Source organism: Ruegeria sp. K7 (genome assembly GCF_056531785.1).
Map to the genome: position 1 here is coordinate 1 of NZ_JBQFMJ010000010.1, position 57671 is coordinate 57671.

Below are 57671 nucleotides of genomic sequence, written 5' to 3' on the forward strand. Positions count from 1 at the left end.
GCACGCCGCCTGCTGAACTGGTCCCCACAGGTCTCCGTCAGGGACGGCCTCAACCAATTCAGCACATGGGCAAAAAAGGAGCAGGGGTGATTTGGCAGCGGAGACGAGGATGAGTAACGTCGTTCTTTATGACTACTGGCGGTCATCGGCCAGCTACCGGGTTCGGATCGCCCTTAATCTGGCTGGCATCCCCTATCGGTCGGAAGTCGTCGATCTGGTTGCGGGCGAACATAAATCCAACGCCCACCTGTCCCGGAATCCGCAGGGTTTCGTTCCTGTTCTGGAGATTGACGGCCTGCGGCTGACCCAGTCTCTGGCAATCCTTGAGTATCTCGATCAAACGCGAAATCTGGGGCTGCTGCCAGCTGACGCAGGCAAACGTGCCAAAGTTCAGGCCCTGGCGCATTCCATTGCCGTCGACCTGCATCCCGTCTGCAATCTTTCCGTCGCGCGCCATGCCACCACGCTGAGCGGCGGGGCCGGTGACATGCCCGGGGACTGGATGCGTCACTTCATTCGCCCCGGTCTGCTGGCGTTTGAAGACCTGCTGGGCGGGTTCGATCAAACCCCGTATTGCACCGGAGACGCGCCCGGTCTGGCCGATCTGTGTCTGATGCCGCAGATGTACAATGCGCGCCGCTGGCAGGTCGACCTGAGCGGAATGCCCCGAATCCTGCAAGTTGAGGCCGCGTGCACCAAACACCCGGCGTTTGCAGCGGCACATCCTGACGCGCACGCCCCAACCTAATTCAGCGCACAGTCTCTGTGTGTTTGGCAAGGATGGCTAGGAAGCCGTGCAGCCGGTACACTTTGGCCAGTGAATGATGATCGAGGCCCTATATGACTGAAATTACCGGCTATCACGCCCATGTCTATTTTGACGCGGATACACAGGAAACCGCCCGGCTTGTCTGTGAAGAAGCCGCGCGCCTGTTTCCCGTTCAGGTGGGCCGAATGCATGCGCGCAATGTCGGCCCCCACCCCCGGTGGAGTTGCCAGTTGGGCTTTGGGCCGGAGACATTCGACCAGGTCATTCCCTGGCTTATGATAAACCGCAGGGGTTTGACCGTGTTCACCCACCCCGAGACCGGCGACCATCTGAGCGATCACCGTGACCGCGCGATCTGGATGGGAGAGATGCTGCCTCTCGATCTGTCAATATTCGATGACGCCAGGACCTAAGAAAGCCCTCGCGCCTGATCACGCAGCTTGAATTTCTGGATCTTGCCGGTCGAAGTCTTGGGCAACGCGCCGAAAACTACCGTTTTGGGCGCTTTGAAATGGGCCATGTTGTCCCGGCAGAATGTGATAATTTCAGCCTCAGTTGCTTCCCTGCCCGGCTTCAGCTCGACAAATGCACAGGGTGTTTCGCCCCACTTGTCATCCGGGCGCGCAACCACTGCCGCCTCCATCACGGCGGGATGCTTGTAAAGGATCCCCTCAACCTCGACGGATGAGATGTTTTCGCCCCCCGAAATGATGATGTCCTTGGATCGGTCCTTCAACGCGACATAGCCGTCGGGATGCATCACCCCAAGATCGCCCGAAGCGAACCAACCACCCCGGAACGCCTTGTCCGTGGCATCCGGGTTTTTCAGGTACCCTTTCATCACGACGTTGCCCTGCATGAAAATCTCACCCATGGCTTCGCCATCGGCCGGAACAGGTTCCAGTGTTTCCGGATCCGCGACCATCAGGCCGGACAGCGCCGTGTATTTCACACCCTGCCGCACCTTCAGCGCAGCGCGTTCATCCGCGCCCCTCTCATTCCATTTCTCTTTCCACGCACAGACAACCGAAGGGCCATATGTCTCGGTCAGCCCGTAAACATGGGTCACTTCAACGCCCATGGCCTCCATCTTTTCGATGACGGCGGCTGGCGGCGGCGCACCGGCGGTCATCACCTTGATGGGATGATCAAAAACCTTGAGGTGGTCCGGGGCATTGGCCAGCATGTTCAGAACAATGGGGGCACCGCAGAAATGGGTCACTCTCTCCTCTCGGAACGCGGCATAGATCGGCTCATCCCGCACTGCACGCAGGCAGACCGAAACCCCGGCATTGGCCGCCATAGCCCATGGGAAACACCACCCGTTGCAGTGAAACATCGGCAGGGTCCACAGATACACCGAGTGTTTCGGCATGTCCCAGTCCAGAATATCCGATTGCGCGTTCAGGGCAGCACCTCTGTGGTGATAGACGACGCCCTTCGGGTTTCCGGTCGTACCGGAGGTATAGTTCAGCGTGATGGCGTCCCATTCATCTGCAGGCAACGACCAGTTGTAGTGCGGATCACCCGTGGCCAGAAAATCATCATAGGTCACTGATCCGATCTTTTCGCCACCGGCAAAACTTGGGTCTTCTATGTCGATGACCAAAACCTCGTGATCGACCTGTTTCAACGCCTCGTTGACCACGCCTGAAAACTCGGGATCCACCAGCAGAACCTTGGCTTCGGCATGGTTCAGGATGAACGCAACGATCGGAGTATCCAGCCGGGTGTTGATCGCGTTCAGCACTGCCCCTGCCATTGGCACGCCAAAATGCGCCTCGTACATTTCAGGCAGATTGGCCGCTATGATCGAGACCGTATCCCCCTGCCCGATTCCGTGCGCTGCAAGCGCGCCGGCAAGCTGGCGGCAACGCGTGTACGTTTCCTCCCAAGTATACCTGCGATCACCGTAAACCACGGACGGATAATCCGGATAAACCTGCGCCGTCCTTTCGATAAAGCTGAGCGGAGACAACGGTGTGTAGTTCGCGCCGCTTTTATCCAGATGGCGGGTATAGATGTTGGTGCCTGACATCCGCTGGTCCTCCCAATTCGTGCCGGTAGACTTCACCACAAAGACAGGGCTGTGCAAATCCGAAAAAATACGCTGGCGTATGCTCTGGAGATACGGGATGATGCGATCTGGCCCTATCTACAAAGCACCTTTCAAGGTGATCTGGGCCATCGGAAACACTTCCCGGAACAGGGCTGATTTCGCCGCCGGGCACTGCATTTTGGAAAGGACATGTCATGGACGGCACGTTCAACGAAAACGATCTTTCGCGCGTAGTCGAAGCCGACCGCGCCCATATCTGGCACCATCTGCTGCAGCATAAACCTTTTGAAACCAGTGACCCGCGCATCATTGTCGAAGGCAAGGGCATGCGCGTCTGGGACCAGAAAGGCAAAGAGCATCTGGATGCCGTGTCCGGCGGGGTCTGGACGGTCAACGTAGGCTATGGCCGCGAATCGATCTGCAAGGCGGTGTACGACCAGCTGATGAAGCTGTGCTATTTCGCCAATACCGCAGGTTCGATTCCCGGTTCGATCTTTGCTGAAAACCTGATCGAAAAGATGCCGGGGATGAGCCGCGTCTACTACACCAACTCGGGCTCGGAAGCGAACGAGAAAGCGTTCAAGATGGTCCGGCAGATCGCGCACAAGCGCTATGGCGGCAAGAAGACCAAAATCCTGTATCGCGACCGCGACTATCACGGCTCGACGCTGGCGACCATGTCGGCAGGTGGCCAGGACGAGCGCACCGCGCAGTATGGTCCGTTCGCACCTGATTTCGTGCGCGTTCCGCACTGCATGGAATACCGCAAGCACGAGCTGGATGGCGCGCCCGAGGAGAACTTCGGTGAATGGGCCGCGAACCAGATCGAAGAGGTGATCCTGCGCGAAGGTCCCGACACCGTTGGCGCGCTGTGCCTTGAGCCCGTGACCGCCGGTGGTGGCGTGATCGAAGCCCCCGAGGGATACTGGCAGAGGGTGCAGGAGATCTGCAAGAAGTACGACGTGCTGCTGCATATCGACGAGGTCGTCTGCGGCGTCGGCCGGACCGGCACATGGTTCGGCTATCAGCAATACGGAATCAAGCCGGACTTCGTGACCATGGCCAAAGGCGTTGCCTCGGGCTATGCGGCGATTGCCGTGATGGTCACCACCGAGGAAGTCTTTGACCTGTTCAAGGACGACGCATCCGATCCGCTGAACTACTTCCGCGACATCTCGACCTTTGGCGGCTGCACCGCAGGTCCGGCGGCCGCGATCGAGAACATGCGCATCATCGAAGACGAGAACCTGCTGGGCAACTGCACCGATATGGGCAACCGCATGATGGGCAACCTGCAGGCGCTGATGGAAAAGCACAAGGTTATCGGCGACGTGCGCGGCAAGGGCCTGTTCCTGGGTGCCGAACTGGTAACCGACCGCGCCACCAAGGACCCGATGGACGAGAAAAGAGTTCAGGCGGTCGTGGCCGACTGTATGGCGCAGGGCGTCATCATCGGGGCCACCAACCGCTCGATCCCCAGCCGCAACAACACGTTGTGCTTCTCACCCGCGCTGATCGCAACGGCAGATGACATTGACCAGATCACCGACGCCGTTGACGGCGCGCTGGGGCGTGTGTTCGGGTAAACAGACCTGAGGTGATACGCAAATTGAGCCGGCGCTTTTAGCGCCGGTTTTTTTTGACCACTATTTGGTTTCTTGTCAGCAAAAACCGCAGGGCCAGCCATTATTCGGAAAGCGCATCCAGATTGATTTTCATGAGAACAGCGTTTGCCGAGTTTCCAGCATCCCTTGCGCGATCATCTAACTGGAACCCGCTCGCCCGATAAAGGGCCAGAGCTTCGTGGTGGCGCGGCAGGGCGCTCAGCGTCATGGTTCTGAAGCCCATTTCCCGTGCCCGCCGTTTGAGTTCCTGGACCAGAGCCCGGCCTACCCCCAGCCCCCGCGCGGTTTCGCGAACGAACATCCTGTTCATTTCGCAAGTCCCCTCTCCGAGATCCTTCAACATCAGAATTCCGATCGCTTGCCCATTATTGACGGCAAGCAGGCATTCCCCTTTTGGCGGGCTGAAATGGATCAGCACATCTCGGATCTGCTCATCAAACTTCTGGTGTTTGAGGTAAACATCAATATCTGCCGCCATTTCCGGATAGCGTTCGCGCAGCCAGTCCGTGAACTCGTATGCCAACGAATAAACGGCATCTGCTTGTGTTTGGGTTCTGACAGCCTGAATTTCCAGCATCGCTCCCTCCAGAGCCCCAGCTTCAGCCCAGCATAAGACAAGAATTTCCCTGTCAGAAGGAGTTACTTTCTGGAGATGCCGAAAATGCACTGCAACGAGAAAAAAAGCCGCCCCAATGGGCAAGGCCTTGTGGTAAAATGTTGATGGGAGGTCAAAGTGGCCTCCCATTTCTGCTTCAAGGTTGAATTCGAATTTCAAACGGCATCCAGCTCGCCCAAATCAATGTTCTTACCGCTCTTTAGCTGGTCGTAGATCAGGTTCTTTAGCAGTTCCATTGCTTGCTTGTCAGATTTCATGAACAGCGTCTCTAGACCGTTGTTAGAAGGGTAATGTGCGGCTCTTTGCTTAATCCCCCTCTAAGCGATTTTCGGATAAGCAGCCGTTCAGGCAAAGCGCAGCGGAGCCAACGAGAGAGCCCAAAATTGACTGATGCTGCGCGAAACTCCAATGACAGCAATGCGCAGAAAGCGGACTTTGCAAAGTCGAGAATAAAGGCCCGTTGTGCACGTTCCATCGCTGTCCTGGGGCTGCCTGGCATCGGTCGGGTGGCTGTCGTTACAGCACGTTTAGAAGTTTCGAATACCCAGCGTTCAAAACAAGAGCCGCAAGCGTCCCTGTTATCGTCGCCGGTATACCGTGCTTCCAAGAATCGAACACTAGATGGCAGAATATCGCTCCGACAGATGTGCAGAGCAACGCTAGTGCTCCTAGCGGCCCGATCCAGGACGATTGAAACCAGATGGCGATTGCCCCGAAAAGTTCCCCGCATCCGACGAGGAACATAATCTGCCTGTTGAGGCCGTAGCTTTCGAACATGCCCAACTGGATTTCAAAGACCTTCTTTTGCCACCCAAAAATCTTGAAGGATGAAGCAAAGAGAAAAAATGCAGATAGAAGACCGATGGCGATGTTCAGGAGCAATGCTAGTCCTTCCGGTTTGATTTCTTGTAGGCTGCTGGAGATAGGCCCGTCCATTTACGGAAAGCTCTAGAGAAAGCTGTTGGGTCGGCATAGCCAAGCCGTTGCGCTGTCTCGCCGACGGATTTATTGTCATTTGCTAGCAGGCGTTCGGCTTCTTCCTGCTTAATGCGCGCGATCACTCGGGACGCCGTTTGACCGTAGGGTTCCAATCGGTTGTTCAGTGTTTCCTGATGAAATCCGCAAAGGTCCGCAAGCTCATCCACACCAAATCCTGAATCCGCAAGATGGACCCTGATCAGGCCTTCCAGTCCCGCAAGGAAATCCTGCGGGGCGGCCAGGTCCTCATCCATCACCCTGTAGTCTGGTGGGTTTTCCAGTGCCTCTGCTCGTAGTCTGTAACTTAACCAGCTGGAGGGAAACCTGATCGAAAAACCTTGAGGATTGCACTTGATTGCCCGAACGCCGTGAAAATGACTGGGCAGCGCATCCGGGTCATTGACGCGAAGAATGACTTGGTTGGGGTCCCACCTGAAATCCAGGACACGGTGCAACAGGGATATCCATATACTCGTCAGAAACGCATCGGTTTGGCTGGGAGAAACCGAAATTTGGAAGTTCCTTTTGGCACTGAAATATGCGTGCTCTCCTTCGACAAAGAGGGATTGCGTAACGGCATTGGATTCCTTGGAAACCGCTTGTGTGAACCTGGTAAAAAAGTCTCCCAATGTAAGGGCTTCTGCCAGCATATCGCCAAGCGGGAGAAATTTGACAAGATCGACGGATTGCCCGACCCGTGCGCAAAAATCCGGTGAAGTGGCTTCTGCCACGGCCTGATAGATCTGGTAGACGGTATCGTGGCGCAGGAAATTCTTCGGGTCCATTACCTGCGCTTCGTTCAACCCCAGAGGATCAAGAACAAACGCGGGTTCGACCCCCACTCTGCGAAGCGCTGCGACAATCGGACCCGCAACTGAAGCCCTGACGAGTGGCAGCGACTGATCCGTGTTATTACCAAGTCTTCTTGTCATCTCTTCTCCAGAAATTCGCAATATTCCCGAGTGTAGGAAATTCCCACAATAAAATTATGAAACCTTGCAGTTTCCCAAAACTATTTTTCTCGAACCGGAAATCTGTCAGGCATCAAGTTATTCGAATTCTATAATGACTCCTAATTGTGCCTTTTGCGATTCTTGATGATAGGAGCCCAAATGAACGAATGTCTGATGCGCATACTTGTTCCCGCAGTACTGGCTGCGAGCCATCTGTTTCCAACGCATGCCGCTTCACAGGAAGAAAGTTTCCCGATCCTTTTCACAAATGTTCATGTCTTTGACGGGGTGAACGAGGCGCGGATCGAGAACGCAAATGTTCTGGTCGTCGATAACCTGATCGCCGAAGTCTCAACTGAACCGCTGGCTGTCGCCAACGCCCAAATCATTGACGGTGGTGGGCGCACGCTGATGCCCGGAATGCACGACCAGCACGTTCATCTCTTGGTCTTCAATCCGCTCAGCGACGGATTGCGCCAAAACATCACTCCATTCCATCTTGGCGGCGTCGCCACTATCCGGTCCGAGCGCATTCTTATGAACGGGTTCACAACCGTGCGCGACCTTGGAGGACCGGCCAAGTCCATCGCCCGCATCATAGATACCGGAATGTTCCCCGGCCCGCGTATCTATTCCTCGGAAGCGTTTATCACCCAGACATCTGGCCATGCCGATTTCCGCAAGCTGAACGACCGACATCCCATATTGTCGGGTCAGGGGCCGTCGCATTGGGTCGACACCGAAATGAGCTTCATCGCCGACGGACCTGAGCAGGTCCGTATGGCCGTTCGTGAAAACCTGCGTCGCGGGGCAACCCAGATCAAGATCATGGTCAGCGGCGGGGTTACGTCCGAGTTCGACCCGCTGCACTCACTTCAATATCAGGCTGACGAGATCCAGATGGCGGTCAAGACCGCCGCGCAATGGGGCACCTATGTCACCTGCCATGTGTTCACCGAACAGGCGATCCGCAACTGCATCGACAATGGCGCCAAGACGGTTGAACACATCCCGTTCCTGACCAAAGAGGCTGCCGAGGTTATGGTCGAAAAGCAGATCATGTTCGCGACGGCTGTGGCCCCGGTCTACTCGGTGACCACCGAACAGGCGGAAGCCTTTTACACGCCGGCGTCCTTCAAGAAATGGAAAAGTGTGCGGGATGCCGCGGCCAATATGATCGAAGTGATCCAGACAACGCCGGGTATGATCGACCTGTACACACTGGGTACAGACCTTGTGAACAACTGGGACCAGACGCTTGAGCAAGACAAGAAAATGAACGACGAAATCGGGTATCTGCACGAAGCGGGCTTCAGCCCGTATGACGTAATGCGCATCGCAACTTCAAACGGCGCGCGCATGAACCGCCTTACAGGTTTGAACAATCCTTATCAGGACGGCCCACTGGGTGTGGTTGAAGAGGGTGCGTACGCCGATCTTCTATTGGTCGATGGGAACCCGCTGGAGGATATCCTGCTGCTGTCCGATCCCGACACCAATCTAAAGATCATCATGAAGGATGGCGTGATCTACAAGAACACACTCGACTGAGTGTCGCGTGGGGTGAACTTACCTCGGCACCCCGCGCACCAAATTTTAAGGGAGAGAAGGACATGAGTATTTCGACAAATACAGCTGCCGTCGCGAGCCTGGTTTTTTGCACGGCCACTGCCGTGTTTGCACAGGATACCCAGCCGCAAACCCTGTTCACTAACGTCAATGTCTTTGACGGTGTGAATGAGGCGCGGATCGAGAACGCCAGCGTTCTGGTTGAAGGCAACTTGATCAAAGAAGTTTCCACCGAGGCCATCGACGCGCCTGGCGCGACAGTTGTGGATGGAGGTGGTCGCACATTGATGCCCGGGCTGATCGACAGCCACGTCCACCTGAACCTGACCGGTCTTTTCACAAGCTTTGGCGGCGCGGAGTATGCGAATTGGGACGGCGTCGGCGCGATGGCGGTCGCGAACGCGCGTGATTACCTTATGGATGGTTACACAACGGTTCGCGATGCCTGTGGCCAAGGCGATGCGATGAAAAAGCTGATCGATCAGGATATCCTTGTCGGGCCACGGATTTACCCGAGCGGTGCGTGCATCGGTCCACAATCTGGTCACACGGACTGGCGCAGCCCTCGTGCCCGGGCTGAAGGTGGCCCCGTCGCACAGGTGGAAGAACTCAATCTCGCGGTCGTTGCAGACGGCGTAGACGAAATCAGAACGGCCGCGCGCAGGAACCTCAGCTATGGGGCCACGCAAATCAAGCTAACCGTCGGCGGCGGTGTTTCCTCGGAATTAGACCCGCTTTGGTCTGTGGGATACGGCGTGGAAGAGATCAGGGCGGCCGTAGAGGTCGCAGCCTTTTTTGATACTTACGCCTTTACGCATGCATACACGGACGAAACTGTCCAAATGGCACTGGATGCGGGCGTCAAGGTCATTGAACACGGCCAGATGGTCACAGAAGAAACCGTGAAGCGCATGGCTGATGAAGGAATATTCTGGTCCCTCAACACCGCCGGGTTCTCACCGATCCTGTTTGAGCACCCCAACTTTGCACCGGGTACGCCGGCAGGCATCAAGCTTGCGGTTGCACATGACCAAAGCAAGGATCTCATCGCGCTTGTCAAGAAATACAAACCCAAGGTCGTGCACAACGTTGATACAGTACTGTCAACGCTCGATCAGGGCCGTGCCCATCGCGATTTCGAAAAGTACCAGTTTGCTGATTGGTTCGGCAATCATGCCATGCTGGTCTCCGCTACGTCGACCGCGGGCGAACTGGCGCAGCTGACTGGCCAACGTAATCCTTATCCGGAGCAGTTGGGGGTGATCCAAGAAGGAGCCTACGCCGATATCCTGATCGTCGATGGCAACCCGCTGGAAGATCTTTCTGTCTTGGGCGCCCAACCGAAATGGTTTGACGCGGAACCGCGTGAAGAAGGTTTCGACACCATCCGTGTCATCATGAAGGACGGCAAATTCTACAAGAATACGCTGGAATAAAAGGAAAGTGGGGTGGTCTATCTTTGATAACCCACACTTCAGCCAAGAAACCTTCCCTGAAAGGAAAGACTGTGAAACATCTCAGCCTTGGCGTCTTTATGGCGATCTGTGGTTCAATTGCCGCAGCTGAAGACGCCGAAAGCATGCGTACGTTTTTGTTCATTGGCACGTCCAATAGCACCGCTTGGGAAATGCAGATCGCCAATCCGGGGGATCGCGCAGCCTCGGTGAAGGGAGGGATCGAAGCGCTCGGTGGAGAGCTTTTGAGCTATTACTGGGGACTTGGGAACGGGAAGAACTACATCACCGTCTCCCTGCCAGATGACCCTACCTTTATCCAAGCCTTCTATGTCAGCCGCCTCGGCGATGGCCTGCTTGATGATTACCAGATGATCGAGTTGATGAGCAGCGCCGACATGGCTGCGGCGCTGGAACGTGTTTCCGAAATAAAAGCTGTGGATGATGTAAAGTGATTGGAGTTTTGTCGCACCAGAGATCGTACCTTCCATCACGACCGACCCTTTCCACCGCGTTATTGAGCGCCTTTGCACTATTTGCCGGTGCTGCTGACGCACAGGAAAACGCTGGTCAGGCCAAACTGGAGGCCGCAGCCCAGGTATCGTTGGGTGGTCCGGGATCAGCCAGCGCGCAGCAGGAGCAAGACAGGTTGCGCCGGCTGGAAGATTCGCGTTGGCCCGGTTTGGACCGTGCCATTGATCCAGCCGAGAACGCTTTGGGTCGATTTCGGGAAAACACCGGATTAGCCCTCAGCTTCGACTATCAGGCGCTATACCAGCGCAGTTCTCACAGCCTGACCGGGCAAGACGGATCTGCATCCGGTCAGCTCAGGATGATCGGGACGTGGGAATTGGCAAACCGGGGTGGTGAAAACCCGGGTAGCCTTGTCTTTATTCTGGAGAACCGACACCGGTTGGGCCAGTCCATTGCACCCTCCGCACTGCCTGCGCAAATTGGATATCAAGGGGCAACTGCGGTCACGTTTGGGGACACAAACACGACCTTGTCGGTAGCTTACTGGCAACAAGCCTTCGCAAACGGACGCGGAGGAGTGGTGGCGGGTCGGATCGATCCGGGCGACTACTCTGACATTCTGGGTTACGTGAACCCACGAACGACCTTTTCGAACTATTCAATCCTGTTTAGCCCGGTGCTGCCAATCCCCGATCCCGGCTTTGGTGTCACGGTCGGCGGCTATCTGACGGATCAGATTTACGCGTTAGGGGTGGTGAGCGATGCCAATGGGTCTCTCACAGACATTGAGTGGTTTTCCGGGGGTAGCGAATTCTACAAATACGCCGAGATCGGCTGGACGCCCGAAAAATCAAAACGATTTCTGACAAACGTTCATCTGGGGATGTTTCACACGGATGCGCGCCAACAAGTTGGCGTACCGGAAACATATGGAGCCACACTTTCTGCCAACCATACATTCGACAACCAACTGATGATCTTCGGACGGCTGGGATGGTCCAATGGCGGCGGTGCGTTGGCCAGGCGTGCAGTCAACGCAGGCTTGATGTGGCGACCTGGCACCTATGATGATCTCCTTGGCATAGCGGCCACTGTTGCCGACCTGACGACACCAGGATTGCCCAATCAAACGACACTTGAAGCTTTCTACCGTTTGGACCTGGCCGACAATCTGGCACTGACGGCAGACGTGCAATACCTGAAAAATCCCGGATCAAACTCGAACGACCCGCTGGTCTTGGGACTGAGACTGAGGGTCAATCTTTGATGCATGCCGGGTAGCAAATTCCGTTCGGGCTTCATTTTGGCCGGAACGGGCGGGGGCGGCAAGTGAGTGGGTCGCCCCCAACTATTAGGGCAATCGTAGGCTCGGCCGTAGCAAGCAGAACAGTACGAAATCTCCGCATCTCGAAAATTGCAAAGTCTAGTTTCGAATGTCCGGTTTGGGCTGCCATCGGCCGAAAAAACAGGGCGCAGAGAAACGCGTAATTGAGGCCGCGGCGGTAGGACAAAAGAGTAAAGGTCGGCGTCAGCCGGTCATACCTGCCGCCCGTAGCCCATTGGTGAGAAGTTTAAAATCATCCGGTCGCCGCCACATAGACCGAAACCCGCGAGTAAGGCTATCTAACGTATCATCCTCAACCACAATACCTCGACTTGTGAACTCATCGTGACGTTCAGAAACAAATTCTTGCAATGCGTCAGAGGCGTCTCGCTCCCGTTTGAGCTGCGCGTAGGAGGCGGCGACAAATGCTGTGGCCAACGAGTTAAGCCGCGCTGCTCCCATTAGAAAACTAAGCGCTGCTTCAAAGTTGCCGTTGAAAAATTCGACCTGCCCCATAATCCAGTCGATGGCAGGCGGATGTAGCGGGTCCAGCGCCATCGCTTCCGAAACTACTTCGCGCGCCTTTTCGTGCAAGCCGAGCAATAGGAAAGCGTAGCCGCACCATGCCATCGACTCCGCCTCGTTTTCTATCATGGAAAGTGTCTTGTTGAATTGTGCCTCTGCCTCATCCCAAAGGCCAGCACAGAGATAGGAAAAACCAAGTTGGTCCTGAATGTAGACGTCCCGGTTATCCAGTGCCACGCCCTTTCGGGCAATTTTCAAAGTGTGGGCCGGTGCGTCAGCGTCCGCCAGCCCAAGCCACAAATCTATGACATATGTATCTGAAAGATACATATAAGATCGCGCGATGGTCGGATCGAGTGCGACCGCTCGTTCCAACAACGCTCTCGCCTTGGCCGTATCTCGTGCGTTCAGACCATCGCGTAGCGCCTTGCCCTTGAGCATCAGTTCATAGGCCTTCATCTGATCCGTTGGTTTCTGTGTCGAACGGTCGACGACATCGTGCTGGACCCTGCCCGGCAACACTGCGACGATATTTCGAGCCACTTCGTCTTGAACCGCCAGAACGTCTTCCAGTTCGTGGTCATATCGATCCGACCAGAGTTGAGTGCCCGTACCCGCGTCAGCGAGCTGTACCGAGATTCTCACGCGACTGCCGACCTTTCGCACGCTGCCTTCAACCAGGTAATCAGCGCCGAGAGCCTCCGCGATTTTGGCCGGATCTGTGTCCTGTGTCCGGAACCTGAAAGACGCATTTCTGGAAACAACCTTAAGCGTCCGAAAACGCGATAAACCCACAATAATGTCTTCCGCAATCCCGTCGCTGAAGAAGGCCTGCTCGGGGTCATCGCTCATGTTGTGCAGTGGCAAGACCGCAATAGTGGCTGTTCCTGACGATTCAGGCCGATCCGGTTTAGCGCATACAGCGCTTGACCCGCCAATGCGCCAAGCATGTACCGGTTCGGCAACGTTCTTTACTGTGTGCTGACCAGCATCCTCCCAAGCAACCGGTATACGATTTCCGACCACACGATATACGGCGTCCGACACCAACACACCGCCCGGTGGGGCAAGCTGCTCCAGTCTCGACGCCAGGTTCACACCGGAACCAAAAACATCTCCGTCGCGCATGATTATATCCCCAAGAGTAACGCCAATACGAAATTGGAGAGGGTCCTTACCTGCCGCTGATGCGTTTTGCCATTCAACCGCGCAGGAAACGGCGTCGACTGCGCTGTCGAAGCTGGCGAGCAGACCGTCACCCATCTGTTTGACGATGCGACCGTAATACCGACCGACAAGCGGAGCAGCAATATCGTCAATGTGCGCTGAAAGGACTTCGAGCGTGCCTTTCTCGTCCCGCTCCATCCGAGCGGTAAAGCCGACAAGGTCAGCAATCAGGATGGCCGCTAGCTTTCGCTCCACGTGTTGTCCTCCTTTCTGTTTAATACTGGTCGCTAAGTGTTTAGACCATGCGAAAATGAACAGGGTCGGTTTCTGACCTTGCTTGAAGTCGGTTTCAGCGTTGGGGAACTATGCCATTTGTCTGCGCGAAAGGCTTGGAGGACAAACAGCCGAGTTGTCCTCGCCTTGAGTTGCGCCATGTCCGCTTTGGGGCTGAAAATTCTACTCTCGGGGTTCGCGCAAAAAAAGGCCGCTCGAAAGCGGCCTGATAGATTAAACCTCGGTGGCTTCCGCGATGGCGAGTGCGTCTTCGATGTCTACACCCAGGTAACGCACTGTACTGTCCATCTTGGTGTGACCAAGCAATAGCTGCACGGCTCGCAAGTTACCTGTTCTACGATAAATCTGCGCCACTTTTGTGCGTCGCATTGAATGGGTCCCATACTGACTGGGATCAAGCCCAACCGAAGCGACCCATGACTGAACCAACCTCGCGTACTGACGAGTAGAAATATGCAGCCGATGCTGAAAACGCCCTGGCCACAAGTACTCGGATCTTTTCATTGCAGGTTGTTTCAGCCAATTCAAAAGCGAGTTTCTCGTACCACTACTAATTTCAAAACGAACGGGTATCTTTGTCTTGCTTTGGTTGACAGACGCGCGTTCCTTTACTTGTCCAGCGGCAAATACGTCTGCAACTTTCAGGCGAACAAGATCGCAACCACGGAGCTTACTATCTATTGCTAAATTGAAGAGTGCTAAGTTCCTATAATCTTCTGAAATTTCTAAGCGAACGCGTATTGCCCAGACATGCCTTGGCAAAAGCGGGCGCTTCTGGCCAATAACCCGACCTTTGTTCCACGCAGATCGGCCAACTCGAATGACGGGTAGATTTAAAGCTTGCATGACGAATACTCCACACCGCCACGCACCACCTCATCGCCCACACAGTGTCAGCGTCTATTGGTTACCATGCTTGGTCTCCGTCATGAAAAATCTGACTTTGTCGAAGCCTGACCGGCGCCACAAATATGCGATTTGGTATAGGGCGAATAGCAGAACTATGGATTCAAGAGATCAGGATGGATAATCTTCGGCGTAGGGGAGAACGGAAGTGGAACGCCGCCTTACCACTATCTTGAGTATTGACGTCGTGGGTTACTCGCGGCTGATGGAACGCGATGAGGCAGCGACGCTGGCTGCACTAAAGTCGCATCGGCTGGAACTCATTGACCCCTTTGCGGCGAGTTTTGGCGGCAAGACAATCAAGCTAATGGGTGATGGTGCGCTGCTGGAGTTCGAAAGCACCGTACAGGCAATGAAATTTGCCGTTTCTGTTCAAAACGAAATGCTTTCTCGAAATTCGGACGTTCCAGAAAGCGAACGAATTGTGTTTCGGATCGGCATCAATATCGGAGATGTGATTGCCGAGGATGGAGACATTTATGGTGATGGCGTCAATGTCGCCGCTCGACTTGAAGGCTTGGCTGAGCCCGGAGGTATTTGCATTCACCGCAGCGTAAGGGACCAGGTGCAGGACAAGCTGGATCTGAATTTCGAGGATCTGGGTGAGACCGAAGTCAAGAACATAGAGAGACCAGTCCGAGCCTTCGAAGTCGTTCTGGATGACAAGGCCAAGGCTTTGGCTATTTCAGAGCCAGTTGTGCATACGAAACCACACATGTCCAAGTGGGCGCCAACTCTAATCGGTGCAGCATGCATCTGTTTGGTGCTGGTTGCGGTCATATGGTGGCGATCCAGAGATGTGGCACCCCTGACCGAACAAGAGGAGTTGGCGCTTGCCATCCCAGACGAACCGTCCATCGTCGTTTTGCCCTTTGAGAACCGCTCAACAGTTGAAGAGGTCGGCTATCTGGCAGAAGGTTTTGGAACAGCAATCACGACGCAGCTTTCGAAGTTTCCACAGCTATTTGTGATTGCTGGTTCTACTTCGATTACCTTTGCGGACAGCTTGGTCAAACCGCGAGAAATTGGTCGAGAGCTCGGTGTGCGATATGTTTTGTCAGGTAGCGTTCAGAGCGTTGGCGAGAATATTTCGATTAACTCAACACTGATAGAGACAGAGTCGGGGCACGCTCTATGGTCGGAACAATATGACGTTGGCGTCGAAGAATTGTTTTCCGCTCAGGCCGACCTTATTCGGGAAATCGCATCCACCCTGAAAATAGTAGTTGAGGAAGAAGAAATCGCGTCGCTTAGGAAACGGCCAACCGATGATCTAGAAGCGTATGAACTTTTTCTGAGGGCTGTCGCCAAAAGCAAGCTGCTGAATACTGCGAGTCGGAAAGAGGCAATAGAACTTCTGGAACGAGCAATAGTGCTCGATCCAGACTACCTTTCTGCCCATATTGAACTGAGCGGTCGCTATCTTAGCCTTTGGCGCTTTGGTGGGTCGGACGATCCAGAAACCGCGCTGAACAAAGCCCGCAGGCACGCACAGCGTGCGTTAGAACTGGATCAATCGGACTATCGCGTTCAACACCGCTTGGGCCAGCTACATTTGTTTGCAGACCACGATCATCAACTCGCGTACCAGGCATTTCAGCGGGCAATAAGGGAGAACCCCAATGATCCTGAGGTCCTATATGGTATGGGCTTTTTAAGGTCGCTTATGGGTGAGCCAGCCGAAGCGATTGAGTGGAACAACAAGGCAAAAAAGGTCAACCCACGTTATCCCGGCTGGTACAATTTTAACGCGGCCCTTTCTCAATTCCTAGTCAGAGATTACGAACAGGCAATTCTGCTGGCAAAAACCGGTGTCTCAACTTATCCAAAGTCGCTTCCTCCGCGCCGAATCTTGGTTGCAACCCTTGCTGAAATGGGACGTCTGGAAGATGCTCAGGTTGAAGCAAAGAAATTACTCGAAATCCGGCCGGACTTCCGTGTTTCTACACACAGAAACACACCCTTTATGCATACTGAGGACCAGGACCGGTATTTTGGTGCGATGGTTGCTGGTGGATTGCCCGAATAACAAGGTTTTCAAAACCCCGAATACTGGCTGTATGCGCGGTTTCCCCAAGCGTTCGCCTGCTTTGTCTCAAGGCATAGTTGATGCAAAGCTCGATTTTGAATGTCCGCTTTGGGCTGAGACCGGTCCTCAACAACCATTGAGCCTATGGCAACTTTGTCCGCGTCTTTCCAATTCGTGGACCGTGCAGCGAAGGTCAGCTCTGGTGCCGTTTCAGAGTTCTGTAAACAGTTGAAAGCCATCAGGGCGGTCAGTTTGTGGATACCAGTCGCGATAACCCAATCGAAGTTTTTGGCATTTCGCTACTTAGAACACTGGGTCGCTTGACGTGTTAAAACGCAAATAGGTCTCGCTCATAAACAAAACCCTTGGCGAGCCCAATCTTCATGGCTGGTGTATCCTTAGCTTTGTTCATCAGGTTCGTATAGTTGTGGGCAAACCTCAGAATATCGACCATTTTCGAAACCATGACGGGGTTGTAATATTGCTTATAGTACCAGAGCCGACCGCGTCCAGAAGATACCAGACCGCGTTCAAAACCCATGATCTTCGTTCTGGCCCGCGCATGATACATATCAACGGGATGAGTCCCGGACCTCACAGCGAACTGGGCAATTTGAGTATAGTTCAAGTCATTTGGGTTCGTTTTGAAGATTACGCGCTTCTCAGGTTCATTGATGAAATGGAACGGATATAGCAGCCCCTCATCCCTGCTTTCTCGTTCGCCGAAATAATTCATCAATTCGTGCAGATAGTCCTCTGGCGGGCGTTGCTGCAATAAGGAGCGCACTAAAACTTCCATGACACCGTCTTGCTTCCTGGGTGACACCGGATCGCCTGTACCCAGAACGACGTTTGAGCGATCAAGAGCTCTCTGAAGTCTGCTGTATTCCTTGTTTCCTTCTGCGACCAACGCCTTTCGCTGGTCCGTCACCAGATATTTCGTAATTGCGATATCCGCAATTCTGACACGCTTGGCCTTTACTTCATTTGCAAATACAGCTGCGTATGCAGCAGAAAGGCCAGCATCACGGTCAGTTGAAAAATTCAACTTTGCATACTTGCTCCCCAGCTTTTTCTTGACCAGCATGATATGGGCGAATTCAGCTGCGTCCTGTCTTACCCTTGCTGCTTTCTCCAGAAGCTTCACATCTTCCTCGGATGCCGTGAAGGCTCCCTTCTCCGTCCCGCCTCGGGACTTGTTCAAAGCATCATGCTTATCACGCAGATTTTTTAAGTATTCGGTCGCAAACCAGACCCTCGCATTTTCTCTCATTGAGCGGGGCTTTTCTAGGTCACCTACAATTTCCATGACCTTTTCAATTGCCGCTGGCTGAACGTCGGGATCTACATCTGTTGTAGAGGCGACCACGTAATTACTGTCACGCGCGACAGTGCAGATATGGCGAACTTCAACAGCCTTTCGAACTCCCCTGTCCGGCCAATTTACCTGAAGAATTTGCGTATCAGTGGCGAAGTAGGGTGATTGACCCGCAATGGCACTTGGTAACAGCCTTTCTCGTTCGGCAGCAAAGGCTTGGCACTGCACATGAATAAAGTCGATCTTGCGGTAAACTTCTGCCGGCTGGACATCCAGTGTCCGGCAAATCGCAGAGATCGTCATTCCATTAACAATACTCCTCAGAACTTTCCCATTCAGATCGCTGCGGAAATGACGTCTGCTTGACTTACCCAAAGAGAAGGTTTTCTTGCAAGCTTTACATTGAAACCTCGGGTCGCCCTTTGCGGTCTTGCCAAACTTTCTGTAGCGGCTAGGCATAAGTGAAATTGTCGCCCCATGATTGATTCATGCAACACTTGGACAACGTTCACGTTTTGTTCTCCTATGCGGTCGAGACAGTCTCGCATACTCTTCGAAAATAGCCTTGTTGGATTTTACGATGCTGGATCGGTCGCAAGCGGGGCAAACAAAGGTTCGCTCATCACCAGAACCGATTACGCGGCCTCGTCCGATGTTCGAACCTGGTTGGGAGCGTCGACCTCGACCATCCCTGCGGTCGGGTAGAACGCCGAACATTTCGCAAACTGGGTTGCGACAAAAATTGACTGAATAGCCGCCAACAAGCCGAGGTAGGCGATATCGCTCCTGCCTCGCAGCTTTTTGCGAGAGGTCCGACAAGTTAGGCAAACAACATCCCCTTAATATTCAACGAAAACACCCAGCAGGCTAGCCGCTGGGTGGGATATCGTCAACATTTAGCTACAAGGCCTTGCCCAATGGGACGGCCCTTTATTCACTGTCTCTTTTCAGAGGATCAGGCAGTCAGAGCAGCCTGAGCTTTGGCTACGATCGCGCCGAACGCTTCCGGTTCGTGCACGGCCAGGTCGGCCAGAACTTTGCGGTCCACTTCGATACCGGCCAGGTTCAGGCCGTTGATGAAGCGGGAATATGTCAGTGCTTCGTCATGCGAACGGACAGCAGCGTTGATACGCTGGATCCACAGCGCGCGGAAGTTGCGCTTGCGGTTCTTACGGTCGCGGGTTGCGTACTGGTTGGCCTTGTCGACGGCCTGACGGGCAACCTTGAAGGTGCTCTTGCGGCGGCCATAGTAACCTTTGGCGGCCTTGATAACCTTCTTGTGACGGGCGTGAGTTACGGTTCCACCTTTAACGCGGGACATCTCTTAATCTCCTCTTAGCGGTCGTAGGGCATGTAGCCCTTGACGATCTTGGCGTCGGGGGCGGACAGGGTGGTGTTGCCACGGGCGTCGCGGATGAATTTCTTGGTCCGCTTGATCATGCCGTGCCGTTTGCCGGCCTGGCCAGCAAGGACCTTACCGGTCGCAGTCACCTTGAAGCGCTTCTTGGCGCTCGCTTTTGTCTTCATCTTAGGCATTTCCGTCTCCTTTTCCGGGTTCGGTTTCAAACGCGACTCGGCATGCCATCTCGGCCGGTCACGCGATCAGAAGCGCCGTTTACGCAAGTTCCGCCATACTGGCAAGGGGGTTTCGACCAGAATCTTCGCTTTTCCGGCCCGGCTCAGGCACCCCGGCGACATGCCGGGGCATCGTTATGTCTTCAACCGGGGTCAGTGTTGTAGATCAGCCGTTCGTCACAAGGGGCAATGCGCAGGATATTGGTGGTGCCCGGCACGTTGAACGGCACCCCTGCGGTAACCACGATCTGATCGGACTCGGACGCAAACCCACCGGCGCGGGCAGCACGGGCCGCGTTGACCACCGCACCTTTGAACCGCTCAAGCTCGGGCGTCATGACACAATGGCAGCCCCAGCTCAGGCACAGGCGCCGTGCCGTGCCTCGGGCCGGCGTCATGGCGATGATCGGAACACCGGGGCGCTCACGGGCGGTCAGCAAGGCTGTTGTGCCGCTTTGGGTAAAGCAGCAGATGGCCTTGATATCCGTCTTTTCAGCAATCTCGCGGGCGGCGGCAACGATACCATCGGCGATCGTCGTCCCCTTGGCCGAACGCGAGGCCGCGATGATCTGCGTGTAAGTCGGGTCGGCCTCGACCTCGATGGCAACCTTGTTCATGGTCTGAACCGCCTCGACGGGGTAATCCCCGGCAGCGGATTCCGCGCTGAGCATGATGGCATCGGTACCCTCATAGATCGCCGTGGCCACGTCCGAAACTTCGGCGCGCGTCGGCATCGGGCTTTCGATCATGCTTTCCAGCATCTGCGTGGCCACAATCACCGGCTTGGCCGCGGCCCGGCATCTGCGTACCAGTCGTTTCTGGATCGGGGGCACAGCCGACACCGGCAATTCAACGCCCAGATCGCCGCGTGCGACCATGATCCCATCAGACGCATCAAGAATGTCCTCGAATGCCTCGACAGCGGCGGGCTTTTCGATCTTGGACAGGATCGCGGCACGGCCATCGGCCAGCGTGCGCGCCTCATAAACGTCCCGTGCCCGCTGCACGAAGCTGAGCGCCAGCCAGTCCACGCCCAGTTGGCAGACAAATTCCAGATCGTCACGGTCCTTGGCCGAAAGGGCCGCCAGTGGAAGCACCACGTCCGGCACGTTCACCCCCTTGCGGTTCGAGATCGTACCGCCGACCTCGACCGTGCAATTGGCGAAATCCTGACCGCAATCGGCAACGATCAGGCGAATTTTGCCATCGTTGACCAACAGGCGCGCACCGGGTTCCAGTGCGGCGAAAATCTCGGGATGCGGCAGGCAGACACGCTCAGCGTCACCAGGCGCCGGATCCAGGTCCAACCGGAACGCGGCCCCTTCCTGCAATTCCTCTTCGCCATTGCCGAAAACACCGACCCGCAGCTTCGGGCCCTGAAGATCGGCCAGAATCGCGATCGGGCTTTCCAGATCCTTTTCCACCTGCCGGATGATCCGGTGCCGTTCGCGGATTTCGTCATGGCTGCCGTGGCTCATGTTCAGGCGGAAGACATCCGCTCCGGCTTCGTGCAGGGCGCGAATGGTGTCATAGTCGTTGGACGCCGGCCCCAGCGTCGCCACGATTTTCACATTTCTCAGGCGTCGCATCGGTCTTGCTCTCCTCGATGACTCAATGTTACCGCAAACAGTGCTTGGATGTGCTTATTGCGCAATTCCCTTTCCGAAGCAACTGCCCTACACCTGCGACAAACTTGATGACAGGCTCATGACGTACACTCCGTTTTTCATTCACGGCGAGGATCGCCCGTCCCGCTGGCTGATCACCTGCGACCATGCAACCAACACTGTACCGCCCGAAATCAACGGCGGAGACCTCGGCCTGCCGCGCGAGGATATGGAGCGTCACATCGCCTATGACGTGGGCGCCTACGAGGTGTCGAAACATCTGGGCGAAATTCTCAACGCTCCGGTGATCGCCGCCAATTTCTCGCGTCTGGTGATCGACCCGAACCGCGGCGAGGACGACCCGACACTTCTGATGAAGCTCTATGACGGTTCGATCATCCCCGGCAACCGCCACGCGGACGCGGCCGAAAAGGAACGTCGCCTGAACATGTGCTACCGCCCCTATCACGAGGCGCTGGCGCAGTTGGCGGCCCTGCCGCACGCGGTGATCGTGTCGATGCATTCGTTTACCCGTCAGTTGCGGGGCCGCGACCCGCGCCCCTGGCATATCGGAATCCTGCACACGCCGGATGAACGTTTCTCACGTCCGCTGATCAACCGGCTCGAGGCAGAGGGCGATTTGTGTGTTGGCGTTAACGAACCCTATACCGGGGTTCTTCCCGGCGACGCGATCGACAAACACTGCACCAGCTTCGGTCGCCCGAACGCGCTGATCGAACTGCGCAATGACCTGATCGCAGACCATGCCGGACAGCGTGAATGGGCCGAACGTCTGGCCCCGATCTTGCAAAGCGCCTTGGAAGACAGCGGCCTGTGACGTTAGGTCACCTCGGGCCGTTTCCCGACCTCACGTTATTGTGAGCATACCCCGCAAACCCCATATATTTCGGGAAAGGAGACGACCATGACTCAGGAAATCCTGACGACCGTCTTCGGCTGGATGACGGTCCTGAACATCGCCCTTTTGGGCTTTACCACATTGATGATCATAGTCCTTCAGGACTGGATCGCGGGGATCCACGGCCGGATGTTCCAGATGGAACGCGCCGACGTGAAAAGGGCATATTTCAGGTATCTCGCCAACTACAAGATCCTGACAATCGTATTCTGCCTGATGCCTTGGCTGGCACTGAAACTGGCATGAATTCGATTTCAAAGGCTGGGAGGGGTCCGTTAGGCCCTTCCTGTTTGTTGTAACAAAGCCGCCGGATTGTTAGGTCAGGCTCAGAACATAAGACAATAACTCGGAGCCATCTAATGGACAAGCAAACCGAAATCGAACTTCAGGCCGCGGCCTTCCGCCGGTTGCAGAAGCATCTGATGGAAGACCGCACCGATGTGCAGAACATCGACATGATGAACCTTGCCGGATTCTGCCGCAACTGCCTGTCGCGTTGGTATCAGGAAGCGGCCAATGAAAAGGGCATCGAGATGGGCAAGGAAGAAGCCCGCGAAGTTTTTTACGGCATGACCATGGATGAGTGGAAAGCCAACTTCCAGACCGAAGCCAGCCCCGAGAAGCAAGCCGCCTTCAAGGTCGCCTTCGAAGAGAATGTCACCAAGAAAGGCTGACGCCTGAAAAAAAGGCCCGCCAATGAAGCGGGCCTTTTCTTTAGATTGCGGCCTTGCGGCTTTCGTCCAGATAGATCTCGCGCAAACGATTGGCAATCGGACCCGGCGTTCCGTCGCCAAGCGCCACACCGTCAATCTCGACGACGGGCATGACAAATGCACTGGCCGAAGTGGTGAAAGCCTCATCCGCCTCTTTGGCTTCGTCGATGGTGAACAGCCGCTCTTCGATTTCCATCTGCGCTTCTGCCGCCATGCGCAGCACGGCCTTGCGGGTAATGCCGTGCAGAATGTCGTTGGACAGCGGACGGGTGACGATCTTGCCGTTCCTGACGAAATAGGCGTTGTTGCTGGTGCCTTCGGTCACATAGCCGTCCTCGACCAGCCACGCATCGTCACAGCCCGCTTTCTTGGCCATCATCTTGCCCATCGACGGATACAGCAACTGCACGGTCTTGATGTCGCGGCGGCCCCAGCGGATATCCTCGATCGAAATGATCTTTGCACCCTTTTTGGCGGCCGGGCTGTCGGCCAGACCCGGCTTGTTCTGAGTGAACAGAACAAGGCTGGGTTTGGTATCCGCAGAGGGGAACACAAAGTCCCGGTCGCCGTCCGATCCGCGGCTCACCTGAAGGTAAATCAGACCCTCATCAATGCCATTCAGCTCCACCAGCTTTCGGTGGATCTCAAGCAGTTCTTCCTTGGTGCAGGGCTCGGCCATCTCCAACTCGTCCAACGAACGTTTGAGGCGCACGGCATGACCTTCGAAATCAATCAGCTTGCCGTCCAGAACGCTGGTGACTTCGTAAACGGCGTCTGCAAACAGAAAGCCTCGGTCAAAAATGGATACCTTGGCCTCGGTCTCGGGCAGGTACTCGCCATTCACGTAAACGGTGCGGGTCATGTATGTCTCCTCAGCCCCAAAGTGCCGCCACGGGCGGGTGCACTCCGGCGTCATCAAAAATCAGCGGGTTGTCGCGGTCTTCGGCCAACAGAAGCGGACCGTCAAGATCCGTTACCATCGCCCCCTGCGCCAGCAATGTCGCAGGCGCCATCGCCAGCGAACTGCCGACCATGCAGCCAACCATCACGCGATAGCCTTCGGCCAGTGCGTGTTCGCGCAACGCCAGCGCCTCGGTCAGACCTCCGGTTTTGTCGAGCTTGATGTTGACCACGTCATATTTGCCCTTCAGCGCAGACAGACTGGCCCGGTCATGACAGGATTCATCCGCGCACACAGGCACCGGGCGGTCCATCCCGATCAGCGCCTCATCATCACTTGCAGGCAACGGCTGTTCGACCAGCGCCACACCCAGACGCACCAGATGCGGGGCAAGATCAGCATATACCTCTGCAGACCACCCTTCGTTGGCGTCCACGATGATTTTTGCGTCAGGCGCGCCAGCGCGAACGGCTTCAAGCCGCGGCATGTCGTCCGGAGTTCCCAGCTTGATCTTCAACAGCGGCCGGTTCGCGTTTTCGGCCGCCTGCTTTCGCATCGCCTCAGGCGTGTCCAGCGACAGCGTGTATGCCGTGATTTCAGGTCCCGGAATCGGCAAACCGGCCATTTCCCACACACGCTTGCCCGCGCGTTTTGCCTCCAGATCCCAAAGCGCGCAATCAACCGCATTCCGCGCGGCACCAGCGGGCAGCAAACCAGTCAGCGCCTCCCGGGAAATATTCGCAGGCAAACCCGCGATCTCGGCCTCAACCGAATCCAGCGTTTCGCCATACCGGGCATATGGCACGCATTCGCCCCACCCCTGATGCGTCCCGTCTGAAATCCGAACCGTCAGCACCCTCGCCTCGGTTCGCGACCCGCGCGAGATGGTGAAGACCTGCGCCAGCCGAAACACATCGCGAGAAACTTCAATCTGCACGAACACGCTCCTTCATCTTTTTCCAAATACTCCCGCCGGAGGCAGAACAGCGGCTGCCGCCGGCGAAACGTTCAGATCACAACGCAGCCAGCGCGTCCACCAGCTTGCCCGACCCAAATCGGAACGGGTCCGTTGCCGGCAGGCCCATGTCGGCTTCGATTCTGGCCAGATAAGCGGTCGCATCTTCCTCGGACATGTGCTGAGTGTTGACCGATACGCCTACAACCTGACAGTCTGGGTTCGCCACTTTCGCAAGTGCCAGCGCCGTGTCGCGCAGGTCTTCCAGACTCGGCAGCTGGTAAGTCGGCAAGCCGCGCATATGCTCGCGCGTCGGTTCATGGCTCAGGATCAGCGCGTCAGGCTGGCCGCCGTGGATCAAGGCCATGGTCACACCCGAATAGGACACGTGGAACAAGGATCCCTGCCCTTCGATCAGGTCCCAGTGATCCTCGTCATTGTCAGGTGTCAGCCATTCGACAGAGCCCGCCATGAAATCCGCAATGACGGCGTCCAGCGGCACACCGTCACCAGTGATGAGGATCCCTGTCTGACCGGTTGCGCGGAAGGTGGATTTCATGCCGCGCTTGCGCATTTCAGCATCCATCGCCATCGCCGTGTACATTTTGCCCACCGAACAATCCGTCCCCACGGCCAAGCAGCGCTTGCCCTTGCGCTTGATGCCGTTGGCAATCGGGTAGTCCACCTCGGGCACCCGGACATCATGCAGCGTGCGCCCGGTGGCTTCTGCCACGGCAACCAGATCGGGCTCATCCCGCAACAGGTTGTGCAGACCCGAAGCCAGGTCAAACCCTTCCTCCAACGCCATGACCAGAACTTTTTTCCATTCCTGGCTGATCACACCGCCACGGTTTGCGACCCCGATCACAAGTGTCTTGGCACCAGCCTCACGCGCTTCGACCAGCGACATGTCGGTCAGACCCAGATCGGCCTTGCAGCCTTCCATCCGATACTGGCCCACGGCATTCTCCGGTCGCCAGTCCTTGATGCCAACAGCCACTTTGGCCGCCAATTGGTCGGGCGCATCGCCCAAAAACAGCAGATACGGTGTTTCGATCATCGCCATGCACTCCTTTGATTCCGGCGCAGGCTAAAGAACGCAGCAAACGAGCGTTTCGCATTTTCGCCCGGACGCACCCCACGCAATAGGATTATCTTGCATTAACCCGCAGAATTTCGGGACAATCTTGCAAGTTTTCAAACTGATTAAACTTTAGTCACCGTCAACGCACCGATTTTCGGCGAATGCTGCAACAGCATTGCCGCAGCTGCACAAAGGCGCTTGCGCCTGACCGCGCAATTTAATACCTCATTGAGCAAGTATACCGCAATTTCCTTTCTCGCACGAGGTCCCGATGAGCTTTCGCATCCAACCCGCCGCCCCTGCACGCCCGAACCGCTGCCAATTGTTCGGGCCGGGATCGAACACCAAGCTGTTCCCGAAAATGGCCGCTTCGTCTGCGGATGTCATCAATCTGGATCTTGAGGACTCGGTTGCCCCGTCCGACAAGGATGCAGCCCGTGCCAACGTGATCGAGGCGCTGAACACCGTCGAATGGGGTTCCAAATACATGTCCGTGCGGATCAACGGGCTGGATACACCCTATTGGTATCGTGATGTCGTGGACGTGCTGGAACAGGCCGGGGACCGCCTGGACCAGATCATGATCCCCAAAGTGGGCTGCGCCGAGGACGTCTATGCCGTGGATGCCCTTGTCACCGCCATCGAACGGGCCAAAGGGCGCACCAAGCCGATCAGTTTCGAAGTCATCATCGAATCCGCTGCCGGTATCGCGCATGTCGAGGCCATTGCCGCGTCCTCTCCTCGTTTGCAGGCGATGAGTCTTGGTGCCGCTGATTTTGCAGCCTCGATGGGCATGCAGACAACCGGCATCGGCGGAACGCAGGAAAACTACTACATGCTGCGCGAGGGCGAAAAGCACTGGTCCGACCCGTGGCACTGGGCACAAGCCGCCATCGTCGCCGCCTGCCGGACCCATGGGATTCTGCCGGTGGACGGGCCGTTCGGCGATTTCTCAGATGACGAAGGCTATATAGCGCAGGCGAAACGTTCGGCCACATTGGGCATGGTCGGCAAATGGGCAATCCACCCCAAGCAGATCGCTCTGGCCAACCAGGTGTTCACCCCGTCAGACGAAGCAGTGTCCGAAGCTCGTGAGATTCTGGAGGCGATGGAACAGGCCAAAGCCAATGGCGAAGGTGCAACGGTCTACAAGGGCCGCCTGGTCGACATCGCCTCAATCAAACAGGCCGAGGTCATCGTCGCACAGTCCGAACTGATCGCCGCGAACGGCTGAACGTCACCTCTTTTTCGATATAGTCTTTTGATAATGCGCCTCCCATCAAAGGAGGTGCATTTTTTGTGTCCTCGCCAAGCCTTCGGACCACGCGCCCGCCTACCCGTTGTCGGATACCGCTCCGTTGTCTATCGCCTCGGGATACCGGCCGCCGCGCAACAATGTCAGGCGCTTGGCGGCCTTCCTGACATTTTCCTCGATGATGCTCTGATGCGCCTCGGTCGCCCGAACGGCGGGCAGAGCCACGGCCACGGCCCCGCACACCTTGTTGCTGGGGCCAAAATACGGGGCCGCTATCCCGATCACACCTTCCTCAAACGTGCCGCTTGAAATCGAAAGGCCTGTCTGACGGATCTGATCCAGTTGCTGCCGGATTACAGCCGCATCGGTTTGGGTTTGCGTCGTATGCGACTGCAAGGCGCCCCCTTCAATAAACGGCTCGACAAAGGCAGGGGCCGCGAAAGCCAGATAGGCCAGCCCCGAGGCCGTCGCGTGCAACGGCAGCGACTCGCCTGATCCTATGATAACCCGGTTCATGCTTTTGCTTTCGATCGTGGCAATATTGGCCAGCGTTTGGCCCGCGATGCGCGACGCATGCGCCGTTTCGCCCGTGATCGCATTCAGATCCCGCAACACGATCTTTACCGCATCGACAAGCGGAAAACTGGCCTCGCGCAATTGGGAAAACCGCAGAAACGCGGGGCCCAGATTGAACAAACGTGTTTCCTCGTCCTGTTCGACAAAGCCCTTGGATTCCAGCGCGGCTAAAAACCGCATCGTCGTCGCCTTGTTGTAACCGGACAATTTCGAAAGCTCACTCAGGCCGATACGGTGGCGTCTTTCATCAAAAAACTCCAGCAGGGACAGCGCCTTATGTACTGTTGATGGGCCTTCCGCCATGTCACCTCGCAAACCAGACCTGATGATCCTTACCCCATGCATGGATAGCTTGACAGAGCAGAAGGTCAAAGCAATATTTGATCCATCGGCTCAATATTTGAATTGACGCGCAGCGCAAGAAGAAGCAAATAGACGTCAGCGGACGTGTCGGTCTGTCTCAGATCAAGGCGGCAGAACCCGTCGTTGGCGTATTCGCATGTCAGGGCGAAGGCAGCACAGGCTGACCGCCCGGATCGAAACTTATGGGACCTACCCGCCGCGCTGCGGTTATTGCTGTGCGGATGACAGAACGTCAAAGGAACAGGAAATGGCCAAGGCATTCGCCTCGCAGGGCGATCTGAGCGAAAAGAAAATCACCTTCGATGAAATCGGCGACGGACTGTACGCTTTTACCGCCGAAGGGGACCCGAATTCCGGCGTCATCGTCGGCGATGACAGCGTGATGATCGTCGAGGCACAGGCCACACCGCGTCTGGCAAACAAGGTGATCGAATGTGTCCGATCCATTACTGACAAGCCGATCAGCCACGTGGTGCTGACGCATTATCACGCCGTGCGCGTTCTGGGTGCCAGCGCCTTTGACGCCGGGCAGGTGATCATGTCGAACGCAGCCTACAACATGGTTCTGGAACGCGGGCAGGAAGATTGGGACAGTGAATTTCAACGCTTTCCGCGCCTGTTCGAAGGACATGAGAGCATTCCGGGCCTGACCTTCCCGACAACGACCTTCTCGGACAGCATGACCGTGTTCCTTGGCAAACGCCGCGTCGACATCAAACAGATCGGTCGCGCCCACACGGCAGGCGACGCCATCATTCACGTGCCGGATCAGAACGTGATGTTTACCGGCGATATCGTCGAATATCACTCGGCCTGCTATTGCGGCGACGGGCATTTCGCCGACTGGGGTCAGACCCTGGACAACATCAAGGCCTATGACGTGGACGCCATCGCACCGGGGCGCGGCGATGCGCTGGTTGGAAAGGAGATGGTGGAAAAGGCCATCGAAAACACCCGCGACTTTGTAGACAGCACCTACCGGCCTGTTCGCAGGATTGCTGCCCGCGGCGGATCGCTGAAAGAGGCATGGGATGCCGTGCGCGCCGAATGCGACCCGAAATTTGCCGATTACGCGATCTATGAACACTGCCTGCCCTTCAACGTCGCCCGCGCCTATGACGAAGCCCGCGGTATCGCCCATCCCCGCATCTGGACCGCCCAGCGCGATCTTGAAATGTGGGAAGCCCTGCAAGGCTGACGAATTGGGGCCGGTTTGATTCAGATCGTGGCGACCCGAATCAGACGGTGAAACTATTGACCTGACGCTCTGGCGCCTGCGCGCCAGGGTTCGAATTTCTGCGCCCTGTTGCGCAACACCTGGGGAGAGAGCCTGTGAACAAGATTTTCGAAGACCCTCTTTATGCATACGAGCCCAGCCCGGATCAGACCGCGCCGACACCGGTGCGTCACAAGGTCATTGTTGTCGGCGCGGGCCCGGTCGGGTTGGCCGCTGCCATCGATCTTGCACAGCAAGGGGTCGAGGTTGTGGTGCTGGATGACAATGACAAGGTCAGCTTTGGCAGCCGGGCCATCTGTTTCGCCAAGCGTCCGCTGGAAATCCTCGACCGGCTGGGATGCGGTCAGGCGATGGTCGACAAGGGCGTCGTCTGGAACAAGGGCAAGGTGTTCTTCGATGACCGGCAGGTCTACAACTTCGATCTGCTGCCCGAGGACGGGCATCAGCGCCCGGCTTTCATCAATCTTCAGCAATATTACTTCGAGCAGTTTCTGGTCGAGCGGGTTCGCGAAATGCAGGCGCAGGGCGCACCGATCCAGATCCGGGGCCGCAACAAGGTCGAGGCGGTCGGCACCCATCCCGATCACGTCAGGCTCGAGGTGGAAACGCCCGAAGGCTCGTACACCATCGAAGCGGATTGGGTGATCGCCTGCGACGGGGCCGGATCGCCAATGCGGGCCATGTTGGGCAAGGACTTTGTTGGCCGTGTGTTCGAGGACAACTTCCTGATTGCCGACGTAATCATGGAGGCCGACTTCCCGTCCGAGCGCTGGTTCTGGTTCGATCCGCCCTTCAACAAGGGGCAATCCGCGTTGCTGCACAAACAACCGGACGGCGTCTGGCGCATCGACCTGCAACTGGGCTGGGACATCGACAAAGAGCGCGAGAAGCGCCCCGAAAACGTTATCCCGCGTCTCAAGGCTATGTTGGGCGATGATGTCGAGTTCGAGTTGGAGTGGGTCAGCATCTACACCTTCCAGTGCCGCAGGATGGAACAGTTCCGCCATGACCGGGTGATCTTTGCCGGCGACAGCGCGCATCAGGTCAGCCCGTTTGGCGCGCGCGGTGCCAACTCGGGCCTGCAGGACACGGACAACCTGTGCTGGAAACTGAAGCTGGTGATCGACGGTCTGGCCCCGGAAACGCTTCTGGACAGCTATGATATCGAACGTATCCACGGGGCGGATGAGAATATCCTGAACTCGACCAGGTCCACGGACTTCATCACACCGAAATCCCAGATGTCCCGCATCATGCGCGACGCGGTGCTGGATCTGAGCGAACATTATGAATTCGCCCGTCCGATGGTGAACTCCGGTCGGTTGAGCGTTCCCTGCACCTACGATGGCTCGCCCCTGAATTCGGCGGATGCGCTGAACGGGCCGGCTTCGACCCGTCCGGGCTCGCCCTGCCCAGATGCGCCATTGGGGGACGGCTTCCTGCTGCCGAAACTGGCCGGGAAGTTCACCCTGATGACCATTGATGCCGATGCCCCGGATGAGATCGAGGTGGACGGCATCACGGTTTCGCGCCTGGCCCTGTCGATCAAGGACGACCGGACAATGGCCCTGAAACGCCGCTATCTGGGTGATGCGCCGCAGGGGGTCTATCTGATCCGACCGGATCAGCATGTGGCGGCGCGACGCGACACCTACGAAGAAAACGCATTCCGGCATGCGGTCCGCCGCGCCACAGGTAAGGAGTAATCGCCATGGCCGATCTGATCCTCACACCAAATTTCGACAATACCGATGGGTTCTACGCCGATCTGCTGGATGCACATGAAGGGCTGGACAAGGCACAGGGGGACGCGCTGAACACGCGCCTGGTGCTGGTTCTGGCCAACCATATCGGGGATAACGACGTGCTGCGACAAGCCCTGCGCGCCGCGTCGCTTCAACAGGAGGACAACACGTGAAAATCGAGAAAATCCACCACGTCGCCTATCGCTGTAAGGACGCCAAGGAAACCGTCGAATGGTACGGCAAGATGCTGAACATGGATTTCATCCTGGCCATTGCCGAGGATCACGTACCATCGACCCACGAGCCTGATCCCTACATGCATCTGTTTCTGGATGCGGGTGACGGCAACGTTCTGGCCTTTTTCGAGCTGCCGACCAAGCCCGAGATGGGTCGCGATCCCAACACGCCGATCTGGGTACAACACATCGCCTTCAAGGTGAAAGACCGCGAGACGCTGCTGCAGTTCAAAGACCATCTGGAAGCCAACGGTGTCGAGGTTCTGGGCGTCACCGACCACTCCATCTTTCACTCGATCTACTTCTTCGACCCCAACGGGCACCGGGTCGAACTGGCCTGCCCCGATCCCGAGGAAGAGGCGATGCTCAAGCGCATGGATGAGGTCAAATGGCTGATGCTAGATGAATGGTCAAAGACCAAGAAGGCCCCGAAACACGCAGACTGGCTGCATGCCAAAGAACTGAACAAATAACGTGGCAAAAAGGCCGTCTGTTTTTTGAATAACAGACGGCCTTTGTTCTTAGCTATCGCGGAACTTCCAGCCCGTATTTCTCAAGAATAGCCGAGGCCGCGACAATCCAGCGATCGCGCAGTTCGGCATTCCCGGTGCGGCGCAGCCCCAGCGCCTGAAGATCTTTCAGCCGCGCCGGGTCATCCCCCCCGAAGGAAACGGCGACGCGTGGCCACCAATAGTTGACCGACGCCTGAATCGCGGCCGTATCACCATCCTCTGCCAGTCTGGCCACACCTTCCTCGGCCAACTCGGCGTGGCGCGCCTCAACCGGTGCGATTGCACGAAAGGCTTCGGCCAGAGGTTGATATGAGACACTGCTGAATTCGGCCAGTTGCACGCCGACAGCGCACCCCATGATCAGGTTCATGACCACTGCGTCCGTCCACCCTTCAAGCGGATAATTGAAGACGGCAAGTCGCATATCATGTTCGTTGCGGGTCGCGCCAATATCGGCTGAACGGTCCAGCCGCGCAGCCCAGGGGTGGTGCGTCGCGTAGCGTTTCGTATTGACACCGAACTCACCCATGATGGTCAGGACACGATCGGCGTTATCGGTTTTCTCCAACACGATCTTGGCGGCGGCAATACGTTCCTTGATGCCCGGGCCGGTGTTAATGACGTCGGCAAACCCGGCGGCACCGGCCAGCTCGCTGTCCACAAAGGTCGCCATCAGCTTCATCAGTTCGGCGCGATACCGCGAAGGCACGTTCGAAGGGTTTGTCAGCACCCCACCCTGCGCAAGGTAGCTTTCAATGCTCATATCATCCGGCATGACAGGTCCCCTTCTTTATTGATCATAATCGACGACGACAGTGTCGGTCAGTGGAAAGGACTGACAGGACAGAACATAGCCCTTCTCGACCTCATAATCCTCCAGCGCATGGTTGGTCACCATCTCCACCTCGCCCTCAATCACTTTGCAGCGGCAGGTCGAACAGACCCCGGCCTTGCAAGCATAGGGCGCATCCATCGCGTTCTGCAAAGCCGCGTCCAGCAGCGTCGTGTCCTTGGGCATATCGATGGTCTGGGTTGCGCCGTCCAGCGTGATGGAGGCCTTTGCCGTATTGGCGCTGCTGGCGGCATCCTTGGCCTTGGCCTTGCGCTTCAACCGACCGGGCTGGGCGCTGGCGAAAAGTTCGAATTTGATCTGACCGTCATCCAGTCCATGATCACGCAATGCACGGGCTATGCCCAACATCATCGGCTCGGGGCCGCAAATGAATGCGGTATCGACATTTTCGATGTCGATCCAACCGGTTTTGAATAGTTGCGCGCATTTCTCTTCCGTCACCATTCCGGTGAACAGATCGATTTCCTGGGCATCCGTTTCGAGCACATGGATGACGTTGAAACGTCCCATAAAGCTGTTCTTCAGGTCCTCAAGCTCCTCGCGGAACATGATCGAGTTCACGCTCTTGTTGGCGTAAACAAGCGTGAAACTGGAATTGGGTTCACGTGACAGGGTGGTATTCAGGATCGACAGCACCGGGGTAATGCCGGACCCGCCCGCGAAACCCAGATACTGCTTCTCGTTTCCGGCATCCAGTTCGGTAAAGAACCCACCCATCGGAGGCATCACCTGAATGGTATCCCCCACCTTCAGGTCTTCGTTGGCCCAAGTCGAAAACGCGCCGCCATCGACCCGCTTGATGCCGACCTGCAGGACACCGTCATCCTTGCCCGCACAGATCGAATAGGATCGGCGCAGTTCCTCACCGTCAAAGTCGCGGCGAAATGTCAGGTACTGGCCTTGCGTAAAGTCGAACTCGGCAGCCGCACCATTCTCGGGCTTCAGCGTCACGACCACTGCATCGCGGATCGTTTTGCGGATGTCTGTGACTTCAAGATCATGAAAGCGCGCCATGGGTTCCTCCCTCAGATGCACTTGAAATAGTCGAACGGTTCCAGGCAGTCGCAACACCGCCACTGCGCCTTGCAGGGGGTCGAGCCGAACTGGCTGAGTTTTTCGAGATGGTTGCCACCACAACGCGGACAGCGTTCGGGTCCGCCTGCCGGTTGCGGCGGTGCGATGCCGAACTCTTCCAGACGCACGCGCCCCTTGTCCGACAGCCAGTCGGTGGTCCATGCAGGTGAAAGCTGACGGCGCAGTTCAAGCCTGTCGATCCCCTTTTCGCGCAGCGCCGTCTGGATATCCAGATTGATGACGCTGGTCGCCGGGCAACCCGAATAGGTTGGTGTGACGGTGACAACCAAAAGATCATCTTCCCACGCGACGTCGCGGATGATCCCCAGATCCACCAGAGAGATCACGGGGATTTCCGGATCGGGCACATGGTCCAGCCACTGCCAGATTTCACCGACGGAGGGCCGCGCCATCACTGTCACCACCGGCAACCGGGATAGGCACGCGGCAGCCACTGCATCGTGCACAGCAGATGGCCCAGATGTTCGGTATGCATCTGGCCGGTGCGACCACCCTTATGGGCAAAGCGGCTTTCGGGAATGATCAGCGTCGCCTCGGAAAGGACCCGGCCCACCAGCGTATCGTATTCTTCACGCAACTGGCCGGGGTCGCTCGAGATACCGGCCGTAACCATGGCCTCATCGACCGCGTCGCCTTCAAACATCTCTCCGACATAGGGCCAAAGGTAGTTCAGGGCGGCCTGCATCCGGTTATGGCTTTCCTCGGTTCCGTCTCCCAGACCGACAACCGTGTCGGCAGATCTTTCCAGGTGATACGCCACTTCTTTGCTGGCCTTTTCAGCGATCTCAGCCACAGTCCGATCCGACGATCTGATCAGCCGGCCCAGCATGATGGAATGCCACGCATCGAACAGAAACTGACGCATCAGGGTCTGACCGAAATCGCCATTGGGCATCTCGACCAGCAGAACGTTGCGAAAATCCCAGACGTCGCGAAGAAAGGCCAGATCGTCCGCCGACTTGCCTTCGCCCTCAACTTCGGCCGCATAACCCAGCCAGAGCTGCGTCTGACCGATCAGGTCCAGCGCCGTATTGGCAAGCGCGATGTCCTCTTCCAGCACGGGCGCGTGACCGCACCATTCGGACACCCTGTGCCCGAGGACCAAAGTGTTGTCGCCCATCCGCAGCAGAAATTGCAGCAGGGCCTGTTTGTCGACTTCTGCCATCACATATGCCCCACTTCGTCCGGGATGTCGTAAAACGTCGGGTGGCGGTAGACCTTGCTCTCGGACGGCTCGAACAGGGGGCCCTTCTCGCCGGGTGCGGTGGCCGCGATGTGCCGGGCTTCAACCACCCAGATCGACACGCCTTCGTTGCGGCGCGTATAGACATCGCGCGCGTTCTTGATCGCCATTTCTGCATCTGGTGCATGTAGCGAACCAACATGCCGGTGGCTCAGCCCATGCTGGCCGCGGATGAAGATTTCCCAAAGGGGCCATTCATTTTTCATAGCGGAACCTCCTGATTACTCTGCCGCGTGCTTGCGGGCGGCTTTCTTGCGGGCATGTTCCAGCAAGCCGTCGCGCACCCACGCGCCGTCGTCCCACGCCTTGTTGCGCGCAGCCAGCCTGTCCACGTTGCACGGACCATTGCCCTTGATGACGTTGAAGAACTCGGACCAGTCCGGGTCGGTGTAGTCGTAGTGGCCGCGATCCTCGTTCCATTTGATGCCGGGATCTGGCAAATCGAGGCCAAGGAATTCGATCTGCGGAACCGTCTGGTCCACGAACTTCTGGCGCAGCTCGTCATTGGTGTTGATTTTGATTTTCCACGCCATCGACTGCGCCGAGTGCACTGAGTCCTTGTCAGAGGGGCCGAACATCATCAAAGACGGGAACCACAGCCGGTTCAGCGCGTCCTGCGCCATTTTCTTCTGCTCGGGCGTACCTTCAGCCATCTTGCGGATGGCGTCATAACCCTGCCGTTGATGAAAGCTCTCTTCTTTGCAAATGCGAATCATCGCGCGCGAGTACGGCCCGTACGATGTGCGCTGCAACGGCACCTGATTCATGATCGCCGCACCATCCACCAGCCAGCCGACGGCACCGATATCCGCCCAGTTCAGGGTCGGATAGTTGAAGATCGACGAATACTTCATGCGCCCGTCCAGCAACATTTCGGTGATCTCGTCGCGGCTGACCCCAAGCGTTTCCGCCGCACAGTAAAGATACAGACCGTGCCCGGCCTCATCCTGCACCTTGGCCAGCAGGATCGCCTTGCGTTCCAATGTGGGCGCACGGGTGATCCAGTTGCCTTCGGGAAGCTGGCCGACGATTTCTGAATGCGCATGCTGTCCGATCTGGCGAATCAGGGTCGCGCGGTAATCATCCGGCATCCAATCCCTTGGTTCGATCTTGATATCGCGGTCGATCTTGTCCTGGAACTCACGCTCCTGATCCGTCATCTCGTCTTTGGATTTGACGCCGGTTCCGGCCGTTTTCACAAGTTGAGCATACATCTGGGGTCTCCTCCCTTAGACGCGTTCAAGGATCAGGGCGACGCCCTGACCCACGCCGACGCACATGGTGCAAAGCGCAAAGCGCCCGCCCGAGCGTTGCAGTTGATAAGCCGCGGTCAGCACGATGCGGGCCCCCGACATGCCCAGCGGATGACCCATTGCAATGGCACCGCCATTGGCATTCACGTGCGGTGCATCATCGGCAACACCAAGCTCGCGCAGCGTGGCAAGGCCCTGAGCCGCAAACGCCTCGTTCAATTCTATCACATCCATCTGATCGATACTCAGACCGGCGCGGGCCAGCACCTTGCGGCTAGCCGATACCGGGCCGATGCCCATGACGCGCGGCTCGACACCAGTAGCGGACATTCCCACCACGCGCGCCATCGGTGTCAGGTTATTCTTGTGCGCGGCCGCCTCGCTGGCCAGAAGCAGCGCCGCTGCGCCATCGTTCACACCCGAGGCATTACCCGCAGTCACGGTTTTGCCGGGGCCATTCACACCTTTCAATCCGGCCAGCTTCACGGCATCAGTTCCGGGACGGGGATGTTCATCCGTATCCACGACAACCGGATCGCCCTTGCGCTGCGGGACCGAGACCGGGGTGATCTCATCCCGGAAAATCCCCGCCTCATGCGCTGCTTGCCAGCGAGCCTGACTGCGGGCCGCGAAGTCGTCCTGATCCTGACGGCTTACGCCATAGTCTTCGGCCACGTTGTCAGCCGTTTGCGGCATGCTGTCCACGCCGTACATGTCTTTCATCTTCGGGTTTATGAACCGCCAGCCAATCGTTGTGTCATAAACCGCATTAGCGCGGCTAAAGGCACTGGTGGCCTTGGGCATGACAAAGGGCGCGCGGCTCATACTTTCCACGCCGCCCGCAATTGCCAGATCAAAGTCGCCCGCCCGAATCCCACGCGCGGCCATGCCCACCGCATCCATCCCGCTGGCGCAAAGCCGGTTCACGGTGGTTCCCGGAACATCAACCGGCAAACCGGCCAGCAGCGCCGCCATACGCGCCACGTTCCTGTTGCTTTCACCGGCCTGATTGGCATCGCCAAAGATAACGTCATCCACACTGGCCCAGTCCGCCTGCGGATTCCGGGCCATCAGCGCGGCGATCGGCACCGCCGCAAGGTCATCTGTTCTGACCGAAGACAACGCGCCACCATACCGGCCAATCGGGGTACGTGTCGCGTCACAAATGAATGCGTCCATCAAAAGCCTCCTGTCGCAACGGCCAGAAACACCAACCGTATGGTCGGTTAATACGGGCCGCGATGATTCGAAGCAAGAAATATGTTACGAATTTTTTGCCATTTCTGAATCAATGTAACTTATTGTTCCACACACCGACCGTCGCCACCGGGAAATACCGGGACCACTATCCGGTCAAAGCCGATTCAAGCGCCTTGATCGAAGGGCGCGGCAACCTGTCGAGGATCTGGAAAACAACCTTTCGGCAGGCCGGACCCTTCCACGCCTCGGGCAGAAACTCTGACGGCAAGTCCGGGTGGCGCAAAACGATGCGGCGCCAGCTGTGAACGATCAGGACCCGCAAGACCGCCGCCTGAAACGGATCGCCGACACCCGAGGCCGGAATGCTCTCCTGAACCGCCCGCAATCGGGTCAGAAGCTGTTTATATCCTTCGTTCAGCGCATCTGGTCCGCAACGTTCGCGCAGCCAGCGGGGAACCGAGAGGTCGCCGCTTTGAACAATAAACAGGTCTTCGATACCTTCCGGAGCCTCACCGGGAGCCATCGCTGCCGTGCTGCTCAGTGGAATGTAGTCACCGGTCAGCAGCAGATCGGCCAGTTCCTGCCGGGACCCGTCCGAACTGTCCGCGATAAGGACATGCCAGGTTTCCGGGCGCACGCTTTCGCGGGCGTAGATGCGCGGCACCGCTGCGGCGCTTTGAGCGCGCCCGAACGCCGTCAGGCTATGCGTGCTGTTGCGCCCGCTTCGGGTGCTTTCGATCCAGCCCTCCTTGCGCAGTCGGTGCAAAGCAACGCGGGTCGCTTCAGACTTTATCCCGGCAAGCCCGGTCAGCCGGGTGATCAGGGCACCGCTGATCTGATCGGTCTCGTTCTGGGCCAGATCGCCGAAAATCGATACCAGCACCGACCAAACCCGCTGCGTGCCGGACGCCGTCAGCTGGGCAATACAGGTTTCGAACCAGTCAGAATGCGGATCCTTCATAGCCTAAGTATAGCCCGGCCAAGGGAAATTGCCATCCGGCCCGCTTCAGTAGGCTACCATTGTCAGCAATTCATATTCCGCCACCAGATCACCATCCTGGTTGGTCAGCGACACGTGCCAGCGCACTTCTCCGTATTCATCATTGCGCCCGGTCTTCTTCATGACAGTCAGCCGCACTTTGATCGCATCGCCCGCTTCCACCGGCTTCATGAAACGCAGTTTGTCCAGCCCGGTATTGGCCAGAACCGGACCTTCGTTGGGTTCCACAAAAAGACCCGCCGCAAACGAAAGCAACAAATAACCATGCGCCACACGACCAGGGAAGAACGGGTTCCGCTCGGCCGCGGCCTGATCCATATGGGCGTAGAAAGTGTCGCCCGTGAAATGCGCGAAATGCTCGACATCGTCCATGGTGATGGTGCGCGGTGCCGTATGAATGGTCTCGCCAATCGCCAGATCGTGATACCGACGGGTAAAAGGATGCGCCGGGCCTTTGATCTCGGTCGCACCGGAAACCCACCTGTCGCCGATCGCGGTCAGGATATCGGGCGAGCCCTGAATTGCTGTGCGCTGCATGTAATGCTGCACCCCTCGCACACCACCCATCTCTTCGCCGCCTCCGGCGCGACCGGGGCCGCCGTGGACCATGTGCGGCAACGGAGACCCGTGGCCCGTCGCTTCCTTCATCGAATCCCGGTTGTTGAAATACAAACGCCCGTGATAGGCCCCGGCCCCCATGACAATCTCACGCGCGACGGATGGGTCGCGGGTGACCACGGACGCCACCAGTGAACCCTGCCCCTTGTTCGCCAATTCAACCGCATGGTCCAGATCACGATATCCCATGATGGTGCTGACCGGGCCGAAGGCCTCGGTATCGTGCACCCGCCGGGCCGTGTCAGGGCTGGCGCAATGGAACAGCATCGGTGGAACAAAGGCGCCCTTTTCGACATCCGCACCGTCAATGGCGAAGTCTTCAGGATCGCCGAAAACCCGCTCGGCCTCCTGCCCGATGATCGCGGCTTTTTCCAGAACATCGCGCCTCTGGCCTTGTGAAACGAGCGCGCCCATGCGGGTGGTTTCAAGCCTCGGATCGCCGATGACCGTCTTTGCCAATCTGTCCGAAAGCGCATCGATCACAGCCTGAACATGTGTTTCCGGTGCGATGATCCGGCGGATGGCCGTACATTTCTGCCCCGCCTTTGTTGTCATTTCGCGCTGAACTTCCTTGATGAACAGGTCGAACTCGGGCGTTCCGGGTTCCGCATCCGGTCCCAGAACCGAGGCATTCAGGCTGTCCTGTTCGGCCACAAACCGTACCGAGTTCTCAAGGATCACCGGATTGGCACGCAGTTTCAGTGCCGTTTCGGCCGAGCCGGTAAAGCTGACCACGTCCTGCATTCCCAGCCGGTCGAGCATATCGCCCAATCCGCCCGTCACCAACTGCAAGACACCCGTGGGCAAGATGCCTGAATCCAGCATGATGCGCACGCACAACTCTGTCACGTAGCAGGAGTTGGTGGCAGGTTTTACAATCGCCGGAACCCCGGCCAACAACGTTGGCGCCAGTTTTTCCAACATGCCCCAGACCGGGAAGTTGAATGCGTTGATATGCACCGCGACGCCCTGCAACGGGGTGCAGACATGCTGGCCCAGGAACGTTCCGTTGCGCGACAATTGCTCAACCTCGCCGTCCAGGAAGACATGCCCGTCAGGCATCTCGCGACGCCCCTTGGACGCATAGACAAAAGTCGTGCCGATGCCGCCATCGATGTCGATCAGGTGGTCGGATTGAGTCGCGCCTGTATCGAAAGACAGATCATACAGTGCCTGTTTGTGCTGCCCCAGATGCATGGCCAGCGCCTTCAGCATCTTTGCCCGCTCGTGGAACGTCATTCTGCGCAGGGCGGGCCCGCCTACATCCCGCGCGTGGTCCAGCATTGCCTGCACGTCCAGCGCGTTGTTACCCGCGGTCGCGATTACGTCTCCGGTGACTGCACTGGCGATGGAACGGGCGCCTTCACCCGGCCCAATCCATTCACCGGCGGCAAAGCTGGAAATCTGTTGGATGGTCATATGTGCCTCCTCATCCTTGGCATCCGGTCGGCGAATTTGGCCGGGTCGTTCGGATCAAACTATTATTAACCGATCGGTCGGTCAAACATAAAACAGCAAAAATGCCTATCTATGCTGCATCTATGCCACCCGAGCTGGCAGACGGGCAAAGCCGCGAAACCTGATGCGATTTCCTCTTTGCGCACCCTCCTGCAACTCAAAACCGGGAAAGCGCTCGAGAAAACGGCCAACGGCAACACGCCCTTCCATTCGCGCCAGAGTCAGCCCGACGCAGGTATGCGGCCCGCCGGCAAAGGCGTGATGTTTGTTGGGACGGCGATCCAGTTTCACGGCATCGGGGTCGTCAAACTGGCGCGGATCACGGTTGGCAGCACCAATACAGAGGTGAATATCCGTACCCGCCGGGATCATGTGATCATGGAATTCAACTGCCTCGGTGGTCAGGCGATTGCCGAACTGGTTCGGGCTTTCCAGCCGCAGGAACTCGTCCACTGCAGTCGTGATCAGGTCGGGTCTGGTCCGAAGTTCGGCCCGTTTATCCGGGTGCCGGTGCAACAGATCAAGCGCGTTACCGATCAGGTTTGTGGTGGTTTCGTGACCGGCATTCAGAATGAAGATACAATTCTGATACAGCTCGACTTCGGTCAGCCGATCGTCCACATCACCCTGCATCAGTCGGGTCAGGACGTCTGTTTCCGGGTCGCCCGGACTGGCGCGGCGGTCGTCGATGATCCGGCGCAGGTTTTCGACGAAATCGGCGACAGCGCGATTGCCCTGCTCCTCCTGCTCGGGCGTCAGCTTGGGCTCAAGCGCCCCAAGTATCGCGAGCGACCAGTCCCGCAAAGGCTCACGCTCGTCACGGGGAATGCCCAGAAGATTTCCGATGATCTCGATGGGAATGGCACCGGCAAAATCTTCGATCAGTTCGACTTGGCCCTTGGCCTGCATCTCGTCCAGCAGGCGATCAACCAGTTCGACCAACCCCGGCTCCATCTGCGCCAGCGCGCGGGGGTTCAGCGCGCCGACCATCACCTTGCGCACACGGGTGTGCAACGGCGGATCGTTGAACACAAGGCTGGTGGTGTGGTGTTCGAATAATGCGCTATCGACCCCGTATTTCGGGCCAAAGACCGCCTTCTTGTCCGAAATGAAACGGCGTGTATCGCGATACACCAGATCCAGATCCTCGTATCTGGACAGGATCACGCTGCCATCCGGCTGCACACAAACCGGCGCATCCTCGCGCAAAGCGGCGTAGGTCGGATACGGATCCTGATGGAACCCCTCGGGAAGTGCGGTCAGCGCGAACATCAGTGCCCCATCGCGCCCATCTGCTCGGGCAGGACCAGCACCAGCCACGGCACCAGAACGATCAACGCCAGGCGGAAGATGTCGGCAACCCAGAATGGTGTCACGCCCCGGAAGATCGTACCGGTCGACACATCGCCCACCACACCTTTCAGGATGAACACGTTCAGACCGACGGGCGGGGTTATCAGGCTGATTTCGGTCACAACGACCACGACAATGCCGAACCAGATCGGGTCATAGCCCAGCGACGTGACCAGCGGGAAGAAGATCGGCACTGTCAGCAGCAGCATCGAAAGCGACTCAAACACGCAGCCAAGGATGATGTAGATGCCCAGGATCATAAGGATCACTACGAAAGGCGACACTTCATATGCCGTCACCAGCGCAATCAACGCTTCGGGCAGACCCGCCAGGTTGATGAAATTCGAAAAGATCTGCGCCCCAATCAGGACCGAGAACAAGGCCGCGGCTGTATAGGATGTTTCCTTCAGCACTTCGAATGTCGAACTCAGCGTCAGGCCGCCGCGCGACAGGGCGATCAGGAACGCGCCCATTGCACCCATGCCCGCCGCTTCGGTCGGGCTGAAGGTCAGGTTCAGCGGGTGAAAATCAAACGCGCCGTAGAGGCCCCCGATAACCAGGAAGAACAACAAAAGCACGGCCCAGACGGATCGTAGCGCCGTCAGACGCTCGCCCCAGCCGTGGCGTTCACCGGCAGGGCCTGAATCAGGCTTGCGCCAGACGGTCCAGCGCACCGCGAACAGGTAGAACAGGATGCCCATCATCCCCGGCAATATCCCGGCGACAAACAGCTTCCCGATCGAGGTTTCGGTCAGCAGGCCATAGATCACCAGAATGACCGAAGGCGGGATCAGAATGCCCAGCGTCCCGCCTGCCGCAATCGAGGCGGTCGACAACTCGTCCGAATAGCGATAGCGGCGCATTTCGGGCATCGCGACCTTGGACATTGTAGCAGCCGTGGCCAGAGACGACCCGCAGATTGCCGAAAAACCACCGCAGGCGGCGACGGTCGCCATGGCGATACCGCCCCGGAAATGCCCCAGGAAAGCGTTCGAAACCGCGTAAAGTTCACGCGCTAATCCGCCTTTGTTGACGAACAGGCCCATCAGGATGAACAGCGGCACAACCGACAGGCCATAGTCCTGCGCGGTATCCGTGATCTGGCGGCCCACCATCGACATGGCGGCCTTGAGCCCCCGTTCCGAAAAAATCGCGCCGCCGCGTTCGTAGGCGAAGCCATACGTGCCAACCAAACCCATCGCAAAGACAATGGGCAAACGAAGCAGCACCAGAACCAGTACCAGTGTGAAACCGATCAGGGCTGCGGTCATTGGGTCTGCTCCGACAGGGCGTGGGGTGCAAAGATGTACATCAGCCCGGTAATCACCATCGCGATGGCTGCAATAACGGTGAAGAAGGTGATGAACCAGCCGACATAGAAGACCGGGATCGACAGGTATTCTGTGACGTCCCCGTAGTCACGCGCGCGCTCGGACAGTATCCAAACCCCATTGATTGGCCAGATCAGCATGATGCCTGATGCCAGGTAAACCACAGCGTCACGGGCCCGGCTAAGGCGAAGACGGGAAAACAGACCGTCTGTCAGATCGACCGCGATCTGGCCTTTTCCCGCGGAAATCATGGGCAGGACCGAAAACACGAGGATGGCCATCAAAATCCGGGTCAGTTCGGTCGCAGCCTCGATCGGAGCATTGAAAACCGAGCGCAGGATGACATCGCAGAATGTCATCGCCATCAGGATGAACAGGGCCACACAGGCCAGCAGCGTCGGAAAAAAACTGGCGCGCCGCGCCCAGATCACGAGGTTTCGCATGATTAGGTCTCTTGCCGGAAAAAAATGGCTGGTGGGAAACCCCACCAGCCGGACAGCCTTACTGAGCCGCCATTTCTTGCACGATCAGGTCATAGGTTGCCTGCGCGTCGATACCGGTTTCCTTGACTTCGCCAATCACCTTGCTTCGAACGTCGGCCGCAATCTGATTGAACTGTTCAAGATCTTCTGCGGACGCGGCGTTGATGCTGTTACCATCCGCCGCCTCGGTCGCCTCGCGCCCGATGGCGTCGATCTGGTCCCAGATCTTGCCGATCTCACGGCTCAGCGGCTCGCCAAAGACTTTCTCTTCCAGCGCCTTCTGCAGATCTTCGGGCAGGTCGGCAAACGTATCTTCGTTCATGATGAACGCAAACGAGCCGCGATAGAGCCCGCCGGGCACTTCGTAAACGTTCTGTGCGACCTCGGTCAGCTTGAAGCCTTTGCGGGATTCAAACGGCATGACAACGCCATCCGCCGCTTTGGACGCGAGCGTTTCATAGACCTTGGGGGCCGGAACCTGAATGCCGGTTGCGCCAAGCGCCGTTCCAACGTCGCCACCCACACCACCGGGGATACGTACCTTCAGCCCCGAGACCTGATCCAGCGATGTCACCGGAGCGCTTGAATGCAGCTGCGCCGGACCGTGCGTGTGCAGCGCGATCAGCTTGACCCCGCGATGCTCGTCGGCCGCTTTCAGGTACTTCTCATAGGCGCGCCAATAGGCGACCGATGCGGCCTCGGCCGATCCTTCGTACCCGGGCAGTTCGATCATCTTTGTAGTGACGAAGCGACCCGGCTGGTAGCCGTGGAAAATGATCGAGGCATCTGCCGCGCCATCCATGATCAGGTCCATTTGCGCGGGCGGTGGTGCAAGGCCAAGTTTCAGCTCGGCGGTGACTTTACCATCCGTGGCTTCTTCGACCATTTCGGTGAATTTCGGCCACATCATTGCGTTGATGCCATGGGTCGGCGGGGCCCAGCTGGAAATGGTCAGCGTGTAATCCGCCGCCAACGCCACAGTACCCGAAACGGCCAGCGCGGCCGAGGCAAGAAGGGTACTCAACTTAGTGAACTTCATGGATCTGTCTCCTCCCAGTGAAACATGAGTTAAGAATGCGTTAATGGTCCTTTTTGTAACCATCAACGGGTTTAGAGCTTTCAGGCGCCACCGCCAACTTCCAGGACGCGGGGCTTTCGGACGCCACCAACTGCATGGCTTCCAACGTTTTTTTCCATCCCACCTCAGTCGCGTATTGCATCGGGCCGCCGCGCCAGCGTGGGAAACCATAGCCATGGATCTGAACCATATCGACGGCATCCGTGGTTTCGGCGATACCTTCCCTGACAATCATCGCCCCTTCGTTGGCGAGAACGGCCAGAATGCGGGAAGTGATTTCCTCAGCCGAAAACTCCCGGCGCGCAATGCCCTGCTCGGCAGAATATGTTTCGATCAGCGCCTCGACCTCGGGGTCACGGATCGGTGCGCGGTTGCCGTCTTCGTAACGATACCAGCCTTTACCGCTGCGCTGCCCAAAACGCTTCAACACGCAAAGCTGATCGGCGATGGTGACGTACCGCTCCTGCGGATCACGCGTGACCGCATTGCGTTTTCTGTTGGCCCAGGCGATCTGCAACCCGGTCAGGTCTTGCAATTCATATGGCCCCATCGGCATTCCAAAAGCGCGCATCGCGGCGTCAATCTGATACGGCATGGCACCATCGGCCAGCAGGTAATCCGCCTCACGCCGGTACGCGGCCAGCATTCGGTTTCCGATAAATCCGTCACATATTGCCGACAGGACCGGAACCTTGCGCAACGTCTTGCCCAAAGCAAAACCTGTCGCGATCACCTCGGCACTGGTGTGAGGGGTTTTCACGATCTCAAGCAGTTTCATGACATGCGCCGGGCTGAAGAAATGCAGCCCCAGACAACGGGCGGGATTTTGCACCCCTTCGAATATGTCGACAGGATCAAGATAAGACGTGTTGGTGGCCAGAAGGGCGTTCGGCTTCATGTGGGCGGAAAGGTCTGCAAAAACCGCGCGCTTGACGCTCAGATCCTCGAATACCGCCTCGATCGCCAGATCCGCGTCTGCGGCGCCAGAATAATCTTCCACGGCGCTGAAGGCCGACAACCGATCCTGCATCTGTGCTTCGGTCATTCTGCCGCGCTTTACTGCCCCATTCAAAAGCTCTGAAACGCGCACCTCTGCCGCTGTCGCCGCCTCGGCATCACGTTCGATCAGGGTTACAGCAAGACCACCGTTCAGCGCGGCCGTGGCGATCCCGGCCCCCATAAGCCCGCCGCCGACCACAGCGATTCTGTTAATCGCGCGGGGTGAGGCACCCTGAATTGCCGATGGCTTGGTCACCGTACGCTCCGCAAAAAAAGCATGACGCAATGCACGGCTTTCCGGGGTTTGTCTCAGCTCCAAGTGACGCGCCCGCTCTTTCGGCTGGCCTTTCGAAAATGGTTCCAGCGCCCATGACAACGCCGTCAGGTTCTCCAGCGAGGATTGCTGACCTTTGGCACGTTTTTTCAGCACCTCTCGCGACACTTCAAAAAGATCGGGCGCAATGTCTTGCACTTTCCGCTGACTGACGGGTACAGGCCGCGCAGGAAGATCCGCGACAAACTCTCTGACCGCCAGGTCGGTGTTTTCAGCGACCAGATCGACACCCCCAAGCTCTTGCAGGACTTCGGCTGTCAGCAGCTTTCCCGAACAGGCCATATCGATTGCAACGTCCATCCCGGCAAGGCGTGGCAGTCGTTGTGTGCCTCCGGCACCGGGGATCAGCCCTACATTGACCTCGGGCAGCCCAAACCGTGTGCCCGGCGCAGCGATCCGCCAAGCACAGCCCATGGAAATCTCGAAGCCACCGCCCAACACGTTGCCATGCAACTGGGCGACAAACGGAACCGGGCTGTCTTCGATCATCTGCACGACATCAGGTAGGTGAGGTTCAACAGGCGCACTGTCGAATTCCGACATGTCGCCACCTGCAATGAAGGTCGAACCGGCGCAGCGCAGAACGGCAACCCGGGCATCCTTGACGGCATCAACCGCATCCGCCAGCCCCTGGCGCACCTGCAACGACGTCGCATTCACCGGCGGATTGTTCACCGTGACCCAGGCGATGTCGCCTTCAAGATCCACTTTGACCAGCGGGGATTGCGTCATGCCGGCTCCCAGTTCGGTTCAGATTCGCAACTCGGTTATTTATTGACCAACCGTTCGGTTAATGCAATATGGAACTTGCCGGATTTCAAACACGAGGTCGCCATGAGCGATACCATTCTTGCCATAAGTCACGGGAATTGGGTCGAAATCACCCTGAATCGCCCTGACAAACTGAATTCCTTCAACGAGGAAATGCACCTTACCCTGCGTTCCGCGCTGGAAAATGCGCGCGACGACGGCGCGCGGGCCGTCTTGCTGACCGGCGCCGGGCGCGGTTTTTGTGCAGGGCAGGATCTTGGCGACCGGGACCCTTCGAAGATGGATGGGCCGCCCGATCTTGGGCACACTGTGCGCACCTTCTACGCGCCGCTTGTTCGGCTGATCCGGTCGCTCAACTTTCCGGTCATCTGCGCGGTGAACGGTGTTGCCGCCGGCGCGGGCGCAAACCTTGCATTGGCCTGTGACATGGTCCTGGCGGGCGAGAGCGCGAAGTTCATCCAGAGCTTTTCCAAGGTGGGGCTGATACCCGACACCGGCGGAAGCTGGCACCTGCCCCGGTTGCTGGGTGAAGCACGCGCAAAGGGCCTGGCCCTGACAGCGCAACCCCTGCCTGCCGCGCAAGCCGCCGAATGGGGGCTGATCTGGAAAGCGGTGCCGGACGATCAACTGATGCCCGAGGCTCGCGCGCTGGCTGAACAGTTCGCAAATGGCCCGACGCTGGGTTACGGGCTGACAAAAGAATGCATTCACGCCGCTGCTAAAAACACCCTTTCCGATCAGCTGGATCTGGAGGCGCAAGCCATGAAAACCTGCGGTCAGAGTGCGGACTATGCCGAGGGCGTCGCCAGCTTTCTGGAAAAGCGCGCACCGAATTTTCAGGGCAGGTGACCATGAACGCGAAAGAACGGGCAGAAAAATCAGCGGCCGCCATGTGGGCCAGCGATCAGGCAAGCAAGTGGTTCGGCATGGAAATCCTTGAGGTCGATGAAGGCCGCGCCGTGCTGACCCTGACCGTCGCCGCGCACCATTGCAACGGTGTGGGCATCTGCCACGGCGGCGTCAGCCACGCCCTTGCCGACAGCGCCTTTGCGTTTGCCTGCAACAGCAGAAACACCGTCACCGTGGCGCAGCATACGGTGATGAGTTATCTCGCCCCCGGCCAGTTAGGCGACAGCCTGACCGCCACGGCGACCGAAATATCCCTGACCGGGCGGAGCGGCATCTACGACGTCCGCGTCACCAATCAGGACGACAAACTGATCGCCGAGTTTCGCGGCATGTCCCGCGCGATCAACGGCCAGTTGTTCAAAGAATAACTTCGCGTTTGGAGGAGACCGCGATGGAAGATCTTAGCCCCAACAAAGCTGACCTGGACCCGATTGAAATCGCATCGATCGATGAGATACGGGCTCTGCAACTGGACCGCCTGAAATGGTCGGTGCGTCACGCTTATGAAAATGTGCCGATGTACAAATCGCGTTTCGATGAGGCCGGCGTTCATCCTGACGACCTGCAAAGCCTGTCTGATCTGGCAAAGTTCCCGTTCACCTACAAGAACGACCTGCGGGATAACTACCCATTCGGGCTTTTTGCTGTTCCACGCCGCGAAATCGTGCGCATTCATGCGTCTTCAGGAACCACGGGCAAGCCGACCGTTGTTGGCTATACGCAAAACGACATCGACAACTGGGCCGATCTGGTCGCCCGCTCAATCCGCGCCAGCGGGTTACGCAAGGGTGACATGATGCATGTGGCCTATGGGTATGGCCTGTTCACCGGCGGTCTGGGCGCACATTACGGAGCCGAACGGCTTGGTTGCACGGTCATACCGATGTCGGGCGGACAGACGGAAAAGCAGGTCGGCCTGATCACCGATTTCCGTCCGGACGGGATCATGGTGACGCCGTCCTACATGCTCAACATTCTCGAACAGTTTCACAAGGCGGGGCTTGATCCGCGCGAAAGCTCACTCAAGGTTGGCATCTTTGGCGCCGAGCCATGGACCGACGCCATGCGCAAAGAGGTCGAAGCCGCCTTTGACATGCATGCGGTCGACATCTACGGCCTGTCGGAAATCATGGGGCCGGGTGTCGCCAACGAATGCGTCGAAACCAAGGACGGTCCGGTGATCTGGGAGGACCACTTCCTGCCCGAAATCATCGACTCGGAATCAGGGGAGGTTCTGCCGGACGGGGAAATGGGCGAACTGGTCTTCACCACGCTCACCAAGGAAGGCCTGCCGATGATCCGCTACCGCACCCGCGACCTGACGCGTCTCTTGCCGGGAACCGCCCGGTCGATGCGCCGGATGGCCAAGATCACCGGGCGCAGCGACGACATGATCATCCTGCGCGGCGTAAATGTCTTTCCCAGCCAGATCGAAGAACAGGTCATGGCGACCGGCGGACTGGCACCCTATTACCAGATCGAGCTTTACAAGTCGGGCCGCATGGACGCGATGCGGGTGCTGGTCGAGGCCAATCCGGATTCGACCGATGAGTTGTCCAAAACCGCGGCGGCGCGCATGCTGACCAAGCGGATCAAGGACATCGTTGGTGTTTCAACCGAGATTATTGTAGAGGACCCCGGACAGGTTGAACGCTCGCAAGGCAAAGCCAAACGGGTCGTCGACAACCGCGATAAGGAGTAGACCTTGGCCCGTACCATCGCCAAAGATCACGATCAGAAACGTGCTCAAATCCTGAAATCGGCGGCACGGGTATTTGCCCATGAAGGGTTCGACCGTGCCTCGATGTCCTTGCTGGCCAAGGAGTGCGGGATATCAAAAGCCAATATCTACCACTACTACGACAGCAAGGATGCCATCCTGTATGACATCCTTGAAACCTACCTGCGTGATCTGCGCGACAGGATCTGCGGCATCGACACGGATGGCCTGACGGCTGAACAGAAACTGCGGGCCGCGATAAAAGAAATCCTGTTCGCCTATCAGGGCGCGGATGATGAACATCGCGTTCAGGTCAGCGGCATGTCCGCACTGCCCGACGAACAGCAAAAGGTCCTGCGCGGTTATCAGCGGGATCTGGTCAATTTCGTCAGCGACATACTGAAAGAACTGGCTCCGGGCGTTCTTGGAACAGACAAGAACAAGCTGCGCGCCGCGACCATGTCCGTTTTCGGCATGTTGAACTGGTATTACATGTGGAACACTGGTGCAGGGTCAAAAGCGCGCGAAGATTACTCGGACGTGGTCAGCACACTTACCCTTCACGGAATTCAGAACCTGTAGAAAGCGTGTGTCTATTGGGCTAATACCGAGGCGCGCAACTCGTTCAGGGCCTGACTGTCCGGCACTTTGCTCAGGGCCTCGTCGAGGAGGGTCAGCGTAGCCTCGCGCCCATCGACTGCTGCGGCAATCCGGACCAGCATGACCCAGGCTTCTTCGCGTTGCGGATCCATGCGCACAACCTCGCGAAAGGCGCGTTTTGCTGCGGGAATGTTTCTGAAGGTCAATGCCATTCCACCCAGTACCAGATGGGTTTCCGGAAAATCTGACCGCGCCCGCAGCGAGGCCCGCCACTCGGACATCGCCTGCTGCAACTTGTCCTGCTGCTGCTCCGGAAGACCGGCGGCAGGAAAGTCCAGCATGGCCTTCGCAGCCTCGATCCGCACCATCCTTTCCGGGTCGTCGAGCAGTTCGTTTAGCCTGTCCGCCTGTAGCCGGGGCGGCGCGGCCCTTTGAATTGCGATGGCCGTCGCCCTTATCAGCGGATCATCATGTGCCAGCAGAGGTGCCATATCCTCGGCGGTAGTCTCATCCGCGACCTGAGACAAGAGCCATAGGGCTGTTGCCCGGACTAGGCCCGCCTGACTGTCATCAAGCGCCAGAGAGTTCAGGTCCGGCTTGGCGCCCACTGGATCAGACCGCCCGGCCGCCAGCGTGACGCCGTAATGCGGGCGCGCTGCTGCATTCGGATGGTATTTTTCTATCTCCGCCGCCGCCCATTCTGCCGACCGATCCGCGTGGCAGTCGGTGCAGGCGTCTGGTGCACCGGTCACGTCTGCCAGATCCGGCCTTGGGATACGAAAGCTGTGGTCCCTACGACCGTCTGTCCCCATATAGACACGCTCGATCATGTGGCAGTTTTTGCACTGCGCGCCCTCGGAACCCGCTTCATGGAAATGATGCGAAGGATCATCGTAGGGCTTTAGCGGCAAAGACGTGAAATCGGGATTGCCTGCCGGGGAATGGCATTGCGTGCAGACGCCGTTTCCGTCTGCCTTCAATTCGGCGCTGTGGGCGTCGTGGCAATTCAGGCAAGTCACGCCCTTTGAGTACATCCTGGATTGAAGAAACGACCCGTAGACATAGACCTCGTCCAAAATCTGCCCATCGGCGTGGTAGAGGCCGGGGCGCAGCAACGACAGGTTGTAAGCCTCATGAAAACTGGTTCCGGGCATTGGATTTCCCTCGCCAAACGGCTCACGTCGGGAATGGCAGGTCGCACATTGCTGTATCGCAGCCTCAGCCCCTGCCCCGGCGAAATCCATCGCAAATCCGTATCCCGCGGGCGCGGGCACCGATGAGGTTCCGGCAGATTCCGCCCAGTCGACATGCGCCGAACCGGGGCCGTGGCAGGCTTCGCATCCGACCCCCGTTTCGACCTGAACCGAAGCATAGGCCTGACGGCGTTCGTCATAGCGCTTTTCGAAACCGGTCGCATGGCACTCCGCGCAGCGGGCATTCCAGTTCTTGTATGGTCCATTCCAGTGCAACCCGTCATCCGGCGGCAATGTCTGGTCGGGGTACAAGTGGTACCAACGTCCGTTTTCGACATCCCAAACGACATCAAAGCTTTGCAATCGGCCCGGCTCGGTTTCGATCAGATACTGTTGCAGCGGCGCGACCCCGACAACGGAATGGACGGAATAGTCTTTCACCGTGCCGTCGGTCTCGGTCAGGTGAATGCGGTAGTTTCCGTTGTCGACTGAGAACTCGTATTGCACCCCGTCGTGCTCGAACCGGGTTCCGTCAAAGTCGGCCAGGACGGTATCCGGCGCGGGGCTGGTCCAGGCAAGCGCGTGATGCGACCCCATCCAGGCGTCGGTGGCATCCTGATGGCAGCCCGTACACTGCTCCGATCCGACATAGTGCTGGTCCGTGTTCTCCGACTGTATCTCTTGTCCCCTGACGGCAGCGGCAAGGTACGCCCAAGTTGCCAGAGCAAGGATCAGTACAACACCGAAATCCGAAATCCTGCCCGAGCAACCGGGCAGGTCAATGCGCCGGGGAACCGCCCAGCGAGGCTTCCAAAAACAAGTGTGCCGTCGCAATTGGAATGCTCCCCGGGCCCGTCGGATCACGCGGCGGTCTCTCCAACCACGTCTTCACCACCTTCTACACGATTGATGTCGGTGTTTGGAAAAAACTCGGACCAGACATGCCAGAACACGCCGGCCCGCAGGGTCTCGACCCTCTGCAACTGGCCCTGATCCGAAACACCCCAGAAATCGCATCGGGTCACGGGCTGGCCGCTGTCGTTGTACCAGACACCCAAACTCTCATAACGTGGGTCCAGACTGACAACGACGTCGCGCCCGCCAACCCGGGCGTTCACGGTCCAGTCATTCTCGACAATGAAATCGTCGGTCCAGCAGGCGGCATCATCCCCGATTGTGATCCCCCATACATAGGTCTTGTTCGGCAGCCGATTGTCCGAGCGGTCCATATTGTCCATCACCGGCGCATCTTCCTGGTGCTGGCGGGAAATACCCCAGCCAAAAGTGATTTCCGTCACCATGTCCAGCAGGCGCAGCAGCGGGTTCGAAGAGGGTTTGTTCAAGTAAACCTCGCCGTCGGGAAAGGCCTTCTGAAACCCGCGAAACGTCATCCGATACGTGGGCCAAGGCTTCATCCGAGCTTCCGGCCGCAGGGGGCAGGCAGGTCCATCCGCATTCGGGTCGCGATCCGCTTCGCGGAAGCCGTAGATATGCTGAATCGGCTCGCCGGTATCATTGTCACGCAGGATCAGATTGTTGCCGTGCTGGGCCAGAACCTCAAGGTTCAGCCGCTTGCCTTCGATGGCCGGCGAATATCCCTGACCGAGATTGGCCATGGCACAGTAGGTCATCACGACGTCTTCGCCGCCCAGACCTTTTTTATTGCCCGCCAGATGCGGGCGCATAATCTGCGCATCCGGATGGGCGCGGGCATGCCCATTGTTTTCGATCACGATAACCGGCGCCGTCGACCCGACGTATTTCCGCGCTTCGCTGATCGGAAAATACTGCGCAGTGTTAAGCTGGTTCCGCAAACCCAGATGCACCCAGACATAGGGAAACCCGTACAGAAATATCACCAGCAGCGCGGCGACAAACCAAAGCCAGAACGGACCACCGCCAAACAGGAAATGCGCCAGCGTTGAAACGGCAAAGCCACTCAGCCCTATGCCGATGAGGCGGTATTCGTTTCGGATGAACCGCACCATATTTTCGCGCTTCACCTTCAACAGCATCTGCGAGATGTCGCCAAGATCGCGGAAATAGACAAATCCGATCCCAAGCGAGGCGATCAGGCCAAGAGCGAAGAGTATGTTTCCGACCATCTGCACCTCGTGATCCTGTTCCGGTTTTTGCGTTATTGCTGCGCAGAGGCGCGTTTGATCATGAACGCATCTACGGCCTGTTGCGTTTCAGGGCGTATGTTCTCGATCCCTTCATAGGGCACACCGTAGGCAGGCGTTGTGTCGGGGAATTTCTCTTTTCTTGCCATGTGGCGCCCCAGAATCCGCGCGAACTCCTGACCGCCCCAGGCGCCGACCTCGGTCGAGACCGAGTATTCTTCGCGTGTATCCCGGTAGAGATCGAAGAACTTCGCGAGAATCGCGCTTTCCCCGGGTCCCGGCAGTTTCAGCTTAAGCTGGTCTTTCACAACGGCCTCAGGCTTGTTGACCGAATAGATGATGACATGATCGCGCCGCGCCTTGGTTTCATCGGCAAACAACAGGGCGGCCGATTGGTCCACTCCGTCAACCAGACGATCTCGTGGGATATGCTGATCGGCCCCGGCGAACCGGGAGAGCGTTGTGTAAAGATCCGAGACGTGAATGATGCTGTTCAGCAGACCATCAGCCTCGATCATACCGGGCCATCGGATGAAGGCATCGACGCGGACGCCGCCTTCGGTCGTGTCGCCCTTGCCTCCTGCGTAGATCAACGGCGTAAAGCCGGATTGTGGAGCGTATTTTGTGAAGTGTCCGTTGTCACCCATCACCACGACAACGGTGTTGTCGGTCAGCTCAAGTTCATCCAATCGGGCAAACAGGTCGCCCAGCCACTGATCCAGCAGCTGCATCTTGTCGACATAAAGACCCCCATTCACGCTTTCCGGTCCCGATCGTCCGGCACGGGTGTTGTCCAGCGGGATCATCGGCCAGTATTGCAGGAAGAACGGCTGCTCACCGCCTGCAAGGCGGTCCAGTTCCTCCAGCGTCTTGTCCTGGAACGCCTGGTTCATCTCGTCATATTTCGCGGCATTCCAGCGTTCACCGGTCTCCATGCGGATTTCACGGATAGGGCCGCCGGTTTCACCTTCGATCACGGTCATCATTGCGGCGGCATCCGGCCGGAACCAGCCGTCCAGCGTGTACTTGTCGTCATAGTCGCGGATCGCGACCGAAACCTGTTCCCTGATCGCGTCGTCGTTGAAAATGGTCAACTGCCCCTGCTGGTGGATTGCGTGCTGAGCGTAATCAAATCCCTGGTTCATCGCCCAGCTTTCAGCGATGTCGCCCATATGCCACTTGCCCACATGACTGGTTGCATAGCCTGCCTGTTTAAGGACCTCGGCCAGCGTGACTTCGTTCTGCGGCAGGCCAAAACCTGCGATATCGACTGTCGTGTCGCCCATGCCCATCCGCACCGGCAACCGCCCGGTCATCTGCGCCACCCGCGTCGGCGTACAGGAGGGTTCGGTATACATGCGTACCATCCGCATGGCCTGATCCGAGAAATCGTTGATATTCGGCGTTTCATATCCCCGCACTGCGTTCAGCTCGGGTATTCCCATGTCGCCAAAACCCATATCGTCGATCAGCACACTGACGATGTTCGGTGGGTTGCCTCCGTTGCCGTCCCTAAATGCGGCCAGAGCGTCGTTGACCGCAGCGTCATCCTGTGCCCATTGGTCTTCATGCTGGGACTGAAGAATGTAAAACTCGGCATCGTGTATGATCGGAGCATCCTGCGCAAATCCAGGCGAGGCGAAAAGACCTGCCGTCAGCACCCGATAGCAAAACTGTTTCATACACTTCCCCCCAGATAGACATTTTACCGGCTGACCGCCGGGTGTTTCACATCGGTACATTGCGATACTAAATGTGAACTTCCCACGCGCGCAACCTTCCGGGCAAACGTCAGGGGCGGAATCGCCTGGGCTCAGCAAGCTTGGCCCGGTTTTCGGAACCGCAACCCAAAGCCCACAATGGCACATTCTTCAGAACGGGCGATGAGCGGATCGACTAATTTCCGATGGCCTGTGGTATGATATGCTCACGGGTCCGCGACCTCGAGTGTCGCTGCAAACTCACCTCAATCGTACTCGGGGAATTTCAGGAAGTAAGACCTGGGTAGAAGCCAACTGCGCTTGTTCGGGCGCTGCCCCGCAAGGCATGCGTATACGCGAAGGCTCGGTCATCAAGCCATCACCGTGGCGCATTTCGACCTCGTGCATTGACAGGCGCAACTGCATTGGCCCCATAAAACGACTCTCCGAAACGAAAAAACAAAAGCCGGATCGGCCAATAGGCAACCATGCCTATGGCCGAACCGGCATCCTTTTGCACTGTTGTCGCGTTCTAGTACGGCGCCTCAAGCGGCGTCATGCGGACATAGACGGATTTGAGCTGGCTGTAATGTTCGATCGCAGCCTTGGAGTTCTCGCGCCCGACTCCCGATTGCTTGACGCCACCAAACGGCGCTTCGACCGGCGCATCATTGTACGAGTTGATAAAGCAGCTTCCGGCATCCAGTTGCGCGATGACCCGGTGCCCGCGCTTCAGATCGCTTGTGAACACACCTGCGGCCAGACCGAAATCGGTGGCATTGGCGCGCGTGATCACCTCTTCCTCGGTTTCGAAATCCAGCACGGCCATCACAGGACCAAAGATCTCTTCAACCGCGATCTTCATATCGTCGGTAACGTCGGCGAAAACCGCAGGCGTCATCCAGTTGCCCGGACGTTCAATCCGTTCGCCGCCACAAACCAAGTGTGCCCCTTCGGATTTCCCTGCCTCGATATAGCTTTGGGCGATCTCCAACTGACGCGCGCTGACCAGCGGGCCAAAATTGGTAGCCTCATCCTGCGGGTCACCGATGATCGCGTTGGCAAGCCGCTCCTGCAGGCGGTTCAGAAACGCATCCTTGATGCCCTTCTGAACAAACACACGCGTCCCGTTCGAACACACCTGCCCCGAAGAATAGAAATTGCCAAGGATCGCGCCACTGACGGCGTCTTCCAGATCGGCATCGTCAAACACGATCATCGGAGACTTGCCGCCGAGCTCCATCGTGACATGTTTCATGCCCGCAGCCGCAGCGGCATAGACCTTTCGCCCGGTGGGCACCGAACCGGTCAGCGATACTTTGTCCACCCGGGGATCAGTGACAAGGGCAGCGCCGGTTTCACCCCGCCCCTGCAGCACGTTGAACAGACCCGGCGGCAGGCCTGCCTCGGACAGGATTTCAGCAACCTTGAGCGCGCAGAGCGGAGTTTCTTCAGAAGGCTTGAAAATCACGGCGTTGCCGCAGGCCAGTGCTGGCGCGGCCTTCCAGCAGGCAATTTGCGTGGGGTAGTTCCAGGCACCGATGCCGACACACAGTCCCAGCGGTTCGCGCCGGGTGTAGACCCAGTCTTCGCCAAGCTGTATGTGCTCGCCGGTCAGGCTGCATGCAAGACCGCCAAAATACTCCAATGCATCTGCGCCCGATGTTGCGTCCGCAACCAGGGTTTCCTGCAGTGGCTTGCCGGTATCATAGGTTTCCAGCACTGAAAGCTCATGGTTGCGTTCGCGCATGATGTCGGCGGCTCGGCGCAGGATGCGCCCGCGTTCGGTGCCGGACATGGCGCCCCAGGCTTTTTGCGCCGTCCGGGCCAGCGCGATCGTCTGATCGACGAGCTCGGGAGAGGCCTCGTGCAACCGCGCGATCACCTCTCCGGTCGCTGGGTAAATCACATCAAGGGATCGACCGTTTTCATCTTCAAGATAGGCGCCATTCACGTAATGGCTGGCCTGAGGCTGCGCGATCATGTTCTGAGGTCTCCGAAACATGGCTGATGGGTAGTCCGAAACTGTTTTTCTCCGGCGGGTTTGTATTGCGAACGCATGGTTCTGAGCAGACGGGCCAGCGCGGATCGAACCGGCCATTGTATCTGCGGGGATGACCATGGTGGATTTTTATTGATCAGTCAATCAACAAACCAGATGATCCCATGCACACCGGCAGAGGCCCCGTTCGCAACAGGTTCCGACACCAGAATCCTGTTCGTAAAATCCTCAGTTGGGGAAGAGGCCTGACCGACCGGCTGGCGCGGGCCGCCCCAGTTCCTGTCGCCGCAAAATGGGGGAATCGATAGCGGACCGGTCGTCCCGGACCCAGCGCCGAAGCGGGGATCCGAATTGGGGCGTTCGCAAGCACAACCCCGGCGGTAACCCAATCAGCCAGGCCAAATTGACCATCAACGCAATGTGCGCGAACGACCCGGTCTAACAAACCCGCTGCGTTGCAACCACTCCGGACAACCTCGGGATGTGCGCAGCTTATCAACCTTTTACACGAGACCGGACCGGAAAACCTCTTTCTGCAAACGCTGGATCATTGACACAGAACCGGGCTGGTGCACAGGCAAGCGGTCTATTCCGGCGCCCGGCGGACTCTGTTTAGAA

The 57671-nt window shown here is 57.6% G+C and carries 52 protein-coding genes; 20 read left to right on the forward strand and 32 right to left on the reverse strand.

The genetic code is table 11. The features are described 5' to 3' along the window. Positions 1 to 109 precede the first annotated feature (109 nt). Both maiA and ACR0FE_RS15625 read left to right on the forward strand, forming a co-directional pair. Positions 110 to 748, forward strand: coding sequence for a maleylacetoacetate isomerase (maiA, locus tag ACR0FE_RS15620; RefSeq protein WP_480913752.1), 639 nt, complete (start codon positions 110 to 112; stop codon positions 746 to 748). Between the two features lie 92 nt (positions 749 to 840). Then, a complete protein-coding gene (locus ACR0FE_RS15625; protein WP_480913754.1) occupies positions 841 to 1182 on the forward strand; it encodes a DOPA 4,5-dioxygenase family protein in 342 nt (113 codons plus the stop codon). Here ACR0FE_RS15625 and ACR0FE_RS15630 read toward each other — a convergent pair. Beyond that, positions 1179 to 2807: an acyl-CoA synthetase gene (locus ACR0FE_RS15630; RefSeq protein WP_480913756.1), complete on the reverse strand. Its 1629-nt coding sequence runs from the start codon at positions 2805 to 2807 to the stop codon at positions 1179 to 1181. The two genes, ACR0FE_RS15625 and ACR0FE_RS15630, sit on opposite strands and share 4 nt — an antisense overlap. Positions 2808 to 3022: 215 nt before the next feature. Between ACR0FE_RS15630 and ACR0FE_RS15635 the strand changes: the two genes are divergently transcribed. Continuing rightward, complete coding sequence (locus ACR0FE_RS15635; protein ID WP_170616061.1) at positions 3023 to 4414, forward strand: aminotransferase family protein; 1392 nt, start codon at positions 3023 to 3025, stop codon at positions 4412 to 4414. 100 nt (positions 4415 to 4514) lie between these two features. Here ACR0FE_RS15635 and ACR0FE_RS15640 read toward each other — a convergent pair whose 3' ends face one another. The 3 genes from ACR0FE_RS15640 to ACR0FE_RS15650 form a co-directional block, all read right to left on the reverse strand. After that, the gene (locus ACR0FE_RS15640; protein ID WP_480913758.1) at positions 4515 to 5228 is read right to left on the reverse strand and encodes a GNAT family N-acetyltransferase; all 714 of its coding nucleotides are present in this window, start codon (positions 5226 to 5228) and stop codon (positions 4515 to 4517) included. Positions 5229 to 5585: 357 nt separating this feature from the next. Then, positions 5586 to 6005 (reverse strand): DoxX family protein, encoded by a 420-nt coding sequence (locus ACR0FE_RS15645; protein WP_480913760.1) that lies wholly within the window; start codon positions 6003 to 6005, stop codon positions 5586 to 5588. Beyond that, the gene (locus ACR0FE_RS15650; protein ID WP_170777056.1) at positions 5954 to 6979 is read right to left on the reverse strand and encodes an AraC family transcriptional regulator; all 1026 of its coding nucleotides are present in this window, start codon (positions 6977 to 6979) and stop codon (positions 5954 to 5956) included. The genes ACR0FE_RS15645 and ACR0FE_RS15650 overlap by 52 nt, the downstream gene beginning before the upstream one ends. 180 nt (positions 6980 to 7159) lie before the next feature. On the opposite strand from ACR0FE_RS15650, the gene ACR0FE_RS15655 reads away from it, so the two are divergent. The 4 genes from ACR0FE_RS15655 to ACR0FE_RS15670 all read left to right on the forward strand — a co-directional run bounded on the left by ACR0FE_RS15655 (position 7160) and on the right by ACR0FE_RS15670 (position 11764). After that, complete coding sequence (locus tag ACR0FE_RS15655) at positions 7160 to 8551, forward strand: amidohydrolase family protein (RefSeq protein ID WP_170777057.1); 1392 nt, start codon at positions 7160 to 7162, stop codon at positions 8549 to 8551. Positions 8552 to 8613: 62 nt separating this feature from the next. Beyond that, complete coding sequence (locus ACR0FE_RS15660) at positions 8614 to 10005, forward strand: amidohydrolase family protein (RefSeq protein ID WP_170777059.1); 1392 nt, start codon at positions 8614 to 8616, stop codon at positions 10003 to 10005. Positions 10006 to 10076: 71 nt separating this feature from the next. Continuing rightward, positions 10077 to 10478: a hypothetical protein gene (locus tag ACR0FE_RS15665; protein WP_010438197.1), complete on the forward strand. Its 402-nt coding sequence runs from the start codon at positions 10077 to 10079 to the stop codon at positions 10476 to 10478. A 62-nt stretch (positions 10479 to 10540) separates the two neighbouring features. Next, positions 10541 to 11764, forward strand: coding sequence for a carbohydrate porin (locus tag ACR0FE_RS15670; RefSeq protein WP_480714083.1), 1224 nt, complete (start codon positions 10541 to 10543; stop codon positions 11762 to 11764). Between the two features lie 261 nt (positions 11765 to 12025). Here the strand turns inward: ACR0FE_RS15670 and ACR0FE_RS15675 are convergent, their stop codons facing one another. Next, the gene (locus ACR0FE_RS15675) at positions 12026 to 13768 is read right to left on the reverse strand and encodes an adenylate/guanylate cyclase domain-containing protein (RefSeq protein WP_170555188.1); all 1743 of its coding nucleotides are present in this window, start codon (positions 13766 to 13768) and stop codon (positions 12026 to 12028) included. 252 nt (positions 13769 to 14020) lie between these two features. Further along, positions 14021 to 14653, reverse strand: coding sequence for a tyrosine-type recombinase/integrase (locus ACR0FE_RS15680; RefSeq protein ID WP_170517499.1), 633 nt, complete (start codon positions 14651 to 14653; stop codon positions 14021 to 14023). A gap of 208 nt (positions 14654 to 14861) precedes the next feature. Between ACR0FE_RS15680 and ACR0FE_RS15685 the strand changes: the two genes are divergently transcribed. Next, complete coding sequence (locus ACR0FE_RS15685; protein WP_170517502.1) at positions 14862 to 16742, forward strand: tetratricopeptide repeat protein; 1881 nt, start codon at positions 14862 to 14864, stop codon at positions 16740 to 16742. A gap of 328 nt (positions 16743 to 17070) precedes the next feature. On the opposite strand, the gene ACR0FE_RS15690 is transcribed toward ACR0FE_RS15685, so the two are convergent. The 4 genes from ACR0FE_RS15690 to pyk all read right to left on the reverse strand — a co-directional run bounded on the left by ACR0FE_RS15690 (position 17071) and on the right by pyk (position 21224). Then, positions 17071 to 18363 carry a hypothetical protein gene (locus tag ACR0FE_RS15690; RefSeq protein ID WP_170557790.1) on the reverse strand — a complete coding sequence of 431 codons (1293 nt, stop codon included), beginning with the start codon at positions 18361 to 18363 and terminating at the stop codon, positions 17071 to 17073. 652 nt (positions 18364 to 19015) lie between these two features. Further along, positions 19016 to 19381: a 50S ribosomal protein L20 gene (gene rplT / locus ACR0FE_RS15695; protein ID WP_152457001.1), complete on the reverse strand. Its 366-nt coding sequence runs from the start codon at positions 19379 to 19381 to the stop codon at positions 19016 to 19018. Between the two features lie 14 nt (positions 19382 to 19395). After that, positions 19396 to 19596: a 50S ribosomal protein L35 gene (gene rpmI / locus ACR0FE_RS15700; protein WP_088632295.1), complete on the reverse strand. Its 201-nt coding sequence runs from the start codon at positions 19594 to 19596 to the stop codon at positions 19396 to 19398. Between the two features lie 182 nt (positions 19597 to 19778). Continuing rightward, complete coding sequence (pyk, locus tag ACR0FE_RS15705; protein WP_170616057.1) at positions 19779 to 21224, reverse strand: pyruvate kinase; 1446 nt, start codon at positions 21222 to 21224, stop codon at positions 19779 to 19781. Positions 21225 to 21342: 118 nt separating this feature from the next. Here pyk and ACR0FE_RS15710 point away from each other — a divergent pair, with 118 nt between their 5' ends. The 3 genes from ACR0FE_RS15710 to ACR0FE_RS15720 all read left to right on the forward strand — a co-directional run bounded on the left by ACR0FE_RS15710 (position 21343) and on the right by ACR0FE_RS15720 (position 22835). Further along, positions 21343 to 22080 (forward strand): N-formylglutamate amidohydrolase, encoded by a 738-nt coding sequence (locus ACR0FE_RS15710; protein ID WP_480913765.1) that lies wholly within the window; start codon positions 21343 to 21345, stop codon positions 22078 to 22080. An 87-nt stretch (positions 22081 to 22167) separates the two neighbouring features. Next, complete coding sequence (locus ACR0FE_RS15715; RefSeq protein ID WP_170682117.1) at positions 22168 to 22407, forward strand: DUF6868 family protein; 240 nt, start codon at positions 22168 to 22170, stop codon at positions 22405 to 22407. Between the two features lie 113 nt (positions 22408 to 22520). Next, positions 22521 to 22835 carry a DUF1244 domain-containing protein gene (locus ACR0FE_RS15720; RefSeq protein WP_170682118.1) on the forward strand — a complete coding sequence of 105 codons (315 nt, stop codon included), beginning with the start codon at positions 22521 to 22523 and terminating at the stop codon, positions 22833 to 22835. A 40-nt stretch (positions 22836 to 22875) separates the two neighbouring features. Here the strand turns inward: ACR0FE_RS15720 and ACR0FE_RS15725 are convergent, their stop codons facing one another. From ACR0FE_RS15725 to dgcN, 3 genes are all read right to left on the reverse strand, one after another. Further along, the gene (locus tag ACR0FE_RS15725) at positions 22876 to 23736 is read right to left on the reverse strand and encodes a D-amino-acid transaminase (RefSeq protein ID WP_480813909.1); all 861 of its coding nucleotides are present in this window, start codon (positions 23734 to 23736) and stop codon (positions 22876 to 22878) included. 10 nt (positions 23737 to 23746) lie between these two features. Beyond that, entirely contained in the window at positions 23747 to 24712 is a 966-nt protein-coding gene (gene dgcA / locus ACR0FE_RS15730) for an N-acetyl-D-Glu racemase DgcA (RefSeq protein WP_170616047.1), read from the reverse strand. A gap of 76 nt (positions 24713 to 24788) precedes the next feature. Beyond that, positions 24789 to 25790: an N-acetyltransferase DgcN gene (dgcN, locus tag ACR0FE_RS15735; RefSeq protein WP_170616045.1), complete on the reverse strand. Its 1002-nt coding sequence runs from the start codon at positions 25788 to 25790 to the stop codon at positions 24789 to 24791. 295 nt (positions 25791 to 26085) lie between these two features. On the opposite strand from dgcN, the gene ACR0FE_RS15740 reads away from it, so the two are divergent. Continuing rightward, on the forward strand, positions 26086 to 27048 hold the full coding sequence (locus ACR0FE_RS15740; RefSeq protein WP_480913768.1) for an L-malyl-CoA/beta-methylmalyl-CoA lyase: 963 nt from the start codon (positions 26086 to 26088) through the stop codon (positions 27046 to 27048). A gap of 99 nt (positions 27049 to 27147) precedes the next feature. On the opposite strand, the gene ACR0FE_RS15745 is transcribed toward ACR0FE_RS15740, so the two are convergent. Next, complete coding sequence (locus ACR0FE_RS15745) at positions 27148 to 27948, reverse strand: IclR family transcriptional regulator (protein WP_170616041.1); 801 nt, start codon at positions 27946 to 27948, stop codon at positions 27148 to 27150. A gap of 307 nt (positions 27949 to 28255) precedes the next feature. Between ACR0FE_RS15745 and ACR0FE_RS15750 the strand changes: the two genes are divergently transcribed. From ACR0FE_RS15750 to ACR0FE_RS15765, 4 genes are all read left to right on the forward strand, one after another. Beyond that, positions 28256 to 29206 carry an MBL fold metallo-hydrolase gene (locus ACR0FE_RS15750; RefSeq protein ID WP_170682123.1) on the forward strand — a complete coding sequence of 317 codons (951 nt, stop codon included), beginning with the start codon at positions 28256 to 28258 and terminating at the stop codon, positions 29204 to 29206. A gap of 134 nt (positions 29207 to 29340) precedes the next feature. After that, positions 29341 to 30951 carry an FAD-dependent oxidoreductase gene (locus ACR0FE_RS15755; protein WP_321248912.1) on the forward strand — a complete coding sequence of 537 codons (1611 nt, stop codon included), beginning with the start codon at positions 29341 to 29343 and terminating at the stop codon, positions 30949 to 30951. Positions 30952 to 30956: 5 nt separating this feature from the next. Continuing rightward, positions 30957 to 31163, forward strand: a complete 207-nt coding sequence (locus tag ACR0FE_RS15760) for a DUF2783 domain-containing protein (RefSeq protein WP_480913770.1) — start codon at positions 30957 to 30959, stop codon at positions 31161 to 31163. Beyond that, complete coding sequence (locus ACR0FE_RS15765; RefSeq protein ID WP_170616033.1) at positions 31160 to 31699, forward strand: VOC family protein; 540 nt, start codon at positions 31160 to 31162, stop codon at positions 31697 to 31699. Before ACR0FE_RS15760 ends, ACR0FE_RS15765 begins: the two co-directional genes overlap by 4 nt. 52 nt (positions 31700 to 31751) lie before the next feature. Here ACR0FE_RS15765 and ACR0FE_RS15770 read toward each other — a convergent pair whose 3' ends face one another. From ACR0FE_RS15770 to ACR0FE_RS15835, 14 genes are all read right to left on the reverse strand, one after another. Beyond that, positions 31752 to 32513, reverse strand: coding sequence for a Phenylacetic acid catabolic protein (locus ACR0FE_RS15770; protein ID WP_480523619.1), 762 nt, complete (start codon positions 32511 to 32513; stop codon positions 31752 to 31754). A gap of 15 nt (positions 32514 to 32528) precedes the next feature. After that, positions 32529 to 33605, reverse strand: coding sequence for a 2Fe-2S iron-sulfur cluster-binding protein (locus ACR0FE_RS15775; protein WP_480913773.1), 1077 nt, complete (start codon positions 33603 to 33605; stop codon positions 32529 to 32531). 11 nt (positions 33606 to 33616) lie between these two features. Then, positions 33617 to 34078, reverse strand: coding sequence for a 1,2-phenylacetyl-CoA epoxidase subunit PaaD (gene paaD, locus ACR0FE_RS15780; RefSeq protein WP_170616027.1), 462 nt, complete (start codon positions 34076 to 34078; stop codon positions 33617 to 33619). A 5-nt stretch (positions 34079 to 34083) separates the two neighbouring features. Then, a complete protein-coding gene (paaC, locus tag ACR0FE_RS15785; RefSeq protein ID WP_480913775.1) occupies positions 34084 to 34851 on the reverse strand; it encodes a 1,2-phenylacetyl-CoA epoxidase subunit PaaC in 768 nt (255 codons plus the stop codon). After that, on the reverse strand, positions 34851 to 35135 hold the full coding sequence (paaB, locus tag ACR0FE_RS15790; protein WP_170616022.1) for a 1,2-phenylacetyl-CoA epoxidase subunit PaaB: 285 nt from the start codon (positions 35133 to 35135) through the stop codon (positions 34851 to 34853). The genes paaC and paaB overlap by 1 nt, the downstream gene beginning before the upstream one ends. A 15-nt stretch (positions 35136 to 35150) precedes the next feature. Then, positions 35151 to 36143 carry a 1,2-phenylacetyl-CoA epoxidase subunit PaaA gene (paaA, locus tag ACR0FE_RS15795; protein ID WP_480913777.1) on the reverse strand — a complete coding sequence of 331 codons (993 nt, stop codon included), beginning with the start codon at positions 36141 to 36143 and terminating at the stop codon, positions 35151 to 35153. A 15-nt stretch (positions 36144 to 36158) separates the two neighbouring features. Continuing rightward, positions 36159 to 37361: a 3-oxoadipyl-CoA thiolase gene (gene pcaF, locus ACR0FE_RS15800; protein WP_480913779.1), complete on the reverse strand. Its 1203-nt coding sequence runs from the start codon at positions 37359 to 37361 to the stop codon at positions 36159 to 36161. Positions 37362 to 37527: 166 nt separating this feature from the next. Continuing rightward, entirely contained in the window at positions 37528 to 38343 is an 816-nt protein-coding gene (locus tag ACR0FE_RS15805) for a PaaX family transcriptional regulator C-terminal domain-containing protein (RefSeq protein WP_480913781.1), read from the reverse strand. A 45-nt stretch (positions 38344 to 38388) separates the two neighbouring features. Next, the gene (gene paaZ / locus ACR0FE_RS15810; protein WP_480913783.1) at positions 38389 to 40419 is read right to left on the reverse strand and encodes a phenylacetic acid degradation bifunctional protein PaaZ; all 2031 of its coding nucleotides are present in this window, start codon (positions 40417 to 40419) and stop codon (positions 38389 to 38391) included. Between the two features lie 120 nt (positions 40420 to 40539). Further along, positions 40540 to 41730: a cytochrome P450 gene (locus tag ACR0FE_RS15815; RefSeq protein WP_480913785.1), complete on the reverse strand. Its 1191-nt coding sequence runs from the start codon at positions 41728 to 41730 to the stop codon at positions 40540 to 40542. After that, positions 41730 to 43082 carry a TRAP transporter large permease gene (locus ACR0FE_RS15820; RefSeq protein WP_480913787.1) on the reverse strand — a complete coding sequence of 451 codons (1353 nt, stop codon included), beginning with the start codon at positions 43080 to 43082 and terminating at the stop codon, positions 41730 to 41732. Before ACR0FE_RS15820 ends, ACR0FE_RS15815 begins: the two co-directional genes overlap by 1 nt. Beyond that, positions 43079 to 43585 carry a TRAP transporter small permease gene (locus ACR0FE_RS15825; protein WP_480913789.1) on the reverse strand — a complete coding sequence of 169 codons (507 nt, stop codon included), beginning with the start codon at positions 43583 to 43585 and terminating at the stop codon, positions 43079 to 43081. The genes ACR0FE_RS15820 and ACR0FE_RS15825 overlap by 4 nt, the downstream gene beginning before the upstream one ends. 58 nt (positions 43586 to 43643) lie before the next feature. Further along, positions 43644 to 44663 carry a TRAP transporter substrate-binding protein gene (locus tag ACR0FE_RS15830; RefSeq protein WP_480913792.1) on the reverse strand — a complete coding sequence of 340 codons (1020 nt, stop codon included), beginning with the start codon at positions 44661 to 44663 and terminating at the stop codon, positions 43644 to 43646. Positions 44664 to 44703: 40 nt separating this feature from the next. Beyond that, on the reverse strand, positions 44704 to 46767 hold the full coding sequence (locus ACR0FE_RS15835) for a 3-hydroxyacyl-CoA dehydrogenase NAD-binding domain-containing protein (RefSeq protein ID WP_480913794.1): 2064 nt from the start codon (positions 46765 to 46767) through the stop codon (positions 44704 to 44706). 102 nt (positions 46768 to 46869) lie between these two features. Between ACR0FE_RS15835 and paaG the strand changes: the two genes are divergently transcribed. Genes paaG through ACR0FE_RS15855 form a run of 4 tightly spaced genes read left to right on the forward strand, consistent with a single transcriptional unit; the run spans position 46870 to position 50017 of the window. Further along, positions 46870 to 47655: a 2-(1,2-epoxy-1,2-dihydrophenyl)acetyl-CoA isomerase PaaG gene (gene paaG, locus ACR0FE_RS15840; RefSeq protein WP_480913796.1), complete on the forward strand. Its 786-nt coding sequence runs from the start codon at positions 46870 to 46872 to the stop codon at positions 47653 to 47655. 2 nt (positions 47656 to 47657) lie between these two features. Beyond that, positions 47658 to 48083, forward strand: a complete 426-nt coding sequence (gene paaI / locus ACR0FE_RS15845; protein WP_480913798.1) for a hydroxyphenylacetyl-CoA thioesterase PaaI — start codon at positions 47658 to 47660, stop codon at positions 48081 to 48083. Positions 48084 to 48106: 23 nt separating this feature from the next. Further along, positions 48107 to 49417, forward strand: a complete 1311-nt coding sequence (gene paaK / locus ACR0FE_RS15850; protein ID WP_480913800.1) for a phenylacetate--CoA ligase PaaK — start codon at positions 48107 to 48109, stop codon at positions 49415 to 49417. Positions 49418 to 49420: 3 nt separating this feature from the next. Beyond that, the gene (locus ACR0FE_RS15855) at positions 49421 to 50017 is read left to right on the forward strand and encodes a TetR/AcrR family transcriptional regulator (RefSeq protein WP_480913802.1); all 597 of its coding nucleotides are present in this window, start codon (positions 49421 to 49423) and stop codon (positions 50015 to 50017) included. 11 nt (positions 50018 to 50028) lie between these two features. Here the strand turns inward: ACR0FE_RS15855 and ACR0FE_RS15860 are convergent, their stop codons facing one another. From ACR0FE_RS15860 to betB, 4 genes are all read right to left on the reverse strand, one after another. After that, positions 50029 to 52062 carry a cytochrome c3 family protein gene (locus ACR0FE_RS15860; protein ID WP_480913805.1) on the reverse strand — a complete coding sequence of 678 codons (2034 nt, stop codon included), beginning with the start codon at positions 52060 to 52062 and terminating at the stop codon, positions 50029 to 50031. A gap of 26 nt (positions 52063 to 52088) precedes the next feature. Then, a complete protein-coding gene (locus ACR0FE_RS15865) occupies positions 52089 to 53333 on the reverse strand; it encodes a DUF3179 domain-containing (seleno)protein (RefSeq protein ID WP_480913807.1) in 1245 nt (414 codons plus the stop codon). 32 nt (positions 53334 to 53365) lie between these two features. Further along, entirely contained in the window at positions 53366 to 55033 is a 1668-nt protein-coding gene (locus ACR0FE_RS15870) for a sulfatase-like hydrolase/transferase (RefSeq protein WP_480913809.1), read from the reverse strand. A 550-nt stretch (positions 55034 to 55583) separates the two neighbouring features. After that, positions 55584 to 57035 (reverse strand): betaine-aldehyde dehydrogenase, encoded by a 1452-nt coding sequence (gene betB / locus ACR0FE_RS15875; protein WP_480913811.1) that lies wholly within the window; start codon positions 57033 to 57035, stop codon positions 55584 to 55586. Positions 57036 to 57671 lie beyond the last annotated feature (636 nt).

Excerpts from the sequence above, each read along its gene's own strand:
- ACR0FE_RS15775 (WP_480913773.1), bottom strand. The coding sequence starts at position 33,605 with ATGGCGCGCTTTCATGATCTTGAAGTCACAGACATCCGCAAAACGATC.
- ACR0FE_RS15720 (WP_170682118.1), top strand. The coding sequence starts at position 22,521 with ATGGACAAGCAAACCGAAATCGAACTTCAGGCCGCGGCCTTCCGCCGG.
- ACR0FE_RS15655 (WP_170777057.1), top strand. The coding sequence starts at position 7,160 with ATGAACGAATGTCTGATGCGCATACTTGTTCCCGCAGTACTGGCTGCG.
- rplT (WP_152457001.1), bottom strand. The coding sequence starts at position 19,381 with ATGTCCCGCGTTAAAGGTGGAACCGTAACTCACGCCCGTCACAAGAAG.
- ACR0FE_RS15870 (WP_480913809.1), bottom strand. The coding sequence starts at position 55,033 with ATGAAACAGTTTTGCTATCGGGTGCTGACGGCAGGTCTTTTCGCCTCG.
- paaI (WP_480913798.1), top strand. The coding sequence starts at position 47,658 with ATGAACGCGAAAGAACGGGCAGAAAAATCAGCGGCCGCCATGTGGGCC.
- ACR0FE_RS15830 (WP_480913792.1), bottom strand. The coding sequence starts at position 44,663 with ATGAAGTTCACTAAGTTGAGTACCCTTCTTGCCTCGGCCGCGCTGGCC.
- ACR0FE_RS15740 (WP_480913768.1), top strand. The coding sequence starts at position 26,086 with ATGAGCTTTCGCATCCAACCCGCCGCCCCTGCACGCCCGAACCGCTGC.
- pcaF (WP_480913779.1), bottom strand. The coding sequence starts at position 37,361 with ATGGACGCATTCATTTGTGACGCGACACGTACCCCGATTGGCCGGTAT.
- rpmI (WP_088632295.1), bottom strand. The coding sequence starts at position 19,596 with ATGCCTAAGATGAAGACAAAAGCGAGCGCCAAGAAGCGCTTCAAGGTG.
- ACR0FE_RS15635 (WP_170616061.1), top strand. The coding sequence starts at position 3,023 with ATGGACGGCACGTTCAACGAAAACGATCTTTCGCGCGTAGTCGAAGCC.
- ACR0FE_RS15770 (WP_480523619.1), bottom strand. The coding sequence starts at position 32,513 with ATGCCGGATGATATGAGCATTGAAAGCTACCTTGCGCAGGGTGGGGTG.
- ACR0FE_RS15680 (WP_170517499.1), bottom strand. The coding sequence starts at position 14,653 with ATGCAAGCTTTAAATCTACCCGTCATTCGAGTTGGCCGATCTGCGTGG.
- ACR0FE_RS15835 (WP_480913794.1), bottom strand. The coding sequence starts at position 46,767 with ATGACGCAATCCCCGCTGGTCAAAGTGGATCTTGAAGGCGACATCGCC.
- ACR0FE_RS15820 (WP_480913787.1), bottom strand. The coding sequence starts at position 43,082 with ATGACCGCAGCCCTGATCGGTTTCACACTGGTACTGGTTCTGGTGCTG.
- ACR0FE_RS15690 (WP_170557790.1), bottom strand. The coding sequence starts at position 18,363 with ATGACGATCTCTGCGATTTGCCGGACACTGGATGTCCAGCCGGCAGAA.
- ACR0FE_RS15815 (WP_480913785.1), bottom strand. The coding sequence starts at position 41,730 with ATGTTCGCGCTGACCGCACTTCCCGAGGGGTTCCATCAGGATCCGTAT.
- paaB (WP_170616022.1), bottom strand. The coding sequence starts at position 35,135 with ATGAAAAATGAATGGCCCCTTTGGGAAATCTTCATCCGCGGCCAGCAT.
- ACR0FE_RS15715 (WP_170682117.1), top strand. The coding sequence starts at position 22,168 with ATGACTCAGGAAATCCTGACGACCGTCTTCGGCTGGATGACGGTCCTG.
- ACR0FE_RS15625 (WP_480913754.1), top strand. The coding sequence starts at position 841 with ATGACTGAAATTACCGGCTATCACGCCCATGTCTATTTTGACGCGGAT.
- ACR0FE_RS15660 (WP_170777059.1), top strand. The coding sequence starts at position 8,614 with ATGAGTATTTCGACAAATACAGCTGCCGTCGCGAGCCTGGTTTTTTGC.
- paaA (WP_480913777.1), bottom strand. The coding sequence starts at position 36,143 with ATGTATGCTCAACTTGTGAAAACGGCCGGAACCGGCGTCAAATCCAAA.
- ACR0FE_RS15745 (WP_170616041.1), bottom strand. The coding sequence starts at position 27,948 with ATGGCGGAAGGCCCATCAACAGTACATAAGGCGCTGTCCCTGCTGGAG.
- ACR0FE_RS15825 (WP_480913789.1), bottom strand. The coding sequence starts at position 43,585 with ATGCGAAACCTCGTGATCTGGGCGCGGCGCGCCAGTTTTTTTCCGACG.
- ACR0FE_RS15630 (WP_480913756.1), bottom strand. The coding sequence starts at position 2,807 with ATGTCAGGCACCAACATCTATACCCGCCATCTGGATAAAAGCGGCGCG.
- dgcN (WP_170616045.1), bottom strand. The coding sequence starts at position 25,790 with ATGATCGAAACACCGTATCTGCTGTTTTTGGGCGATGCGCCCGACCAA.
- ACR0FE_RS15725 (WP_480813909.1), bottom strand. The coding sequence starts at position 23,736 with ATGACCCGCACCGTTTACGTGAATGGCGAGTACCTGCCCGAGACCGAG.
- paaZ (WP_480913783.1), bottom strand. The coding sequence starts at position 40,419 with ATGACCATCCAACAGATTTCCAGCTTTGCCGCCGGTGAATGGATTGGG.
- ACR0FE_RS15650 (WP_170777056.1), bottom strand. The coding sequence starts at position 6,979 with ATGACAAGAAGACTTGGTAATAACACGGATCAGTCGCTGCCACTCGTC.
- ACR0FE_RS15805 (WP_480913781.1), bottom strand. The coding sequence starts at position 38,343 with ATGAAGGATCCGCATTCTGACTGGTTCGAAACCTGTATTGCCCAGCTG.
- maiA (WP_480913752.1), top strand. The coding sequence starts at position 110 with ATGAGTAACGTCGTTCTTTATGACTACTGGCGGTCATCGGCCAGCTAC.
- ACR0FE_RS15750 (WP_170682123.1), top strand. The coding sequence starts at position 28,256 with ATGGCCAAGGCATTCGCCTCGCAGGGCGATCTGAGCGAAAAGAAAATC.
- ACR0FE_RS15865 (WP_480913807.1), bottom strand. The coding sequence starts at position 53,333 with ATGGTCGGAAACATACTCTTCGCTCTTGGCCTGATCGCCTCGCTTGGG.
- betB (WP_480913811.1), bottom strand. The coding sequence starts at position 57,035 with ATGATCGCGCAGCCTCAGGCCAGCCATTACGTGAATGGCGCCTATCTT.
- ACR0FE_RS15760 (WP_480913770.1), top strand. The coding sequence starts at position 30,957 with ATGGCCGATCTGATCCTCACACCAAATTTCGACAATACCGATGGGTTC.
- ACR0FE_RS15710 (WP_480913765.1), top strand. The coding sequence starts at position 21,343 with ATGACGTACACTCCGTTTTTCATTCACGGCGAGGATCGCCCGTCCCGC.
- pyk (WP_170616057.1), bottom strand. The coding sequence starts at position 21,224 with ATGCGACGCCTGAGAAATGTGAAAATCGTGGCGACGCTGGGGCCGGCG.
- paaG (WP_480913796.1), top strand. The coding sequence starts at position 46,870 with ATGAGCGATACCATTCTTGCCATAAGTCACGGGAATTGGGTCGAAATC.
- paaD (WP_170616027.1), bottom strand. The coding sequence starts at position 34,078 with ATGGCGCGGCCCTCCGTCGGTGAAATCTGGCAGTGGCTGGACCATGTG.
- paaC (WP_480913775.1), bottom strand. The coding sequence starts at position 34,851 with ATGGCAGAAGTCGACAAACAGGCCCTGCTGCAATTTCTGCTGCGGATG.
- paaK (WP_480913800.1), top strand. The coding sequence starts at position 48,107 with ATGGAAGATCTTAGCCCCAACAAAGCTGACCTGGACCCGATTGAAATC.
- ACR0FE_RS15645 (WP_480913760.1), bottom strand. The coding sequence starts at position 6,005 with ATGGACGGGCCTATCTCCAGCAGCCTACAAGAAATCAAACCGGAAGGA.